Source organism: Marisediminitalea alba, assembly GCF_002993365.1.
Classification (GTDB): Bacteria; Pseudomonadota; Gammaproteobacteria; order Enterobacterales; family Alteromonadaceae; genus Alteromonas; species Alteromonas alba.
Genome location: NZ_PVNP01000054.1, coordinates 1 through 57,671 on the forward strand (window position 1 = coordinate 1; position 57,671 = coordinate 57,671).

The 57,671-nt window shown below is 47.0% G+C and carries 55 protein-coding genes (1 of these 55 running past the window's edge); 23 read left to right on the forward strand and 32 right to left on the reverse strand.

The window, feature by feature from the left end:
* Nucleotides 1-247 precede the first annotated feature (247 nt).
* On the reverse strand, nucleotides 248-595 hold the full coding sequence (locus C6Y40_RS07250; RefSeq protein WP_105934029.1) for a Grx4 family monothiol glutaredoxin: 348 nt from the start codon (nucleotides 593-595) through the stop codon (nucleotides 248-250).
* 458 nt (nucleotides 596-1,053) lie between these two features.
* Here C6Y40_RS07250 and sodB point away from each other — a divergent pair, with 458 nt between their 5' ends.
* The 4 genes from sodB to C6Y40_RS07270 all read left to right on the forward strand — a co-directional run bounded on the left by sodB (nucleotide 1,054) and on the right by C6Y40_RS07270 (nucleotide 6,617).
* Complete coding sequence (sodB, locus tag C6Y40_RS07255) at nucleotides 1,054-1,638, forward strand: superoxide dismutase [Fe] (protein WP_105934030.1); 585 nt, start codon at nucleotides 1,054-1,056, stop codon at nucleotides 1,636-1,638.
* Nucleotides 1,639-1,873: 235 nt separating this feature from the next.
* Nucleotides 1,874-3,796 (forward strand): PrkA family serine protein kinase, encoded by a 1,923-nt coding sequence (locus C6Y40_RS07260; protein WP_105934031.1) that lies wholly within the window; start codon nucleotides 1,874-1,876, stop codon nucleotides 3,794-3,796.
* Nucleotides 3,797-3,822: 26 nt separating this feature from the next.
* Nucleotides 3,823-5,106: a YeaH/YhbH family protein gene (locus tag C6Y40_RS07265; RefSeq protein ID WP_105934032.1), complete on the forward strand. Its 1,284-nt coding sequence runs from the start codon at nucleotides 3,823-3,825 to the stop codon at nucleotides 5,104-5,106.
* Nucleotides 5,106-6,617, forward strand: a complete 1,512-nt coding sequence (locus C6Y40_RS07270) for a SpoVR family protein (RefSeq protein ID WP_105934033.1) — start codon at nucleotides 5,106-5,108, stop codon at nucleotides 6,615-6,617. The genes C6Y40_RS07265 and C6Y40_RS07270 overlap by 1 nt, the downstream gene beginning before the upstream one ends.
* Before the next feature lie 11 nt (nucleotides 6,618-6,628).
* On the opposite strand, the gene C6Y40_RS07275 is transcribed toward C6Y40_RS07270, so the two are convergent.
* The 4 genes from C6Y40_RS07275 to prmB form a co-directional block, all read right to left on the reverse strand.
* Nucleotides 6,629-7,345 (reverse strand): transposase, encoded by a 717-nt coding sequence (locus tag C6Y40_RS07275; RefSeq protein ID WP_105934076.1) that lies wholly within the window; start codon nucleotides 7,343-7,345, stop codon nucleotides 6,629-6,631.
* Nucleotides 7,346-7,496: 151 nt separating this feature from the next.
* Complete coding sequence (locus C6Y40_RS07280) at nucleotides 7,497-8,669, reverse strand: MFS transporter (protein WP_105934034.1); 1,173 nt, start codon at nucleotides 8,667-8,669, stop codon at nucleotides 7,497-7,499.
* Nucleotides 8,670-8,693: 24 nt separating this feature from the next.
* Nucleotides 8,694-9,794, reverse strand: a complete 1,101-nt coding sequence (gene aroC, locus C6Y40_RS07285; protein ID WP_105934035.1) for a chorismate synthase — start codon at nucleotides 9,792-9,794, stop codon at nucleotides 8,694-8,696.
* Between the two features lie 5 nt (nucleotides 9,795-9,799).
* A complete protein-coding gene (gene prmB, locus C6Y40_RS07290) occupies nucleotides 9,800-10,735 on the reverse strand; it encodes a 50S ribosomal protein L3 N(5)-glutamine methyltransferase (protein WP_105934036.1) in 936 nt (311 codons plus the stop codon).
* A gap of 114 nt (nucleotides 10,736-10,849) precedes the next feature.
* On the opposite strand from prmB, the gene smrB reads away from it, so the two are divergent.
* Nucleotides 10,850-11,425 (forward strand): endonuclease SmrB, encoded by a 576-nt coding sequence (gene smrB, locus C6Y40_RS07295; RefSeq protein WP_240621871.1) that lies wholly within the window; start codon nucleotides 10,850-10,852, stop codon nucleotides 11,423-11,425.
* Between the two features lie 27 nt (nucleotides 11,426-11,452).
* On the opposite strand, the gene C6Y40_RS07300 is transcribed toward smrB, so the two are convergent.
* The 4 genes from C6Y40_RS07300 to C6Y40_RS07315 all read right to left on the reverse strand — a co-directional run bounded on the left by C6Y40_RS07300 (nucleotide 11,453) and on the right by C6Y40_RS07315 (nucleotide 17,174).
* Nucleotides 11,453-11,578 carry a DUF3149 domain-containing protein gene (locus C6Y40_RS07300; RefSeq protein WP_083271529.1) on the reverse strand — a complete coding sequence of 42 codons (126 nt, stop codon included), beginning with the start codon at nucleotides 11,576-11,578 and terminating at the stop codon, nucleotides 11,453-11,455.
* Between the two features lie 310 nt (nucleotides 11,579-11,888).
* Entirely contained in the window at nucleotides 11,889-12,527 is a 639-nt protein-coding gene (locus tag C6Y40_RS07305) for a transglycosylase SLT domain-containing protein (RefSeq protein ID WP_105934037.1), read from the reverse strand.
* Nucleotides 12,528-12,592: 65 nt separating this feature from the next.
* Nucleotides 12,593-14,200 (reverse strand): glutamate--cysteine ligase, encoded by a 1,608-nt coding sequence (gene gshA / locus C6Y40_RS07310; RefSeq protein ID WP_105934038.1) that lies wholly within the window; start codon nucleotides 14,198-14,200, stop codon nucleotides 12,593-12,595.
* 145 nt (nucleotides 14,201-14,345) lie between these two features.
* On the reverse strand, nucleotides 14,346-17,174 hold the full coding sequence (locus tag C6Y40_RS07315) for a M16 family metallopeptidase (RefSeq protein ID WP_105934039.1): 2,829 nt from the start codon (nucleotides 17,172-17,174) through the stop codon (nucleotides 14,346-14,348).
* 154 nt (nucleotides 17,175-17,328) lie between these two features.
* On the opposite strand from C6Y40_RS07315, the gene C6Y40_RS07320 reads away from it, so the two are divergent.
* The 3 genes from C6Y40_RS07320 to C6Y40_RS07330 are packed head-to-tail and all read left to right on the forward strand — an operon-like array spanning nucleotide 17,329 to nucleotide 19,482.
* Nucleotides 17,329-17,898, forward strand: coding sequence for an Hpt domain-containing protein (locus C6Y40_RS07320; RefSeq protein WP_105934040.1), 570 nt, complete (start codon nucleotides 17,329-17,331; stop codon nucleotides 17,896-17,898).
* Nucleotides 17,898-18,593 (forward strand): TIGR01621 family pseudouridine synthase, encoded by a 696-nt coding sequence (locus C6Y40_RS07325; protein WP_105934041.1) that lies wholly within the window; start codon nucleotides 17,898-17,900, stop codon nucleotides 18,591-18,593. Before C6Y40_RS07320 ends, C6Y40_RS07325 begins: the two co-directional genes overlap by 1 nt.
* 1 nt (nucleotide 18,594) lies before the next feature.
* Nucleotides 18,595-19,482, forward strand: coding sequence for a ketopantoate reductase family protein (locus C6Y40_RS07330; RefSeq protein ID WP_105934042.1), 888 nt, complete (start codon nucleotides 18,595-18,597; stop codon nucleotides 19,480-19,482).
* A gap of 3 nt (nucleotides 19,483-19,485) precedes the next feature.
* Here C6Y40_RS07330 and lysS read toward each other — a convergent pair whose 3' ends face one another.
* From lysS to C6Y40_RS07360, 6 genes are all read right to left on the reverse strand, one after another.
* Nucleotides 19,486-21,039, reverse strand: coding sequence for a lysine--tRNA ligase (gene lysS, locus C6Y40_RS07335; protein ID WP_105934043.1), 1,554 nt, complete (start codon nucleotides 21,037-21,039; stop codon nucleotides 19,486-19,488).
* Nucleotides 21,040-21,064: 25 nt separating this feature from the next.
* Nucleotides 21,065-22,163, reverse strand: a protein-coding gene (prfB, locus tag C6Y40_RS07340; RefSeq protein WP_105934044.1) for a peptide chain release factor 2 whose coding sequence is annotated in 2 segments (ribosomal slippage) — nucleotides 21,065-22,087 and nucleotides 22,089-22,163 — 1,098 coding nt in all. Because the reading frame shifts where the segments join, the coding sequence is not laid out codon by codon here.
* A 101-nt stretch (nucleotides 22,164-22,264) separates the two neighbouring features.
* Nucleotides 22,265-22,837 carry an NADPH-dependent FMN reductase gene (locus C6Y40_RS07345; RefSeq protein WP_105934045.1) on the reverse strand — a complete coding sequence of 191 codons (573 nt, stop codon included), beginning with the start codon at nucleotides 22,835-22,837 and terminating at the stop codon, nucleotides 22,265-22,267.
* A 44-nt stretch (nucleotides 22,838-22,881) separates the two neighbouring features.
* Nucleotides 22,882-24,615 carry an arginine--tRNA ligase gene (gene argS / locus C6Y40_RS07350; RefSeq protein ID WP_105934046.1) on the reverse strand — a complete coding sequence of 578 codons (1,734 nt, stop codon included), beginning with the start codon at nucleotides 24,613-24,615 and terminating at the stop codon, nucleotides 22,882-22,884.
* Nucleotides 24,616-24,623: 8 nt separating this feature from the next.
* The gene (gene prfC / locus C6Y40_RS07355) at nucleotides 24,624-26,213 is read right to left on the reverse strand and encodes a peptide chain release factor 3 (RefSeq protein WP_105934047.1); all 1,590 of its coding nucleotides are present in this window, start codon (nucleotides 26,211-26,213) and stop codon (nucleotides 24,624-24,626) included.
* Between the two features lie 256 nt (nucleotides 26,214-26,469).
* Nucleotides 26,470-27,117, reverse strand: coding sequence for a LexA family protein (locus C6Y40_RS07360; protein ID WP_105934048.1), 648 nt, complete (start codon nucleotides 27,115-27,117; stop codon nucleotides 26,470-26,472).
* 117 nt (nucleotides 27,118-27,234) lie between these two features.
* Between C6Y40_RS07360 and C6Y40_RS07365 the strand changes: the two genes are divergently transcribed.
* From C6Y40_RS07365 to eexS, 7 genes are read left to right on the forward strand one after another with little or no spacing between them, the layout of a single operon-like run.
* Nucleotides 27,235-27,486 (forward strand): helix-turn-helix domain-containing protein, encoded by a 252-nt coding sequence (locus C6Y40_RS07365; protein ID WP_000451746.1) that lies wholly within the window; start codon nucleotides 27,235-27,237, stop codon nucleotides 27,484-27,486.
* A gap of 55 nt (nucleotides 27,487-27,541) precedes the next feature.
* Nucleotides 27,542-28,411: a hypothetical protein gene (locus C6Y40_RS07370; RefSeq protein WP_031500537.1), complete on the forward strand. Its 870-nt coding sequence runs from the start codon at nucleotides 27,542-27,544 to the stop codon at nucleotides 28,409-28,411.
* Nucleotides 28,398-29,060: a DUF6475 domain-containing protein gene (locus tag C6Y40_RS07375; protein ID WP_001158521.1), complete on the forward strand. Its 663-nt coding sequence runs from the start codon at nucleotides 28,398-28,400 to the stop codon at nucleotides 29,058-29,060. Before C6Y40_RS07370 ends, C6Y40_RS07375 begins: the two co-directional genes overlap by 14 nt.
* Nucleotides 29,047-29,595 (forward strand): lytic transglycosylase domain-containing protein, encoded by a 549-nt coding sequence (locus C6Y40_RS07380; RefSeq protein ID WP_000848909.1) that lies wholly within the window; start codon nucleotides 29,047-29,049, stop codon nucleotides 29,593-29,595. Before C6Y40_RS07375 ends, C6Y40_RS07380 begins: the two co-directional genes overlap by 14 nt.
* Nucleotides 29,592-29,891: a flagellar transcriptional regulator FlhD gene (locus tag C6Y40_RS07385; RefSeq protein WP_000210563.1), complete on the forward strand. Its 300-nt coding sequence runs from the start codon at nucleotides 29,592-29,594 to the stop codon at nucleotides 29,889-29,891. The genes C6Y40_RS07380 and C6Y40_RS07385 overlap by 4 nt, the downstream gene beginning before the upstream one ends.
* Complete coding sequence (locus C6Y40_RS07390; protein ID WP_000566752.1) at nucleotides 29,888-30,421, forward strand: FlhC family transcriptional regulator; 534 nt, start codon at nucleotides 29,888-29,890, stop codon at nucleotides 30,419-30,421. The genes C6Y40_RS07385 and C6Y40_RS07390 overlap by 4 nt, the downstream gene beginning before the upstream one ends.
* A gap of 57 nt (nucleotides 30,422-30,478) precedes the next feature.
* A complete protein-coding gene (gene eexS, locus C6Y40_RS07395; RefSeq protein ID WP_105934078.1) occupies nucleotides 30,479-30,910 on the forward strand; it encodes an entry exclusion protein EexS in 432 nt (143 codons plus the stop codon).
* Nucleotides 30,911-30,942: 32 nt separating this feature from the next.
* On the opposite strand, the gene C6Y40_RS07400 is transcribed toward eexS, so the two are convergent.
* The 3 genes from C6Y40_RS07400 to C6Y40_RS07410 are packed head-to-tail and all read right to left on the reverse strand — an operon-like array spanning nucleotide 30,943 to nucleotide 36,851.
* The gene (locus C6Y40_RS07400; protein ID WP_105934049.1) at nucleotides 30,943-34,512 is read right to left on the reverse strand and encodes a conjugal transfer protein TraG N-terminal domain-containing protein; all 3,570 of its coding nucleotides are present in this window, start codon (nucleotides 34,510-34,512) and stop codon (nucleotides 30,943-30,945) included.
* 3 nt (nucleotides 34,513-34,515) lie between these two features.
* A complete protein-coding gene (locus tag C6Y40_RS07405) occupies nucleotides 34,516-35,904 on the reverse strand; it encodes a conjugal transfer protein TraH (protein WP_105934050.1) in 1,389 nt (462 codons plus the stop codon).
* A gap of 2 nt (nucleotides 35,905-35,906) precedes the next feature.
* On the reverse strand, nucleotides 35,907-36,851 hold the full coding sequence (locus tag C6Y40_RS07410) for a thioredoxin family protein (RefSeq protein ID WP_105934051.1): 945 nt from the start codon (nucleotides 36,849-36,851) through the stop codon (nucleotides 35,907-35,909).
* Between the two features lie 267 nt (nucleotides 36,852-37,118).
* On the opposite strand from C6Y40_RS07410, the gene C6Y40_RS07415 reads away from it, so the two are divergent.
* From C6Y40_RS07415 to C6Y40_RS07425, 3 genes are read left to right on the forward strand one after another with little or no spacing between them, the layout of a single operon-like run.
* A complete protein-coding gene (locus tag C6Y40_RS07415; protein ID WP_105934052.1) occupies nucleotides 37,119-38,354 on the forward strand; it encodes a hypothetical protein in 1,236 nt (411 codons plus the stop codon).
* Nucleotides 38,347-38,868 (forward strand): helix-turn-helix domain-containing protein, encoded by a 522-nt coding sequence (locus C6Y40_RS07420; RefSeq protein ID WP_205664749.1) that lies wholly within the window; start codon nucleotides 38,347-38,349, stop codon nucleotides 38,866-38,868. The genes C6Y40_RS07415 and C6Y40_RS07420 overlap by 8 nt, the downstream gene beginning before the upstream one ends.
* Nucleotides 38,859-40,856, forward strand: coding sequence for an AAA family ATPase (locus C6Y40_RS07425; protein WP_105934053.1), 1,998 nt, complete (start codon nucleotides 38,859-38,861; stop codon nucleotides 40,854-40,856). Before C6Y40_RS07420 ends, C6Y40_RS07425 begins: the two co-directional genes overlap by 10 nt.
* Before the next feature lie 102 nt (nucleotides 40,857-40,958).
* Here C6Y40_RS07425 and C6Y40_RS07430 read toward each other — a convergent pair whose 3' ends face one another.
* From C6Y40_RS07430 to C6Y40_RS07490, 14 genes are all read right to left on the reverse strand, one after another.
* Nucleotides 40,959-41,666, reverse strand: coding sequence for a hypothetical protein (locus C6Y40_RS07430; RefSeq protein ID WP_105934054.1), 708 nt, complete (start codon nucleotides 41,664-41,666; stop codon nucleotides 40,959-40,961).
* An 89-nt stretch (nucleotides 41,667-41,755) separates the two neighbouring features.
* Nucleotides 41,756-42,829, reverse strand: coding sequence for a DUF7146 domain-containing protein (locus C6Y40_RS07435; RefSeq protein ID WP_105934055.1), 1,074 nt, complete (start codon nucleotides 42,827-42,829; stop codon nucleotides 41,756-41,758).
* A gap of 90 nt (nucleotides 42,830-42,919) precedes the next feature.
* A complete protein-coding gene (locus C6Y40_RS07440; protein ID WP_053426186.1) occupies nucleotides 42,920-43,261 on the reverse strand; it encodes a hypothetical protein in 342 nt (113 codons plus the stop codon).
* A complete protein-coding gene (gene radC / locus C6Y40_RS07445) occupies nucleotides 43,261-43,758 on the reverse strand; it encodes a RadC family protein (protein WP_105934056.1) in 498 nt (165 codons plus the stop codon). Before radC ends, C6Y40_RS07440 begins: the two co-directional genes overlap by 1 nt.
* A gap of 82 nt (nucleotides 43,759-43,840) precedes the next feature.
* Nucleotides 43,841-45,496: a VWA domain-containing protein gene (locus C6Y40_RS07450; protein WP_105934057.1), complete on the reverse strand. Its 1,656-nt coding sequence runs from the start codon at nucleotides 45,494-45,496 to the stop codon at nucleotides 43,841-43,843.
* A gap of 69 nt (nucleotides 45,497-45,565) precedes the next feature.
* Nucleotides 45,566-46,006 carry a hypothetical protein gene (locus C6Y40_RS07455; protein ID WP_105934058.1) on the reverse strand — a complete coding sequence of 147 codons (441 nt, stop codon included), beginning with the start codon at nucleotides 46,004-46,006 and terminating at the stop codon, nucleotides 45,566-45,568.
* A gap of 61 nt (nucleotides 46,007-46,067) precedes the next feature.
* Nucleotides 46,068-47,021, reverse strand: coding sequence for a DUF3150 domain-containing protein (locus tag C6Y40_RS07460; RefSeq protein WP_053426188.1), 954 nt, complete (start codon nucleotides 47,019-47,021; stop codon nucleotides 46,068-46,070).
* 98 nt (nucleotides 47,022-47,119) lie between these two features.
* Nucleotides 47,120-47,884, reverse strand: a complete 765-nt coding sequence (locus C6Y40_RS07465) for a hypothetical protein (protein ID WP_445771662.1) — start codon at nucleotides 47,882-47,884, stop codon at nucleotides 47,120-47,122.
* A 2-nt stretch (nucleotides 47,885-47,886) separates the two neighbouring features.
* Complete coding sequence (locus C6Y40_RS07470; protein ID WP_024015927.1) at nucleotides 47,887-48,846, reverse strand: AAA family ATPase; 960 nt, start codon at nucleotides 48,844-48,846, stop codon at nucleotides 47,887-47,889.
* A 209-nt stretch (nucleotides 48,847-49,055) separates the two neighbouring features.
* A complete protein-coding gene (locus tag C6Y40_RS07475) occupies nucleotides 49,056-50,072 on the reverse strand; it encodes a YqaJ viral recombinase family nuclease (protein ID WP_105934060.1) in 1,017 nt (338 codons plus the stop codon).
* Nucleotides 50,073-50,132: 60 nt separating this feature from the next.
* Complete coding sequence (locus C6Y40_RS24700; RefSeq protein WP_000167275.1) at nucleotides 50,133-50,276, reverse strand: hypothetical protein; 144 nt, start codon at nucleotides 50,274-50,276, stop codon at nucleotides 50,133-50,135.
* A gap of 81 nt (nucleotides 50,277-50,357) precedes the next feature.
* Complete coding sequence (bet, locus tag C6Y40_RS07480; protein ID WP_105934061.1) at nucleotides 50,358-51,176, reverse strand: phage recombination protein Bet; 819 nt, start codon at nucleotides 51,174-51,176, stop codon at nucleotides 50,358-50,360.
* A gap of 78 nt (nucleotides 51,177-51,254) precedes the next feature.
* The gene (locus C6Y40_RS07485; RefSeq protein WP_105934062.1) at nucleotides 51,255-51,674 is read right to left on the reverse strand and encodes a single-stranded DNA-binding protein; all 420 of its coding nucleotides are present in this window, start codon (nucleotides 51,672-51,674) and stop codon (nucleotides 51,255-51,257) included.
* A gap of 15 nt (nucleotides 51,675-51,689) precedes the next feature.
* Nucleotides 51,690-52,016, reverse strand: a complete 327-nt coding sequence (locus C6Y40_RS07490) for a hypothetical protein (RefSeq protein WP_000455722.1) — start codon at nucleotides 52,014-52,016, stop codon at nucleotides 51,690-51,692.
* A 367-nt stretch (nucleotides 52,017-52,383) separates the two neighbouring features.
* On the opposite strand from C6Y40_RS07490, the gene C6Y40_RS07495 reads away from it, so the two are divergent.
* From C6Y40_RS07495 to C6Y40_RS07515, 5 genes are all read left to right on the forward strand, one after another.
* The gene (locus C6Y40_RS07495) at nucleotides 52,384-52,986 is read left to right on the forward strand and encodes a hypothetical protein (RefSeq protein WP_022614423.1); all 603 of its coding nucleotides are present in this window, start codon (nucleotides 52,384-52,386) and stop codon (nucleotides 52,984-52,986) included.
* A gap of 133 nt (nucleotides 52,987-53,119) precedes the next feature.
* Nucleotides 53,120-53,299 carry a hypothetical protein gene (locus C6Y40_RS24925; protein ID WP_025610722.1) on the forward strand — a complete coding sequence of 60 codons (180 nt, stop codon included), beginning with the start codon at nucleotides 53,120-53,122 and terminating at the stop codon, nucleotides 53,297-53,299.
* Between the two features lie 110 nt (nucleotides 53,300-53,409).
* Nucleotides 53,410-54,381, forward strand: a complete 972-nt coding sequence (locus C6Y40_RS07505; protein WP_053980150.1) for an AAA family ATPase — start codon at nucleotides 53,410-53,412, stop codon at nucleotides 54,379-54,381.
* A 15-nt stretch (nucleotides 54,382-54,396) separates the two neighbouring features.
* Nucleotides 54,397-56,775, forward strand: a complete 2,379-nt coding sequence (locus tag C6Y40_RS07510; RefSeq protein ID WP_105934063.1) for a S8 family peptidase — start codon at nucleotides 54,397-54,399, stop codon at nucleotides 56,773-56,775.
* 77 nt (nucleotides 56,776-56,852) lie between these two features.
* Nucleotides 56,853-57,671: the 5' end (the start) of an ATP-dependent nuclease gene (locus tag C6Y40_RS07515; protein ID WP_105934064.1), read on the forward strand. Its footprint extends 1,107 nt past the window's final position; 819 of the gene's 1,926 nt are visible here — the first part of the coding sequence; it begins with the start codon at nucleotides 56,853-56,855; its stop codon lies off the right edge, out of view.

Consider the following 57,671-nt stretch of genomic DNA (forward strand, 5'->3'; position numbering starts at 1 on the left):
CCTAAACCGCTTCCTGTTCGTCAGGCCAGCATTTTGCCTTCGGCTTCCTTCAGATTTCACCTCACGATGAACACCCTTGCCGTTCGGCTAGCACTTCCCCTTGCCGGGTGTGCAGAGGACTTCCACCTCCAAGTCATCAACTCACCACCACAGTGAGTCGAACAGTGCTAAAGCACTACGCGCCATGCCCGGCGCACCATAAAAAAACCGGCTGTGTTAAGCCGGCTTTTTCGATAATATTGGCTAACTATTCCGCTTTGGTTTTCTCAGCGGTTTCTTTAATCAGTGGCTGAAGTTCGCCCTGCTGGAACATTTCCAGAATAATGTCACACCCGCCAACTAGTTCGCCGTCGACCCATAGCTGAGGAAACGTAGGCCAGTTTGCGTATGCTGGCAGCTCTGCGCGGATGTCAGGGTTTTGCAAAATATCAACATACGCAAATTGCTCACCGCAGGACATTAGTGCCTGAGATGCCTGAGCTGAGAAGCCGCAGCTGGGTAATTTAGGAGAGCCTTTCATATACAGCAGGATTGGGTTTTCTGAGATTTGCTGCTGAATACGCTCTAATGTGGTTTGTTCACCGTTGTTTTCCATGAATGCCTCTTAACTTTTTACCTTTACAGGGATATGTATGCATGAACGCCACTTTTCAAGGGCGGGTAGCTTCGATTGTACCATTAATATGTGCCGCGCATAAATTCTGATTTAACAGTTTGCCATGGCGTAAGTGATCCGATAAGTGCTTTTACGCCTATGATATAGCAAGCTGATGTTGGAGTTTCACAAGCGCTTGGGCTAATCTGTAATACAAATAGTCAGTCAGCTTGTTACGACACACAACAGCATTTGGATTGGTTACCGGTTTTGTGACTGCGATGTAATAGGTTCCCACCGCCGCCAACTAACTCAAAAAAGAAAAATTTCATCTAATTGTCATTGGGTTAAATAAATCCGTCCCTATATCATAGGGTGTCGGGATAATTGACCGTTAGAACAATAGACTTATTCTGATAACAGACTACGTACAACTAACCAAGAAAATGGAGACTCATATGGCTTTTGAACTACCAGCGTTACCTTATGAAAAAGATGCTCTGGAGCCACACATTTCTGCTGAGACGCTTGATTACCACTATGGTAAACACCACGCTACTTACGTAACCAAACTGAATGGTCTGGTAGAAGGTACTGATCTGGAATCAAAGAGCCTGGAAGAAATCGTTAAGACTTCTGAAGGCGGCGTATTCAACAACGCTGCTCAGGTATGGAACCACACGTTCTACTGGAACTGCTTAAGCCCGAATGGCGGCGGTGAGCCAACTGGCGCACTGGCAGACGCAATCGTTGCAAAATGGGGTTCTTTTGAAGACTTCCAGGCTGCATTCAACGATAAAGCCGTTAACAACTTTGGTTCAAGCTGGACCTGGCTGGTTAAAACTGCTGACGGTAGCCTGGATATCGTTAACACCAGCAATGCAGCAACCCCACTGACTGACGGCAGCCTGACCCCAGTGCTGACCGTGGACCTGTGGGAACACGCTTACTACATCGACTATCGTAACCTGCGTCCTAAGTACTTAGGTGGCTTCTGGGCACTGGTTAACTGGGAATTCGCAGCCGCTAACTTCGGCGCATAAGCCCTTTTTCGTACCCGCACCCTGCGGGTACGATCCTTCTCTCCCCCACTGATAATTTTCACTTTTTTCTGCTTATTACTGCTCTTTGCCAGCCCTTAGTTCACTTGGGCCTCATGATTTTATTAACATTTTTGTTGCAAAAATAAACGACGAGTTACACCTTTTGCCCATTGTTTTCTGAAATTATAGGACTATGCTGGAAGTACGGGAGACCGTTTTTTATACAGGGGTATTTATGGGTATTTTCGAGCATTACCAAGAGCGCTATGAAAAACATAAGCAAGAAGAGTTTACCATTCAGGAATTCTTAGACATCTGTAAAAACGACCCGATGGCCTATGCAAATTCCGCGGAAAGATTGCTACAGGCCATTGGTGAGCCTGAAATGATAGACACATCCACCGATCCGGCACTCAGCCGCATTTTCTCAAACCGCGTTATCGCCCGCTATCCGGCATTCCATGAATTTTTTGGCATGGAAGAAGCGATTGAACAGATAGTGTCCTACCTGCGTCACGCTGCTCAGGGGCTGGAAGAGAAGAAGCAAATTCTGTACTTGTTAGGCCCGGTAGGTGGCGGTAAATCATCACTCGCTGAACGGCTTAAAGAGCTGATGCAGAAGGTGCCGATTTACATGATTAAAGACTCACCGGTTAACGACCATCCGTTCTGTCTGTTTGACTTAAATGAAGACGGCAACATTCTTGAGCAAGAGTACGGCATTCCAAAGCGCTATTTAAAAACGATTATGTCACCCTGGGCCAGAAAGCGCCTGCATGAATACAACGGTGACATCACTAAATTTAAAGTCGTGAAGGTATATCCATCCATTCTCGATCAGGTGGGCATTGCTAAAACCGAACCTGGCGATGAAAACAACCAGGATATTTCGTCGCTGGTCGGTAAAGTGGATATCCGTCGTCTGGAGCAATTTGCTCAGAACGATCCCGATGCCTACAGCTACTCAGGTTCTCTGTGTAAGGCCAATCAGGGCCTGATGGAGTTTGTGGAAATGTTTAAAGCACCAATTAAGGTGCTGCATCCGCTGCTAACTGCAACCCAGGAAGGCAATTATAACCCTACTGAAGGGTTTTCCGCCCTGCCCTTTGACGGGCTGATTCTGGCCCACTCTAACGAATCTGAATGGCAGTCGTTCCGCAACAACAAAAACAATGAAGCGTTCCTGGACCGGGTTTACATTGTAAAAGTGCCTTATTGCCTGCGCGTTTCTGAAGAAATGCGGATCTACGACAAACTATTGCAAAACAGTGAATTACACGGCGCGCCCTGCGCACCAGACACGTTAAAAAGTTTGGCCCAGTTTATTGTGCTGTCGCGCCTCAAAGAACCAGAAAACTCCAGCATCTATTCGAAAATGCGGGTCTACGATGGTGAAAGCCTGAAAGATACCGATCCAAAAGCCAAGTCCTATCAGGAATACCGCGATTACGCTGGGGTAGATGAGGGCATGGAAGGATTGTCTACCCGTTTCGCGTTTAAGATCCTGTCGCGCGTGTTTAATTTTGATCATACCGAAGTGGCGGCCAATCCGGTGCACCTTTTCTACGTACTGGAGCGGCAGATAGAGCGCGAGCAGTTCCCTCAGGATACGGCGGATCGCTATAAGGAGTTTTTGAAAGGCTTCTTAATTCCGCACTACGTGGAGTTCATTGGCAAAGAAATTCAAACGGCTTATCTGGAGTCTTACTCAGAGTATGGCCAGAACCTGTTTGACCGCTATGTCACCTATGCAGACTTCTGGATCCAGGATCAGGAATACCGCGACCCGGAAACCGGTCAGCTGTTTGATCGTGCGTCGCTGAATGCCGAGCTGGAGAAAACTGAAAAACCGGCCGGTATCAGTAACCCGAAAGATTTCCGTAATGAGATCGTGAATTTTGTGCTCCGCGCCCGGGCCAATAACGGGGGTAAAAACCCTAACTGGACCAGCTACGAAAAACTGCGCACCGTAATAGAGAAGAAAATGTTCTCCAATACGGAAGATCTGCTGCCGGTGATTTCGTTTAACACCAAGGGGTCTGCCGAAGATCGTAAGAAACACGACGACTTTGTGAACCGAATGGTGGAAAAAGGGTATACACAAAAACAAGTACGGTTACTGTGCGAATGGTACCTGCGTGTCCGCAAAGCATCTTAGGGTGCAATTTAGCGTGAAGGGGTTGTATGGCACATTTCATAGACCGCAGGTTAAATAGCAAAGGGAAAAGTACCCTTAACCGTCAGCGGTTTTTAAAACGATATAAGCAACAAATCAAACGCGCTGTGTCAGATGCCGTCGGTCAACGTTCGGTGACCGACGTCGAGTCTGGCGAACATATCAGCATACCCAAACAAGATATCTCCGAACCATTATTTCACACCGGTAAGGGCGGCAAACGAACGGTTGTTCACCCAGGTAACGATCAGTTTACCGCCGGTGACCGCATCGATCGGCCGCCGCCTCAGGGTGGCCAGGGCTCAGGCCAGGGCGATGCCGGTAATAGCGGTGAAGGTGAGGATGACTTTACCTTCTCCATCTCCAAAGACGAATACCTCGACTTACTGTTTGAAGATTTGGCCCTGCCCAATTTAAAAAACAGCCAGTTCGATCAGGTAGTACAGTACGAAACTTACCGCGCGGGTTATCAAACCGACGGGGTGCCTACCAATCTGGATATTGTGCGCTCACTTAAAGGCTCGATGGCCAGACGGGTAGCGCTAACTGCCGCAGACCGGCGTAAGCTGCGTGAGGCCGAAGAAGAGCTCGAGAAGCTTAAAGCCGACAAACACGATAACACCGTGGCGATTATCGAACTGGAAAAAACCATTGGCGCGTTAAAAGCCAAAATTGCTGGTGTTCCGTTTATTGACACCTTCGATTTACGCTTTAAAAACTACGCGAAAAAGCCTGTCCCTACCAGCAAGGCAGTGATGTTTTGCCTGATGGATGTCTCCGGCTCGATGGATCAGGCCACCAAAGACATGGCCAAGCGTTTTTATATTCTGCTCTATTTGTTTTTAAGCCGGACCTATAAAAACGTCGAGGTGGTATACATTCGCCATCATACTCAGGCCAAAGAGGTCGATGAGCAGGAGTTTTTCTACTCACAGGAAACCGGCGGTACGATTGTATCCAGCGCGCTGAAACTGATGGACGAAATTATTGCCGAACGCTATCAGGACAGCGACTGGAACATTTATGCCGCGCAGGCATCAGACGGGGATAACTGGGCCGACGACTCGCCTCAGTGCCGCGAAATTCTGATGAAAAAACTGCTACCGGTAACGCGCTATTTCGCCTACATCGAAATTACCGAACGCCAGCACCAAAGCCTGTGGCGGGAATATCAAAGCGTGGAGGAAGCCTGCAGTAACTTTGTTTGCAAACACATCATCTCGGTCAGCGATATCTATCCTGTATTCCGTGAACTGTTTGAAAAAACCAGTGAAACCAGCGGAGGAAGCTAATGACGGCTGAAGTAGCAGAAGTAAAGAAAACACTCAGCGACGGGCCTGACTGGACCTTCGATATGCTGGCCCAGTACGAAGCTGAAATAGACCGTATTGCCAAAGAATATAAACTCGACATCTATCCAAACCAAATTGAGGTGATCACCGCCGAGCAAATGATGGATGCCTATGCCAGCATTGGTATGCCTATTAATTATACCCACTGGTCATTTGGCAAAAAATTTATTCAGAACGAGCAGCAATACCGCCGCGGTCAGATGGGCCTGGCCTACGAAATAGTGATTAATTCTAATCCGTGTATTGCTTACCTGATGGAAGAAAATACCATAACCATGCAGGCGCTGGTAATGGCTCATGCCTGTTACGGGCACAACTCCTTTTTTAAAGGCAATTACCTGTTTCAAACCTGGACCGATGCCAGCTCGATTATCGATTATCTGGTGTTTGCCAAAAACTATATTGCCAAGTGCGAGCAAAAATACGGTTACGAAGAAGTCGAGCAAACACTGGACTCCTGCCACGCGCTGATGAATTTTGGTGTAGACCGTTACAAACGCCCGCAGAAGCTATCGCTGCAGGAAGAAAAGAGCCGCCAGAAACAACGGGCCAAGTATTTGCAGTCGCAGGTAAATGAACTTTGGCGCACCCTGCCCGACAGCAAAGAAAAAAATCAGCCCAAGGCTATGCGTTTCCCGGCGGAGCCTCAGGAAAACCTGCTTTATTTCATCGAAAAAAATGCGCCGTTGCTGGAGCCCTGGCAACGTGAAATTGTGCGCATCGTGCGCAAAGTGTCGCAGTACTTCTATCCGCAAAAGCAAACCCAGGTAATGAACGAAGGCTGGGCGTGTTTCTGGCATTACCATATTTTAAACAAGCTTTATGATGAAGGACTGGTAACCGACCGTTTTATGCTAGAGTTCCTGCACAGTCATACCAGCGTGGTTACTCAACCCGACTATAACAGCCCTTATTACAGCGGTATCAATCCATATGCACTGGGCTTTAATATGTTTATGGATATCAAACGGATTTGCCAGGAGCCTACCGACGAGGACCGTTACTGGTTCCCGGACATTGCTGGTAAGGACTGGCTGGAAACCGTGCATTTCGCCATGCATAACTTTAAGGATGAAAGCTTTATCAGTCAGTTTTTATCACCCAAAGTCATGCGGGACTTTAAACTGTTTGCGGTAGAAGATGATTCTGATAAACCCTATGTGAGCGTATCGGCCATTCACGACGAGCGCGGCTACCGTGCAATTCGGGAAAAGCTCTCCGCCCAGTACAACCTGAGTAACTTAGAGCCCAATATTCAGGTGTATAACGTGGATGTGCGCGGCGATCGTTCGCTCACTTTACGGTATGTACCGCAAAATGGCATTCCGCTGGCCGACAGCAAAGACGAAGTGATGCGCCACCTGCACCGGCTGTGGAAATTCGACGTAAAACTCGAACAGATACAGGATGATGGCGAGCCAGCAGTAATAGCCCGCTGTATAAGACAATAACGATCAAGGGGTCAGATTCTTTGAAGCCATTCCTTAAACTCTTCAGAGCGTCTATCCCCTCCGTGTTCAAGATATCCGGCAAAGCGTTCAAGCTTTGCGGATATCTGCTTTACAAATTTATCATCGCCCAGCACCCTGGACTTATTTATTGATAATCTAATCTTGTTCAATATCTCATTTGATAAGGAGTTGTCGAGAAGACGGTTATAGGCCAACTTTCGACTCGCGGAGTCAACACCGAGGGATAAATAGAGAGGGTGAGGCTCTAACATGGCAATATTTTTGTTGCCTCCATTTGCATGATAGCTACTCCATGTATAGTCTTTTGGGTGATTTACCATTTTTGCTCTGACAGGATTTAGTTCTATATACTGATAAACCTGCAGCAGGTACTCGTCAGAATTCACCAAACTGGATTTGAATCTACCTTCCCAAAGCGTGCCGGTTCGATTGTAAGTGGTATTGAAATAACGAACATAATAACGTCCTAAACTCTGCATAACATGACTAATGCCCTCATAGTCTGATGCTTGCAAAAGTAAATGAACATGGTTTGTCATCAGTACATAACAATGTATCCGCACATTAAATTTTTCTGCGCTCTCTTTAAGTTTTTTAAGGTAAACAGCATAATCTTTAGCCTGAAAAAAGCATGCTTGTTTATTATTCCCTCGTTGAACAACGTGTACGGGTATATTTGGAAGCAATACCCTCGGACGACGAGCCAATTTAAAATCTCCTTGAAAACAAACTGGCTTAAATCTTATTTTAAAACCCATCAAATTATACTGGCCAACGGGACAGTTTCTTGATTTGCGGTGAACTAAGGGTTTACCTCACTATGAGAAAGTATTTTCAAAGAACCTGACCCCTTGATCTCTACTGACGCTTGTCCATTTGCTGCGGCGTTATCAGCAGTAATACCAATCCACCTGCCGCCGCACAGGCCCCGGCTGCAGAGAACGTTAGCATGGACCCGGCTCCCTGCTGCCACATCAATCCGGCAGCGTAATTGCCCACAGCGCCGCCCAGTCCAAACGCCAGACTGATATAGGCGGCCTGGATTCGTCCGTGGATCTGGGTAGGGAAATAATGATGGATAAAATGCATCGAGGTAGAGTGGTTTAAGCCAAAGCTTAGAGCATGGATAAACTGACTGAAGAACACCAGCCAGAACATGTCTGCCAGGGTGCCCAGAACCAGCCATCGAAGGCCAGTGGCGAGCAAACAGAACACCATTAAACGCCACACACCAAAACGGGATATCAACCGCTGGGCCACCAGGAAAATGCCAACCTCTACAGTTACTCCCAATGCGATCAGCAAACCGGTTTGCATGCCGGAATACCCCAAATCCCGCATATACAGTGCAAAAAAACCGTAGTACGCGCCAAAACTTAATTGTAGTAAGGCATTGGACAGCAGAAACAACAGTGCCACTTTATCCCGCAAAAAAGGCATGATCCGCACCGCAACAGCGGCTTTCGGTTTAAGGTTTTGCGGCTGGGTAAGCGTAAGGCTGCTGATAAACAGACCGATTAACACCAGCATCGATGCATAAATTGGCGCGTCAGTAGAAAAAAAGTCGAGTGCCTGTCCAACCAAAACGGTCAGTACAATAAAGCCAATACTGCCCCACAAACGAATACGACCGTATCGTTTAGAGTCTCCTTCGATAGTTTGCAACGTGAGTACTTCGAGCTGCGGCAATACTGCGGTCCAGAACATCATCATCAGGCCCATAACCAGCGTCAGATACCAGAATGAATAGGCCCAGAACACACCAATAAAACTCAGTACGGTTAAACCGCTACCGAGTCTTAAAATAAACAGTATTTTGCCGGTGCGATCGGCAACTCCTGCCCATAGCGAGGGGCCGATAATACGTGCCAGGGTAATCACCGCAAACAACTCGCCAATTTCGACTGAGGTGAAACCGCGCCCATCAAGGAAAACGCCAAGGTAAGGGGTAATTACCCCTAACTGACCAAAGTACAGAGCATAGGCAAGGCTGAGCGCTATAATAGCAAAGCGGCTGGAAGACACCGCCATTATTTAGATGTCGGGTTCAGCATCTTATTTGGCAGAACCCGGAATCATTGGCGTAGTACATTGAACCGCCTCATTTTGTGCACGATGACGCAGGCAATGGTCCATTAACACCAGCGCGAGCATGGCTTCGGCGATTGGTACTGCACGAATGCCTACGCAAGGGTCGTGACGCCCTTTGGTGACAATTTCAATCGCGTTACCGTCGGTATCAATGGTTTCGCCTGGTACCGAAATACTGGAAGTGGGCTTAAGCGCCATATGAACCACCAAATCCTGGCCGGTTGAAATCCCGCCAAGCACGCCGCCTGAATGATTAGAGGTAAATCCGTCCGGGGTTAGCGTGTCGCGATGTTCACTGCCCTTTTGAGTCACCACATCAAAGCCGTCACCCACTTCAACCCCTTTCACCGCGTTGATGCCCATCATGGCACCCGCAATGTCAGCATCGAGACGGTCAAACACCGGTTCACCCAGGCCTACCGGCATATTAGTGGCGACTACTGACACTTTTGCGCCGATTGAGTCGCCGGACTTTTTCAGTTCGCGCATGTATTCATCTAACGCATCCAATTTCGACGCATCCGGGCAAAAAAACGGGTTTTCGTTAATAAGGCTGTAGTCAACCGTGTCGATGACAACCGGGCCTAATTGCGACAAAAAGCCGTGAATTTTAATGCCATGAACCTGCTCAAGGTATTTCTTGGCAATGCCGCCAGCGGCCACTCGTATAGCCGTTTCACGCGCCGAGGAGCGACCGCCGCCGCGATAATCGCGCAACCCGTACTTTTGCTGGTAGGTATAATCGGCATGACCAGGACGGAAGCGGTTGGCGATATTGGAATAATCCTGACTGCGCTGATCCTTGTTTTTGATCAGCAGGCCTATACTGGTGCCGGTGGTTTTGCCTTCAAACACGCCTGATAAAATTTGCACTTCGTCGTCTTCACGACGGGCAGTGGTATAGCGTGAAGTACCTGGTTTACGACGGTCTAAATCTACCTGTAAATCTTCTTCGGTCAGTTCCAGTCCCGGAGGACAACCGTCTACCACACCGCCAAGGGCGATGCCGTGACTCTCACCAAAGGTGGATACCGTAAATATTTTACCGAAAGTATTACCCGCCATCTCTTTTATTTATCCTGTTGGTTGTAACTGTCTAATGCTGCTTTGGTTACAGCGAAAATACCATGGCCGCCCTGTGCCAGTTCGACCCACTCAATATCCAGCCCCGGGAACCTGGCTTCCATATGCACCAGACTGTTGCCGACTTCGACAAACATGACCCCCTGCTCGGTAAGGTAATTTCCGGCCCGGGCAATCATGGTCTCGACTAAATCGAGGCCGTCGTCGCCGGCGGCCAGTGCCAGTTCTGGTTCATGCTGAAATTCTACCGGCAAATCGGCCATATCCTCAGCATCCACATAAGGGGGGTTCGATACGATTAAGTCGTATTGTTGTCCTTCGAGCTGACCGAACAAATCGGAGTACAAAGGGAAAACCCGGTCACTCAGTCCGTGCTCTTCTATATTCAGCTCTGCTACGGCCAGTGCATCGGCACTGATATCCACCGCATCAACCTGGGCCTCATCAAATGCATAGGCCAGTGCAATAGCTATACAACCGCCGCCGGTGCACATATCCAGAATGCGAGTTGGCGTGTCATGCAGATGTGGCGCAAACTTGCTCTGAATAAGCTCGGCAAACGGTGAGCGTGGGATAAGCACCCGCTCATCCACATAGAACGGCAGTTCGCAAAACCAGGCTTCATGCGTAATGTACGGCAGTGGTAAACGAGTTTGCACTCGTTGCAGCACCAGTTCGGCCACCTTACTGCGCTCACTCTTGGTGAGCCGTGCTGCAAATACACCGTCACCGGTTTGAGAGGTTAACGTGTGAGGTAAATGCAGGGCATAAAATACCAGGCTCACGGCCTCATCCCAGGCATTGTCGGTACCATGACCGTAAAACAGTTCTGCATCATTAAACCGGCTGACCGCCCAGCGCACCATATCTAACATGGAGTGCAGATCAGCAATCGCTTCGTCGAGGTAAAACTTGTCGGTCATACGGGCTACAATGTCCTGAAATCATAAAGCTGGTATGATACATAATGTTGTCCGCTTCGGACATGCTTAATTTAGTGCAAAATCAGCCGCAATGAAGATTAGGAAACCTGGCCTGTGAAATTTAAGTCGCAATTTCCCCCTGTCACCGGCCAACAAGACACCGAAGACAGTGATGATATGGCGTTATTTCGACAAGAAATCAAAGGCGTAGCGCCTTTGAAGCAGGATACTTATGTGCCGGAGACAGCCCGTCCGGAAGTGAAAATTCGTCGCCAGCAAAAAACTCACCGGCAGGCCAGAGCCAGCTTTGAGTTTTCTGACGCCTTTGAAGGCTTTATTCCGCCAGAAGGCGCACTCCGCTACTGCCGTCAGGATGTGCCGGGCTATGAGCTTAAACAGTTGCGCCGGGGCGATTACAACCCGGATTACATACTTGACTTACACGGCCTGACCAAAGCGCAGGCCAAACATGAATTAGCCGCTTTATTGCACACAGCCTGGCAGGAGCATGTCGACTGTGTGTGTATCGTTCACGGTGTAGGTTCAGGCGTTCTCAAACAGGCGCTGCCCCACTATCTTATCCAACATCCCAAAGTAATGGCCTTCCATCAGGCACCACTGGAATACGGTGGGCAGGGTGCCTTGCTGGTATTGCTGGAAGTCGAGTCACCGTTTAGCAAAAAACGTTAATCTCAACCACGTTTCCGGGTTACGGGTTTACTTATGGTCATCACCGCTGTTGTGGATGAATAAGTAAGTGTAATACGCCATCATTACGCATACGATAAAAATGCCAAGTAATGAGCCCCATACCACTGGATCTTTTAATAACATTGACCACATAACAATCACCTTTTATTTGCTGTTTCTATGGTGATAGTGTGCGCCCGTGAGGCATAAAAAACGCTGATCCAAATCAATATCAAAATGTCTGCCTGGCGCAAAGCATGACTTGGATCAAAAGAATGCGGCTAACCTAATAGACAGGACTTTTAAAACTTTTATTGATAATAGTTATCATTTAGATTAAAGTAAAAATGCCTGTTGGGTTTCCGGAAATTTTACGGTCTTGGACGGAATCCCACTTCTGGCAGGCGGGCACTTTGCCCGCCTGCTTTTTTCCAGCCCGGGGCTTCGTGCCGCCATTAAGACGTTAGTCAAATAACTTGAAGAACCAGCTTTTCTGCAGCTCTTCTTCACAGGTTTTTAATTGCGTAGCATAGCGCAGTGAACGGCCTTTAACGCGCTGCGAGACTTGTACCAACCACCCCTTCCTGAGATAGGTCTTGCGCCGGTAGCCTCCCCACCCTTCATGGTAATTAAGGTATTGCGCGTAGGCATCCCATTTTGAGACACCATTCACTTTATGGGTTTTACTGATAAACCAGCCCATAAAATCTATCGCATCTTCAAAATCATCGCGGTCAGCGCCAGAATTCCCGGTTTCGCGAATGTAGTCGCTCCAGGTGGGCGTTTTAGCCTGAGAATAGCCGTAAGCCGAACTCACCCTGCCCCAGGGAATGAGTCCGAAGAGAATGTAATCGCGGGGCGGCAGCGCATCGTGACGAAAAGAACTTTCCTGGTACATCATGGCCATGGGTACGTGGATGGGTACGCCCCATTTATCACGCATGTCGGCCGCCGCGTCGTACCAGTCTTCCTTTTCGTAAAAGATCTCACAAAGATTGCTGGTATCTTTTGGTGGCGTGGTGGCACAACCTGTGATCACCATTGGTAAGAAAATCACCCAGCCGGAAAAAAAGATACAAATTTGTTTGAACTTTTTGTACATATGCTGTCCAAATTAATGTTCCGAAAGTGTGTTTCCCTGGAACAAATTCTTATGCCTGACCCTTGTCAGGCATTTTTTTTGGCTGGCTCCCGCGCAAAGTAATCCGTGATAAACTCGCTGAACGACACCTTATCACTGGCTTCAATCTCACGCTGAGCGGCAAAAGAGCGCTCGGCTTCAGCATCAAAGTCCTCTGCCGATTTAAAGTGATAATTAAAATCTCCAATTCGCTGGCGATAGTTTTCAGCCAATTCACGACCCACTACCGCGTTGTCACCCTCTGCCAGTAATTTATTCAGCCAGCGCGCTGAGAAGGTTAAGTCTGGATCTTGCACTTTTAACCATTCGCGTTTAACCGCTTCGCTGTAGCGATTGTCATCATAGTTTTCGTCCATGATGGCTGCCACTTCGGCATAACGGGCAAATAAGGCTTCAGCCCAGTCGCGCATGGCAACTTCCTGCTCATTTTGCAGCAAGGTTAAACCTGGCTTGCGGCCTTCGAGCACTACGCGGTTAAGATTAACTTCGGTTTCTTTGTAGCGTTCAGCATCAAACTTAGGGCTCTCGGTGAGCAGGCATGCCATCAGGAATACATCCAGGAAATGCATTTGCTCTTTATCGATGCCAACCGGACTAAACGGATTCACATCCAGCGCCCGGATCTCAATGTAACTTACGCCTCGCAGTGCCAGCGCATCAGTGGGCTTTTCACCGGATGCGGTGGGCTGTTTGGGCCGGATTGGCGAGTAAAACTCGTTTTCAATTTGCAGTACATTTTTACTGAGCTGCTGATAATCACCGCCTTCCCCGGCGGCAAAACCTGCGTAATTCTTTGACGGCGAATACATTGCTTCCCGCAACAAGCGCACGTAGGTATCGATTGAGTTGTAACAAATACGCAGAGAAGACTGCTCATTGCTGGTGTAACCCAGCCCGCTCATGCGTAATGACGTAGCATAAGGTAAATATAACGTGCCGCGTCCCAGCTGTTTAAAGTCCAGACCGTGTTCACGCCCTTCAACAAAAGACTTACACAACGCCGGAGAAGCGCCAAATAAATACGGAATTAACCAACAACTGCGGCGGTAATTTCTGATCAGAGCAAAATATTGTTCAGACACCCATTCCTGGGAAGCTTGCACGCCTTTCTGGGTGGCCAGGTGCTGCCAGAATGTATCGGGTACAGAAAAGTTAAAGTGCACCCCGGAAATCACCTGCATCATGCTACCGTAGCGGTTACGTAACCCCATCCGATAGGCTTTTTTCATTTTACCCACGTTAGACTCGCCAAAGTAAGCGATTGGGATATCCTGTGCATTTTCAATAAAGCAAGGCATACTCAGCGGCCACAAGCGTTCATCGCCAATATTATCGATGGTAAATTTGTGCACGTCTTCTAACTGCGCCAGCGTAGTATTAACGTCTGACTCGGGCGGAGTAATAAATTCAAGCAGCGATTCAGAGTAATCAGTGGTGATACTCTCATGAGTCAGAGCTGCTCCCAGCGCCTTTGGATGCGGCGTCATTGCCAGCATGCCAGTTGGATTTATCCGCAAGCATTCGCGTTCAACCCCGCGTTTAATGCCACTGAGTGCAGAAAACGCTGAAGATGATTTAAGGGCCTCAAAATCGTAAGAAAGGTCGTGAGTCAGTTGGCGCAATGTCGATTCCATAATGTCGGTTGCGACTTACATTGGTTGCAAGACGGTTAGCTGTGGGCCGTATAATATCAAATATTTATATCGACCCAAGCATAATTCACAGCACAAAGTGGTTAATTTATGGCGCCCCTGCCCCAGTTGAGCCCCAAAATCACTGTTATTGCAGGCCTGCAGGACGCACTTCTTTAATCGCAATGCCTAGGGTTTCAAGCTGGGGCAGGATCACATTTTTGTCTCCTACAACAACAATTTGCAATAACTCCGGGTGCAAAGCCTTAGCGGCCACAGCATCAATTTCTGCTTTACTGATATTCAGCAATATAGCTTTTTGTGCTTTTTTATAATTAACCGGTAGGTCGTAGGCCAGCAGGCGGCGTAAAAAAGAGGCCTTATCCAGCGGCGTTTCGTATTCTAATGCTTCGCTCAGGGTAAAGGCATTTTGCATATAACTCAGCTCTGCATCGGTGATACCGCGCTGCTGATAATGATTGATTTCACCCAGCAGTTCCATGATACCAGCCGCGGTGAACTCTTGTTTCAGATCAGCACCGGCCTCGAACCACCCCAGGGTTTTACCACCATTAAACGCGGAGAATGCCCCGTAGGTGTAGCCTTTCTCTTCGCGCAGGTTAAGGTTAATCCGGCTGTTAAAATCATCACCGAGCGGAAAGTTCATCAGCTGGGCACGAAAATAATCGCCGGTAGCGTCATAGGGCATCGCCCGCTCAACCATTCTTACCAGACTCTGCGCAGCACCAGGCACGTCCACCAGCACAATTTGCTGACCGTCGTACTCAGGAAAGTCGCCGTAATCGGCAATCTGATAGTCATCTCCCTGCCAGGTATTGATAAAGTCAAAATAGGTGGTGATTTGGCCAGGCGTCATGTCTCCCACCACCACGATGGTGCCTTTTGCCGGCACATAATATTGCTCGTAAAACGTTTTAATATCGTCCAGAGTGATCCGGGAGACGGTTTCTGCGGTGCCGCCGGGCGGCAACCCAACCCGGTTCTCACCGCCCCACAATACAGCCGTTTTCACCTGTTCCATAATAGCGCCCGGCTCTTTGCTCTGGGCGTTGATGTTATCAAGCAATTGCTGTTTGATACGGGCAAAATCCTCGGCTTTAAATGCCGGGTTAAACAGTTTTTCTTCCAGTAGCGCCAGCGTCTCATTTAAGTGCTCTGTCAGACTGGAGATAAAGACCTGGGTATAACGGCCATTGCTGGCAAAACTAATAGATGAACCCATTTTAGCCAGCGCGTTAGACATATCCTCATTGGAATAATTTAACGTTGATTCGTTCATCATCAACGCCGTAAATGTCGACAAGCCAGCTTTATCCACCGGATCCAGTAGCATCCCACCATCCAGGTCCAACGTAATGGTTACCGTGGGCGTTTCATCGTTTGTGACCCCTAGTACCTGAATACCATTACGTAATTTGAGCTGCCAGAAACTGGGAATAGTCACTACCGGTGGCTCGCCGGCTGCAGGTATCTGGCTACGATCAAAATCAGAGGTTAGTGTTTGGTTGGTACTTAACTGCTGTTCGGCGGTATTTGCCACCACCTGGCGCTCGGGCTGACTAACAGTGGCAGGCTTAACCGCTAAAGCGGGCTGACCTTCGGGTACCACACTCAGAACAACCGCTGCCTGATCTTTAATATACCGTTCGAAAACCCGGTATACGTCTTCCCTGGTGACTTCGCTATAACGCTCAACATCCTCATTCATTAAATCAGGCTTGCCAAAAAAGGTTTCGTTATAAGCCAGGGTTGATACTTTGCCGCTAACACTCTGCAAACCATAAATGGTAGATGCCTTAATATTCGCTTTAACTCTGGCCAGCGCATCGTCATCGAACGGGCGGCTTTCAAAGTCTGCCAGGATGGTTTCAATTTCGCTGTAAATCGTGGCCAGTGAATTTTCTGATTCTGGTGACACCAGGGCCACCAGATTGAATTCGCAGGCGAGTTCACTACAGGGGTGAGAAACACCGGCCTGAACCACCTTGCCTGTTTTCACCAGTTGTTCGTAAAACACCGATGTCTTACCACTGCCCAGAATACTGGCCAGTACGTCGAGCGCGGCTTCGTCTTCGTGCCGTGCATACACGGTAGGAAAGACTATTTGCACCAGCGGCAGGTGCACGTTGTCCTGCATGGTGATGAATTTGTTTTCGCTAAGCGATGCGGGCGCTGGCAACTGAGCTTTAACCTCCGGGCCGGCCGGCAAATCACCAAAATACTTTTCAATCCAGGCTTTGGTTTGAGCGACATTAATATCACCACCAATAGATAACACCGCATTGTTGGGCCCGTACCAGCGTTTAAAAAACGCTTTGAGGTCGTTAACATCGACCCGGTCGAGATCTTCAGTATAGCCAATCGTCAGCCAGGAATACGGATGACCTTCTGGATACAGCACCTCACCAATTCGCTCGTGGCGACGAGCATAAGGCTGGTTATCAATGCGCTCGGCCCGTTCGTTTTTAACGGTTTCGCGCTGGATCTCAAACTTTTCCTGGGTCACAGCCGGTAACAAAAAACCCATCCGGTCTGATTCCAGCCAGAGTACTTTCTCTAACTGATTAGCTGGCACGGTCTGATAATAATTAGTTCTGTCACGGTTGGTAGAACCATTAAGCGTGCCACCGGCATCGGTAATGAGCTTAAAATGCTGTTCATCGGCCACATTGGCAGAGCCCTGAAACATCATGTGCTCATAGAAGTGAGCAAAGCCTGTTTTACCAGGCTCTTCTCTGGCTGACCCCACGTGGTAGGTTACATCCACATGCACCAGCGGATCAGAGTGATCCTCGTGAAGAATAACGGTAAGTCCGTTTTTTAATTGATATTTCTCATAAGCAATAGCAACAGGTTGTGCTACACTTTTTGTATTGGCCGGTGAGAGATCGGATGTCTGAGAGCAACCATATAATAAATGGGCAATCAAACCCAACAGGATAAATCTGAACAACATTAAACATTCCGGAATTTAGTGGATGGCGCATCCATCTGCGAAGGTACGTTAAGTTTACGTGACAAGTTTAACAATAATTACACGTAAATGTTTACTGTTAAAGCCTCGTCGGCATTTTTTCGTATTTACAGATATATCGAGATTACAGGAACTTATGCAAGAACAGCCAATGGTAATAGATTTTGACTTCGGATTACGGCAGCTAAATGGCAACCGTAGCCTGTTATATCGCCTGTTGCGCAAGTTTGCGGCTGAGTATCAGTCTTTGGATACCCGTTTGCAAACCATGCTCGCCCAACAGGAGATAACAGAAGCTGAGAACCTGGTACACACCTTAAAAGGCGTGTCGGGCAACCTTGGCTGCACGGCAGTCTATCAATCAAGCCGTCTGGTCAATGAAGAACTCAAACTGGGCAAGCCCGAACAGTCCTCATTGAAAGAATTATTTCACCGCCTGGCTGAAACCATCCGGGTAATTGAGGAACTGCCAGACGATTCTGAGCTGACCGCAAGCGCTAAAGCTGCCCCATCAGACGAAAAGCAACAAACCTATCAGGCACTGAGTCAGGCACTACAACACCACGAATACATCAACGACGAAAAACTCAACAACTGGCTGGCAACGCTTGATCTCAATAGCGCTCATCAGCAGGAATTGGTCGATGCAGTGTCGTCGCTGGAATATGACAAAGCCCTGGCCATCTTAGAAGATACTAATGCCTGATGACTGAAGTCATTTTCAGTCATCCCGATTTCTTCATCATTGACAAACCTGCCGGAGTTACCATGCACGATGCTGAACATGGCATTGTGCAACAGGTTTGCAAAGCATTGCAAGAAACAGACTTACACCTGGTTCATCGGCTTGACGACGGCACCTCCGGCTGTTTAATTCTGGCGCGCAACCCTCAGGCTGCGGCACGCTTCGAAGTCTTGTTTCGTACCCGACAGGTACAAAAGTATTATCTGGCGCTGGTCGAGAAGAAACCCAAAAAGAAACAGGGCACCATAACCGGCGATATGAAAAACCGCCGTAACGGTCAGCATATATTATTAAAATCGCAGCAAAATCCTGCCGTTACCCAATTTTTTAGTTATGGCTTTGCCGACGCACCGCGTCTGATGCTGGTAAAACCCTTAAGTGGTAAAACCCACCAGATCCGTGTTGCCATGAAAAGCCTGGGCAGCCCCATTGTTGGCGATACCCTTTACAGCGCCGCGCCCGCAGACAGACTGTATCTGCATGCCTGGGGCCTTGAATTTGAATATGAAGGTGAGCCGGTAAGCGTATTCTGCACACCGTCTGATGGCGAATATTTTGCACACAACAGTATCGCAGACTGGCTGGCTCAGGCGCCCCATCCCAATACGCTAAACTGGCCCAAATCTGCTGTTAAAAGCCGGGATAAGGACATCTGATATGACCGTGAATATTCTCGGCAGTGGTGCTATTGGCGGGCTATGTGCCGCCGGCGCACAGTTATCTGCGACACCTTATCGCTTATGGCCAAGGCCCGGCAGCACCGCGCTTAACAATGTGGAATTGTTGAACGGGGAGTCGGTAAGCCTCGGACCGCCTGACTGTGCTGACGATGCGCTCACGGCTAACGACTTATTGATAGTACCGCTTAAGGTGACGCAGCTTAAAGAAGCACTGAAAACCTGGCGGCATAAGTTGCCAGCTTCAACAGCCGTGATCCTGCTTCATAATGGTATGGGTGGCATGGAACTGGCAGCCAAATATCTGCCGGATAATCCGGTATTTCTGGCCACCACCAGCCATGGCGCACTCAAAACCTCGGCCACCTGTATCAGGCATACCGGCAAAGGGGAAACCATGTTGGGTAGCTCGCCCTGCCACCCCACCAGAGCGCCGCAGAATACCCATATTGCCGAAATGATGAATCGTTGTATCGGCCCGGTAACCTGGCGTGATGATATCGAAACTGCACTCTGGCAAAAGCTCGCGGTTAACTGTGCCATCAACCCGTTAACTGCGCTTAACAATATCCCCAACGGTGGACTGCTGGCAGCACATTACGTTGAAACCATTACCGCCGTGTGTGAAGAAGTGTGCGCGGTTGCCAGAGTGTGCAAGATAGAGCTCGAGGTAAATACCATCACCGAACAGGTATTTAACGTGATCGAACGGACCGCAGAGAACTTTTCCAGCATGCATCAGGATGTGATCAACAAACGCACCACCGAGATAGAGGGCATCAACGGCTACATTGTTAATCAGGCAAAGAAAAAGGGTATTGATGTACCCACCAATACCCTTTTATACAAAGCGATAAAAGCGCTTTAGCGCTTATTCTGCGTCCTGAGGCTGCACTTCCGGTTTCATGTGCGGGAACAGGATAACGTCTTTAATCGTCGGACTGTCAGTAAACAACATGGTCAGACGGTCGATACCGATACCCTCACCTGCTGTTGGTGGTAAACCAAACTCAAGCGCACGGATATAGTCTTCGTCGTAATGCATGGCTTCATCGTCGCCAGCGTCTTTCTCTTCAACCTGCTTGCGGAAACGCTCAGCCTGATCTTCCGGATCATTGAGCTCGCTGAAGCCGTTGGCCAGTTCACGGCCGCCTACGAAGAACTCAAAGCGGTCAGTGATAAACGGATTGGCATCGTTACGACGGGCCAGCGGCGACACTTCCCACGGGTACTCTGTAATAAACGTAGGCTGTTCGAGTTTTTCTTCGGCAGTCGCTTCAAAAATTTCGCACAAATATTTACCGGCGCCCCAGATCCCATCCACTTCGGGCTCTTTAATGTGCAGCTGTTTCGCCATGGCTTTCAGCTCATCGAGGTGCGCTTCCGGGTCACGGATAGCGGCTTCGTTTGCTTCTGGCCAGTATTTCAGGATGGCTTCACCCATACTCAGGCGGTCGAAAGGTTTACCAAAGTCGTAGTGTTTTTCTTCTACTACGTTGTCTTGGGTATCACGCACGGTATTCACCAGTTCGGTGGTTCCCAGGATATCTTCAGCCAGCGTACGCAGCATGTCTTCAGTCAGGTTCATCAGATCGTTGTAATCTGCGTAAGCCTGATAGAATTCCAGCATGGTAAATTCCGGATTGTGACGGGTAGATAGCCCTTCGTTACGGAAGTTACGGTTAATCTCGAATACACGTTCAAAGCCACCTACAACCAGACGCTTAAGGTACAGTTCTGGTGCGATACGTAAATACATATCGATATCGAGCGAGTTGTGATGCGTCACAAACGGTTTCGCTGTCGCCCCGCCCGGAATAACCTGTAACATGGGCGTTTCTACTTCAATGTAGTTACGGGTGGTGAGGAAATTACGGATACCGTTAACGATTTTGCTGCGCACCACAAAGGTCTCGCGGGTCTTTTCACTGGTGATAAGGTCCACGTAACGCTGACGATACTTGGTTTCCTGGTCGGTTAAACCATGGAACTTTTCAGGTAACGGGCGCAGTGATTTGGTCAGCAGTTCGTAGCTGGCCATGTTCACATATAAATCGCCTTTACCGGATTTGTGTAATGCACCGGCCACGCCAATGATGTCACCAATATCCAGTGACCCATAGCGGGCTTTGATGTCTTTTTGCGTGGCTTTATCAGCATAAGCCTGAATGCGGCCGGTCATGTCCTGTAACAACAGGAACGGGCCACGCTTGGCCATTACACGGCCTGCGATACTGACCTGGTTGTCCTGGGTTTCGAGGGTTTCTTTATCCAGCTCACCGAACTGACCTTGCAGTTCCTCGGCGTAATTTTCGCGACGGAAGCCATTCGGAAAACCGTTAGCGCGACAGTTTTCGCGGATAGCGCTTAATTTGGCGCGGCGCTCGGCAATCAGTTTATTTTCGTCGAGTTGTTGTTCGCTCATAGTCTGTTCACTTAAAGTTGAGTTACTACAGCCCCGATTTCAGGCTGGCTTCTATAAATTTATCTAACCCACCGTCCAGAACGGCCTGGGTATTACGGGTTTCAACACCGGTGCGCAAATCCTTAATGCGCGAGTCATCCAGCACGTAAGAGCGGATCTGACTGCCCCAGCCGATATCGGATTTGTTGTCTTCCATGGCTTGCTTTTCGGCATTTTGCTTTTGCAGTTCAAACTCATAGAGTTTGGCTTTTAACTGCTTCATCGCCTGATCTTTGTTTTTATGCTGTGAACGGTCATTCTGACACTGCACCACAATACCCGTAGGTTCGTGGGTAATTCGTACCGCCGAGTCGGTCCGGTTAACGTGCTGACCACCAGCACCAGAGGCACGGTAGGTGTCTATGCGTAAATCAGACGGATTGATATCGATTTCAATATCATCATCAATTTCAGGGTAAACAAAGGCCGACGCAAAAGAAGTGTGGCGGCGGTTACCCGAGTCAAAAGGCGACTTACGTACCAGACGATGAACACCGGTTTCGGTGCGTAGCCAACCAAAGGCATACTCGCCTTCAAAGCGTACGGTAGCACTTTTAATGCCTGCCACGTCGCCATCAGAGACCTCAATAAGTTCGGTTTTAAAGCCGTGCTCTTCACCCCAGCGCAGGTACATTCTGAGCAGCATATTGGCCCAGTCCTGGGCTTCGGTACCACCAGAGCCAGACTGAATATCCAGATAGCAGTCGCAGGTATCATTCGGGCCGGCGAACATACGGCGAAACTCAAGGGTTTCCAGTTGCGCGATCAGGCCATCTAACTCATCCTGCGCCTCGACGAAGGTTTCTTCATCTTCGGCTTCAACGGCCAGCTCGACCAGGCCATCAACGTCTTCGGCACCTTGTTCCAGGTTAACAATGGTTTCTACCACCTGTTCCAGGGCGACTTTTTCTTTGCCAAGTGCCTGAGCTCGCTCGGGCTCATTCCACACGTCGGGACTTTCGAGTTCGCGGTTAACTTCTTCTAAGCGCTCTGACTTTACATCAAAGTCAAAGATACCCCCGAAGCGCTGCAGTACGCTCACGGATATCCCGAATCGCATTTAGCACAGGGTTTACTTCAAACATAATGACCTTTTAACTGATTCATTTTTAAGGGCACGGATAGTACCGGATTTGGCCTGCTTTTAACAGTCGTTTTGTATGCAAAGTGCGCAGACAGAGTGCTGTTAATCCTTAAGCTTTTCAGCCATGGAGACCACTTGCGAGGCTAAGTTAGCTAACTGCTTCTTAGCGGTTTCGTCGGTAAGCTTGCCCGCTTCGTCGAGCTTGTCGGCCGCTTTGGCTACCGACACCTGCGCAGGCGTCACCACGCACATCAGGTTTTGCATCAGCATGCGAAGTAACATCAGCACACGCATGCCACCCAGCGCGCCTGGCGAAGCGGCCATCAAACCAACTACTTTGTTTTTGTAGGCGGCCAACACGGCTTCATCACCGGCTTTGCGCGACGCCCAGTCGATGGCATTTTTCAGCACCGCCGGATAACTGCTGTTGTACTCCGGGCTGGCAATTAAAAAGGCATCGTGATCGATAAGCAGTTGTTTAAATGCCTGGGCCCGTTCAGGAATACCGTACTCGTCTTCCTCATCCTGGTTAAAGATTGGCATCGCATAGTCAGCCAGATTGATTACCGTAACCTCTGCGCCCGCTTCGCGCGCGGCATCGGCGGCATTTTCCACCAACGCCTGATTTAATGAGCCGCTACGGGTGCTACCTGAGAATGCCAGTACTTTAACCATGATGTCTTCCTTATTAACAAAGTGAGTGTGGGCGTTTATCAGCCTTACATTTTTTCCAGTGTTTCGATGCCCAGCAGCTCAAGGCCCAGTTTCAGCTCCTTGGCAACCAGTGCCGACAAAGCTAAACGACTGTTCCGGGTGGCTTCAGGCACATCACTCTTTAATACCGGGCAAGCTTCATAAAAGCTCATAAAGTGGCTGGCCAAATCATATAAATAGCTACACAGCACATGAGGCGTTGCATCACGGGCGACAACATTCAGTTGTTCTTCCAGTTGCAACAACTGCACCGCCAGGGCATGCTCCTGCGCATGTTCAATGCTAATAGTGGCATTCAGTGCGGTAGGGCTCACCTCAGCCTTGCGGAACAGGCTTTGTACCCGGGTGTATGCATATTGCAGATAAGGCGCAGTATTGCCTTCAAAGCTCAGCATGGTATCCCAGTTGAATACATAATCGGTGGTACGGTTTTTACTTAAATCGGCGTACTTAACGGCACCGATGCCCACTTTGCGGGCAACGTCGTTAAGTTCGTCAGCGGTTAAACCAGTATCTCTCTCGGCTAGCAATTTACGCGCACGCTCAACCGCTTCATCCAGTAGCTCTACCAGTTTAACGGTACCACCACTGCGCGTTTTAAACGGTTTGCCGTCACTGCCGAGCATCATACCGAACGGGCAGTGCTCGTAAGTTTGTTCTGGTTGCATAAAGCCGGCTTTGCGGCCGACAATTTCAGTTTGTTTAAAGTGCAGCGCCTGGCGGGCATCGGTCAGGATCAGGGTGCGGTCTGCGCCCAATTTTCCGCTGCGATAGCGCATCGCCGCCAAATCTGTGGTCGCATACAGGTATCCACCACCGGATTTTTGCACGATATACACTGCCGGGTTGCCTTCTTTGTCGGCCAGCTCTTCAAGGAACACCACCTGGGCGCCCTGATCTTCCACAGCAATGCCCTTCTCTTTCAGCTCAGCTACCACGTGTGGCAGATCTTCGTTATAGGCGGATTCGCCCATAATGTCCTTGCGGGTCAGACTAACATTGAGTTTTTCATATACTTCTTCACTGTGCGAAATAGACACATCGATGAACAGATGCCATAGCTCGGCACACTGCTGGTCGCCGCTTTGCAGTTTCACTACATATTCACGGGCCCGGTCGGCAAAGCCTTCTTCCTCGTCGAAACGGATTTTGGCTTCCCGGTAAAAGTTTTCCAGATCAGAAAGTGCGGTTTCGGCTACGGCATTGGCGCTGAGTTTATCGCTTAAGTGCGCCAGCAGCATACCAAACTGCGTGCCCCAGTCGCCCATATGATTTTGGCGAATAACCTTATGGCCAAGAAACTCCAGCAGTTTAACCACCGCATCACCAATAATCGTGGTGCGCAGATGGCCAACGTGCATTTCTTTGGCCAGGTTGGGCGAAGAATAATCCACAACAACGGTTTGAGGCGCTTGCTCTCGTACCCCGAGCCGCGTGTCGTGCAATGCTTCATTACAGCTTTTTGCCAGCCAGTCGTCTGACAAATGGATATTAATAAATCCCGGGCCGGCAATTTCAAGTTTAGTGGCAACATCATCGAGTTTGACATGTTCAAGCACCTGTTGCGCGATATCACGAGGCTTTTGTTTTAACTGTTTTGCCAGTGCCATGGCACCATTAAACTGATATTCGCCAAATTCAGGCCGGCCACTGCGCGCTACAGGCACTGGCGCGTCGGCAACGCCCATATCTGCAAGTGCCTGGGAAAAACGGGTAATTAAAAGTGCATGTATATTCATAGCGGTTGTTAGTGCTCGCGAGTGGTTTTAAATTCAATATCCGGATAACGTTCCTGCGCCAGTTGCAGGTTAACCATAGTCGGTGCGATATAGGTAAGATTATCACCACCGTCAAGGGCCAGGTTTTGCTCTGCTTTACGTCTGAATTCATCGAGCTTTTTGTCACTATCCGAATAAACCCAGCGCGCGGTCGCAACGCTTACGTGCTCGTACAGGGCATCAACGTTGTACTCAGCTTTTAAACGGGCCACGACCACATCAAACTGCAGCACCCCTACCGCACCCACAATCAAATCGTTATTGGCTAACGGGCGAAACACCTGCACAGCCCCTTCTTCGGAAAGCTGAATGAGGCCTTTTTGCAGTTGTTTTTGTTTAAGCGGGTCGCGCAGGCGAATGCGTTTAAATAGCTCTGGCGCAAAGTTAGGAATACCGGTAAAGCGGTAATCTTCACCCGAGGAGAAAGTGTCACCAATACGGATAGAGCCGTGATTATGCAGGCCGATAATGTCACCGGCGTAAGCTTCCTCGAGTAATGCCCGGTCGCCAGCTAAAAAGGTAAGCGCGTCGGAAATACGCACATCTTTACCAATCCGCGTATGACGCATTTTCATGCCTTTTTCGTATTTGCCTGAAACGATACGGCAAAACGCAATACGGTCGCGGTGTTTAGGGTCCATGTTAGCCTGGATCTTAAACACAAAGCCGCTGAACTTCGGCTCCAGTGCATCCACACTGCCTTTATCGGTTTCGCGACCTTGTGGCTGCGGTGCCCAGGCCACGAGCCCATCAAGCATATGATCCACACCAAAGTTACCAAGTGCGGTACCGAAAAAGACCGGGGTAATTTCACCCGCCAAAAACAACTCCTGATCAAACTCGTTAGAAGCCCCCATGACCAGCTCAAGTTCATCCCGGAATTCAGCAGCCAGGCCATCGCCTACAGCGGCATCCAGCTCCGGGTTATCCAGCCCTTTGATGATCTGAACATCCTGAATGGTATGGCCCTGACCGGTTTTATACAAAATCGTTTCGTCACGATGAATGTGGTAAACCCCTTTAAACTGCTTCCCACAGCCAATCGGCCAGGTCACCGGTGCGCAGGCAATGTTAAGTTCGGTTTCTACTTCATCCAGCAATTCCATGGGGTCGCGAATATCACGGTCCAGCTTGTTCATGAACGTGATGATCGGCGTATCCCGAAGACGGGTCACTTCCATCAGTTTGCGGGTGCGATCCTCAACCCCTTTCGCCGCATCAATCACCATCAGACAGGAGTCAACGGCAGTCAGGGTGCGATAGGTATCTTCCGAAAAATCTTCGTGTCCGGGCGTGTCGAGCAGGTTGACCAGGTTATCACCGTAAGGAAACTGCATTACGGACGTGGTAACGGAGATCCCCCGCTCTTTTTCCATTTCCATCCAGTCGGATTTAGCATGCTGGCCGGACTTTTTACCTTTAACGGTACCGGCGGTCTGCAATGCTTGTCCGTATAATAGCACTTTTTCGGTGATGGTTGTTTTACCGGCGTCCGGGTGCGAGATGATAGCAAAGGTCCTTCGCTTATTGATTTCATTAAGAAAATCTTGGTTTGCCATGTATAAATTCTTTTAGTTTGTACACGGATTTGTACACACTTTTGGAAGTACTCTCTTTTCAGTTCTTCGCTTGTCAAATCCGTCGTGTTAATCGTAATTGGCCGCTATTTTCGCTGATCTTGACTTTATAAACAATCAATGGTTATCTAATCGGTTACCATTTACTCTCAGCGTGCGCCAATGCTCAGTTGTAGCTGTTTGCAATCGTTGCTTCTTCAGCTCATGAACAACTGTGGCTAAACCACAAATTCCTTCGCTACCAAAAATCGATGATAGCTTGTCGTACTACACCAATGATGGTGCAGTTGCCGTTGATCGGTATTGCAGGGTATTGCGGGTTCAAAGGTTTTAGGTACTTCTGTTCACCATCAATAACCAACTGCTTAAAGGTTGCTTCTTTCGAATCATCCAAACGCGCAACAACCAATGAACCTGATGAATAAGGTAACTCAGGATCAACAACGATCACTGCTCCCTCAGGTATGGATTTTTTTCCGCTTGGATTTTCCATACTGTCGCCTTTTACGCGAAGTGCGAAACAACCCTCATGTGCTTTCCCAGTGACTTCACGCCACTCCTCAGCATCTTCATGGGCAAATCCCTCCGCTATTTCAGTCCAATCACCGGCCTGAACCCAGTTAATGAGAGGAATACTCCCTTTAATATCAGGCCCGACTTCTACATTACCGACCCCCAAGCCAATCTCGCCATCACCTGTGGCGAGCCAATGAGCATTCACGCGAAGTGCCTCCGCGATCTGCATGGTGTAACGAGACCTAGCCGATTTACCAGAGCAAATCTGGCTGATCGACTGCTGTTTGATACCAATGCGGCGAGCCAACTCAGACTGAGTCACCCCAGTAAGCTGCAAGGCATGGTTTAGTCGTTCGGATAAAGTTTTCATAAGCCCGTATTCTACAAATAAAACTGTAGCCTTTCAACAATTTTAACTGTTGACTAATCTACAGTTTAAACTGTAACATTCAATCTTGTAACAGTTATTATTGTAACAGGAGACGGTATGGAAGTGTTCAACACAACACAAAAACATCTCCGCCGTGCCATTGACTTGGTCGGCGGGCAATCAGCATTAGCACGAGCCATCAACTCAAAACAGCAAAACGTCTGGTTTTGGTTGAATAAATCAGGGCGTGTTCCCGCTGAATTCGTTTTACCCATCGAACAAGCTACGCAAGGACAGGTAACCCGATCTCAGTTAAGACCGGACATCTACCCCGAATGCCCAAGCGAGCTGAAAGCCAGTAACCAGTAGGATTAAGGGCAAGTAATGGTCAGCATTTTACGTAAACACAGAAGCGAGTACCTCCATGCGTGATTATGGCAAGGTCTATACCCGCTTTTGGCTAAAGCAAAACGTTTTGTCCTGGAGTGACTCTGCGAAGTTGCTAGGACTGTATTTGCTTACATGCCCACATTGTAATTTGCTTGGCTGCTTTCGACTGCCGATTGGTTACGTTGCTTCTGACTTGAACTGGGATGAGCAACAGGTTGCCAAGGCGTTAAGTGAGTTAGAACAAGATCAGTTCCTGATTCGTTGCGAGGAATCCGGTTGGACTTTGATTCGAAGCTTTCTGAAGCACAACCCAATCGAAAACCCAAACCAAGGTAAGGCAGCCTTTCGGTTGCTTAAAGATGTACCTGCCGACTTCGTTGGTATGGCATCGCTTTTGAAATCTCTTGCCGCTTTTCAAGCTCGGCTACCAGAAGAATTTTCATCATTGTTTATGCCTGATGGCAACCCGGTAAGGGACTCTCAACGGTCGGATGACTCTGAGAGAAGCAATAAACCAACAGTTAAAACTGTTGACCACATACAGTTTGAAGACTTCTGGGATGTACAAATACGCAAAGAAAAAAAAGCGAAAGCCAAAGAAGAATGGCTACGCATGGGCCTCAATGAAGACCATGAACTCGCCTTGGAAGTGCTAACACGCTGGAAAGAGCAACGAGACAACCGATTGCAGTATCAAGATCGGACTAAGACCCCTATGCCACATAACTGGCTTTTAAACCGGCAATGGGAAGACGAGTACGTTCGCATTGATGAAGTACAGCAATCATCGACGAGCCTAAAGGGCAGCAATCACCAATTGAATATTGAAGAAAGCAATCGTCGCATCGCTGAAAGCTGGGCCGGACCAGGTATTCGGGAGGTTCGTTCAAGTGCAGGAGGTTGATAAACGCGAGTTTGCTGAAGTTTGGGGAGCAGCTTGGGCCATGTATGGCAAAAGCGTATCACCGCAATTGCTATCCATCGCATTTGAAGCCCTTCGTGCTTATAGCATTGAAGAAGTGCGAATCGGTCTGACTCGGCATATTCAATCACCGGATACTGGGCAATTTTTTCCAAAGCCCGCTGACGTCATCAAGCATATCGATGGCAACTCGGGTTCAAGAGCCATGGTTGCTTGGAACAAAGTTGACAAGGCTGTTCGTCAGGTTGGCGCTTGGACATCCGTGATGTTTGACGATGCGCTTATCCACCGCGTGATTTCGGACATGGGGGGATGGGTTGAACTCTGCAAAGTTGATGACAGGGAATACCCCTTTAAGCAAAAAGAGTTTTTAACACGCTACCAGGCTTACTTGCTGCGGGACGAAGTGGGTGAATACCCAAGGCTATTACAGGGTATTGCAGACCATCAGAACCAGCAAAAAGGATTTGATATGCAAGCGCCTGTTGCCGTGGGTGACTGGTCAAAAGCGGCACAAGTTTACACGAGAGGCATCGCCAATTTTAGCGCAGTGCCTTTGAAAAGAATAAGCCCGAAAGCCATTCAGGCGCTTCTCGGAAATCAATTAGAGGACAAAAATGAAAACGATTAAAGCAAAAACCGTTGCCCTAGTGATAGCCATGTCCGCAAGCACTTCAGTCTATGCGTTTCCGGGCTATCAGTGGGAAAAAGCAGCACAAAGTGTTGGTATTGATCCAGTCATGCTCTACGCCGTTGCCTTGGCTGAGTCAGCCTCACATCGAGGTCTTAACATGACCAGTCCATGGCCATACGCAATTCGCAATGGTTCAAACGCAACCTACGCCAAATCTAAGACAGAAGCGGAGCAACTGTTAAACCAGGCACTTCAAGAGAGTGAAAAATACCAGCTCGATATTGGCCTTATGCAAATCAATTTGCATTGGCATGGGCATCGAGTGAGCTCAGCAGCTGAACTGCTAGACCCCATCACCAACCTTACTGTCGGCTCCAGTATTTTGGCCGAAGCAATCAAGTCTTCACCAAACGATTTAGAGCTTGGCATAGGCCGCTATCACAGTTGGAACGAAGAGCGTGCACGCTGGTATGGGCAAAGAGTGCTTTCTATCTATCGCAATATTTTACATGAACTGGAGGTCCGTCAATGACAACCAATCAACAAGACTTCTATCAATTAAATTTGGCGTACCTACACGCAGCACGTGAATTGGCGCGCATTGATCCGCAAGAGGCGGTCTTGCGCTTTGGACTTACACGCGACGTGGTGGATGCACTTATTAATGCCGGTGTTGACGACCTGCAACGAGTGGCGACCTCATCATTCATGCTGTTTCAACCAAGGGGTAACCAAAGCCAACTGATTGAGATGGTGAAGAGCAAAGGTACAGGTATCCCAAGAATCGCTTATTTATTATCAACCCTAAACAACAAGGGGGATGCATGATTGATAACCTGTCCAAAAGTGAGCTGTTTACCCGAGCCTCGCTGCTTATTAAGTACGGATTTCGAACGACCATTATCGCGCTCGATACAGGTTTGCCAATCCACATTATCAGAAGGCTGCACAAAGAAGTGACTGGCAAGTCACCTTGTCCTGGTCAATTGCCAGAATCTGATGCCATCGTTAAAAGCAGAAGAGCCCTAGTTGAAGGCTCCCTGCTGATGGCGCTTTATGTCAATATTGGTGGTGATAATGTCTACAAGAAATTAAATATCGATGCTTTGATGAAGGCTTACGATGCGTACTTGGTTGCAAGAGAAGAGGCAGATCTTCCAGCTGAGATCCCCTGGAAAAAACTGACCATCAATGAAGGTTGGGTTCTAGCTCGTGATTTAAGATCACAGCTTGCATCCTTACACCGGTGTCGATGCGGCAGTCTGTATTTGACGGTATCTCAACAGCGCATTCAGCTTAAATGTCCTGTGTGTGAGATTATGGCCGAGCAAACCACTAGAGCACTTTTTGAGAACTAACATGCTGATGCATGATTTGATTGTGCACCGCCCGTGCACTTTGAGAGTACTAAGAAGATGACAAACTTACTTAAATCTTTACCAGCACGCTGCTGGTTTATATCACTGGGGCTTTTTCTGGCGACTTTGGCTTCGGCTCATTTTTTTCCATCAGAAATATTAACGGCATCTGCCAAGTTAGCGGCTTTGCCATTTCTGTTCTGCACCGTCGTTTTTTTCAGCTACTTGGGATTCAAAGCGACCTGTAATCCCATCGGACTTATAGCCATCATCACTATGCTTGTAGCAATCGCATATTGGCAAGCGAGTTGGACAATTGTTGGTTTGGGACTCTTCTTCTTAGCTATTTGTACTGGAATTAGATTCTTGAGCAGCCAAGTTAAAGATTCGGGTAGAACTTTGAGCATTGAAGAAAAATGGTATTGGTATAAGCTCCATTCGTTTTTTGATGGCTTTTATCCTAGGTATCCCAAAAAGCCAAAAAAATAGCCAGCCCACCACAAGCTGGCTACCTTCTGTTTTTAGTTCCTTCCTGATGCCTGGTTATAGGCCCTAATATCGATCAAGTTGTTCTGAGCATAATCTCCCGCAAGGGATGCATTTGAGATCACTGCAATCTGCTTATCCACAAATGCTTTATCTTCTTCGGACACACTGTCGGGGATGTAAGAGCCACTCTCATCCTTTTGACGATACTCATTTAGTATTTGTTCCCTTAAGCCAAGCATTTCAGGCGACCAACTCGATGAGTCTTCAGAGTTGAAAACGCGCCCCGCCAAACCTTCATTGAAAGCTTGAGCGAACACTTGACTTTGAATCGGGGTCAATCCCATTCTCTGCCCTTCGCTGTATGCTTCCTGTTTAAAATCATCGGCATACTGTTCTAAGAACTCACCATATCGATTGTTAACTGCCGCACCGAATGCCCCAGCCAACATGGCTTCAGACTTAGTGCCCCAGTTTACTTCGGAGGCATACTGCGAACTCGATCCACTGTATGCATCATTAAACGCCGTCAATGGATTTTCCAAAGAGGTTCCGGCATCAACGGCGGCTTTTAAGCCATCCCAGGTTGATTTGCTGGCCACCGTTGCATTGTGCAAGAAACCTCTTGAGCCAGGATCTTCAAGCGCTTGTTCTTTGTAACTCTCATAGTCTTCGCCAAAGTGATTCAAGGTATGCAGTGCTGCATCAGTATGCTTGCCACTGAAATCACCAATAGCACTGGCGCTGTTGAAGAACATTTCAGCACCAGAGACTCCGCTATCATCAGCCATAATGCGAGATCGCCACTGAGATCCAGCTTCACTGTTTAGTCCAGATTGATAGGTACTTGTGTCAGAAGCTACGGCCTGCTGGGCTTGCTGCTGATGCGCATTCAACTGTCCATCTATACCAGACAGATTGGTTTGGTAAGCCGATTGAGCTGCGTTGAACTGAGTTTGAACTGTTGCTGCATCCTCGTAGCCGCCCAATACACCCGATTCAACTTGGCTTTGAGTACCACCAAAAGTAGGTGCAGTTGATGACATGCCTTCATTTGAGCGCGGCTGAATTGATCGTAAATCGGCTCCGGTAGCCATGGCCATAACCGTCATTGCAGCTTGATAATCATTGTCGCGTTCAGCGGGCGTTGAAGAGTTGCTATAGGTTAAAGACTCCATAGCTGCCGCTACATACGCCTGATTATCATCAGGTAGCAAGCGCTGATACATTGGAAGGTTTTCACGTAAACGGTTACCTGCTTCAACATGCTGGTTCATATAGCGACCTAAATAATCCATGACTTCAGGATTGTCCGCTGCTAATCGGGTTAACGTCGCACCATCAGTATTTCTTTGTCCTGATAGACTGTAGCTGGCCTGATCAAGCTCACTAAAGCGATTTGATGCCGTGACAACGTCTTGAGCTGAACTCTGAAGTGACTGATAGTCTTGGTTAGACAAGGACATCTCAACGCCAGAACGTCTTGAGTCTGAAAGGTCCTTAACCATTGCATCGCGATACTCAGCACGTCGTGAATCACTCGATGCCAAGCTTTGCATCTCCCCAGTGAGCGTATTTGCGGTCGTAGATCGAGAACTGCCTTCTGACGACTCAACTTGGCCACTAAAGTTACCACCTAAATCCAGCCCTGCTCGTACCCTTGATAGTTTTGGTACACGAGATGAGTCTGGCTTATCGACTCCTGGCAAGTTGCCCTGTGGAGAATCATTGCCGCCAGTACCAAGAAGCCTTCCAAGAAAGCCCTTATCAGCAACTTCTTTCTCACCGGGATTAGTAATAGTTCCATCGCCACCGACCCTTAGGCCTCCCGATAGCACGCCCGATACCAAGCCACGTACAGCATCTTTTTTATCGTCTCCAAAACCATACCGAGTTTGCAGGTCATCAGTAACCTGATTAACAACGGCGCTAGATGCGGAGTTAGATGAGCCGATCTGACGTCCAACCGAAGACAGGTTGTCGTAACTTAGCTTTTCACCAAAAGTTCGACTCATAGTATTCCCAACCTGACGACTAAAGGCTTGGGTTGCTTGAGTCATGGATTCTTTTGCAGAGCCAACCATTGAACCCACTGCGTTTCCTACAGAGAAACTGCTTAGTAGGTTTGACGCGCCGGTCATAGCAGAACCAGTGAGGGCTGAATTTTGGAACATTGACTGTGATTGCATTACCGGGGCATTTTTCGCGACATCTGGACTTGTCATCTTTTCATCAATGGCATCACCGTTTTGAAGACGTCCAGCCAAGTGGGTAGCGGTTATTGCTGAGCCATAAACGAGCATGAGCGAAATCGCCGGAACACTCGACGCCAACATGCCGCCAGTCGCTATCCAGGTTTGCAGCACTGAATCCATCTGCATCATCCCGGCAAAAGATGGCACTTCTGTACCTGCAAAGGCATCAAGAGCCGACATTTTCCCTGCAACGGTTAAATGAATATACAGGTTAATGATGGCCATGACAGGCATCCAAAGTTGAATCCAAAGCAGGATTAACAAGTACTTCCCAGCCATTCGCATCCCGATTTGGCCAAGGGCTATCACAAAGGCCATCAAAGGGGTGATGGCGTAAATGAAACCCTCAAAAAACGTCATCATCGGACGAACGATACTTTGGAACAGGGTCTGCTCCGCCGCCCATTGTGTATTGCGCTGTTCAATCGCTTGGTTAACCATAACGGCTGCGGTGAAAGCTTGATCATCCATATACTTGCCCGTCACGCTTTGCTCATAAATAGGTAAAAGCACCGACGCGGTCATGTACTCTTGGGTGTTAACCGAGGCCAAACCAAGATTATTCAGTGCATTTCGGATCACGTCATCAGTATCAGTGGCTGACGAAGTTCCCAATGAGGCTGACAGAACCTGTTTAAGCCTTGGAATGAAGGTTGATTCTGTCATGAGTTTCAGTTGGCTATAGGCATCGGTGCAGTCCAAATCGCTACTGCTACCACTGAGCATGATGCGCGTGCCATAAATGCGCGAATCAAACCTAATCGCAGTCATCGGGTTAGGATCACTCAGCACCTGATCGAGGTTCTTTTGGCCAATGTCGATACCAATCAAGGTGCACTCTTTAATGTAGTTAAACCAAGATTGCTCGATATCCGAGCCGCCGACACGATTTGCATCACCCAACCCAGAGCGATCCATCACCTGTTTTCTCACTTTAATCAGTGTCTGTAAACTGGATGCAAAGCCGTATTCCGTCATGGCGGGAGTTGAGAACGCCGTTTCAAACAATCGCGTGATTTGAAATCCAACAGTCGAAATTGTACTGCCTGCGGCAGCAACACCGATGGGCACATTATCAACCACTCGAACTTGTCCCGTGTACGCATCCTCAATGCTCACACGGGTACTGGGTCCAAACATGGTTGCAAAGACTATCCATGAGACTAAAACGTGCTGAAAGTTAATCCCTCGACCACCTTGCATTAAGGCCTGAACAGAGACCATCAATACCCCAATGAGCAAGCCAATGCGAACCATTGAAGTAAAGTCGCCTGTACCAGTAATCATCGCGACAGCGTTCAAGACCTGCTCTAAAAATGCCGAATCCCCGATGGAATAGATCTCCCACATGACCTATTCCCCCAGTGCCGTAGATTTAACGGTGTAATAACGCTGCTTGCGAATGGTCTGAATCACCTGGTTAAAATGCGCCAGCAATTCTTGCTCTGAACCGTATCTTCGCTGTAACGCGGCGTATTCCTCATTGATTTGGCGACGTGCACGTTCAAGGTCTTCCGTTAACAACTTCGCATAGGCATGATCTTCCACACCGGAGGTACTTCTAGCTGCATTGAGCATGTCTTCAACCAATGCTCGGGCCATCTCAACAGCAATAAATGGCGCAGCTCTTGAAGCAAACGACCTAGCAGCCCCTTCATTTAATGCAGAAAGTGTTCGAATCATGCCGCCAATACTTGCAGGAGCCGAGGTCATAAAAGCCTTTTCGGTGGTGCTAGCTGCCCCAGTATTTCGAGCAAACTTAAATATAATGCCGTTACTAGAACCTGTACCAAGAAGTAAATTTTCGACCTGAGTTGATAACCCGGTTAGGGTCACGTTAGTGATTGTCGGATTTAGACAGCCGTCTTGTGTCACTGTGTCACATCGGTACATAGCGACGTTACCGCCATGAATTAGATGCTCAATAGTCACTTTATTGCCATTCAGTCTGGTCAGTTTTGGGGCTTTACCTTGACCATCAGCCGCATTCGCTAAATCACCAACGATGATCGAGCCCGTCACGGACATAACCGCTTCAAGAAAACGGTCATCCCCCGATGCAAACCAGCTTGATGCCGAGTGACGTTTCAGTGCTCGCCAGACCAAGTTACCTTTAATCGTTTTGTTCACATCAGATGCCGCGACACTTGAAGCATTCTCGTAAGGGTTCTTACCATTGGACTCACTCCAACTGGTAAAAATGTCTCCAGCCCCTTTAAGTGAGCTCAACATGCTGGCCTCTGTTTGCCCCTTCTTACCAAAGGCGGCCAGGGTATCGTTCACGACTCCCTGAGCCATTTGACAGGAATTGCCAAAATACTCGTTCAACTGCTGGATTTTCTTTTGCAGTGTCTCCATGTGCTGGGAGCATTTCTCACACATAGCACTGAGCGCCAATTGGAATGCGTATCCCTTGGCATTTGCCGCTACAGAGCGAAGTAATTGAACAAACTGATCTGCATTAACAAATGACAAACTTCCAGCGAACATATCAATGCCGCCACAACCGGCTTGGAATGACGGAGGCACCATAGAGACGAGGTTCTCGTTCATGATCCTGTTACGAACAACAACACTTCCACCAGATATAACGCCACGCCGCTGACTCTCGAATACACCAGGCGCAGTGGTGTTGGTCATTGAACCAAACAACTGATTCATCTCCTGTTGCAAGCTTGCTTGGCTCATAGATGAAAAACCAATCGCACAGGCGATTAGCGATACTTGGAATACTTTTTTCATCGTTATAACCCTCCTTGTGCACGCAGATAGCGAACAAGGAACTCAGGGTCCTGTAATATTTTTTCGTTAAGCTCTTGGGCTGACATCGCGAGTGAAACGCCGGGCTGAACAGGTCTGGTGGCATAGTAAGTTTGATCGTCAATCCAACCGGCTTGATGGGCTGCAAGAATGATTCGATTATTGAGCTCATCAAGGCTCATTGCGCCCTGGCCAATCGGAGTGATGACATTAGGCGGGTCTACTAAGAAGACCGCAGGAACAGTCGTAACGGACAACGATTGTGCTTGTCCTGAATCGACTTTGTAATTTGGAAATTCTCCACTTGGTAAAGGCAAGCCATCGACAGCAATAGCAAACACCTCGAAACCGTAGTTCAAAGCCATGGATTCGATGATAGGCGCTTGAGCATGGCAATAAGGGCAATCCGAACGATAGAAGAAGAACAAGCCAGCCCGTTTTGCTACTTCACCTAAAGCTACATCACGTTGAGCGCCAGCTTCTCGATCCATCCGATTGGCAGCATAGGTCGCCAAGGGTCTGCGACTGATTTCATCTAAAACAGGATCGCCCATGACCACCTGCTGACTAACATCAGCAAACTGTGAGCCCTTATCCATCATGACTCGCTGGAGATACAGATAGGCTCTGACATTCTCATTCGTCGGCTCATCAATCGCCTTGTCCATAAACGACTGCATGTGCTCACGAAACCAAGCTGCACTGAAAGGCTTTAGTTCGCTCTGACTGGACTCCACGACACCAGATTCCGGCTTTGTAAGCTCATCAGGCTGTTCAGGCTCAGCTATAACCTGATACCAAAACCAGCCTTCCTGACCACGCTGATAGAATGGCCCATCATTAGCATGGGCGGGCAAGATGAATACAAAGAAAATAATGATTGGGATGGTCACCCATAGGATAAACCAAGGTAACAAAGGGGTTCTCATTGTCAGCTCCAGAAAATTTCATAGAGCTAACATGCTAAAGGTCCCCTTTAGAGCGATAGGCCAGATAGATGAAGGAATCGTGTGTGTTTCTGACTAGCTGTCTTGACCAGTAACAGCTAACTTTAATAAGCCAAAAATATGGTTTTCCGTTTTGAGCTAGGAGCGGACATCGAACTATCATACTTTGCAGAGGAAATATAGCTGTGGGTTAACTTTTAAAGAGTGATCGTGTACATTGTCCAGATTAAATCAAGATGACACTTTTTTATGGCAGTAGAGACTATCAATAGGGAAGCTGGAGACTCTGGCAAAGGCTTTAGATTACAGCTCATAAGGGCGATTAAGCTCATGCTGCAAACGATTCAGCAGGATAGAAGTACTGTATTTTTTACTGCGGTGGAAAATCTCGAAGATGTTTCCCATCAGACTATTGTAGATGGAGAAGTCAGTAATTACTTCGAAGAAGACAAGAATTATGACTTGAATGGCAATTTCACAATTTTTAGTCCTCCGGTTATAAATACGTTGGTCAGTTTTTATGACATCTATGTAGATCAATTTCGCACCAGCAACAGCGTATATTTGGGCTTTTACACGACGAGGGATGTCGGTAAGGAAAGAAAATCCAAGCTCAATAGCGGTAAAGAAATAGCTCTACCAGAAAAACCAATTTTAGAAATTCTTCAATCGTTTGATGATGTTTCAGACGATACAATTAATTTAGTAAAAGAAATTCTTGTTGAAGAGTACGCTTCCCAATATAAAGAAAAGTCTAAGTCAGGAAACTTAGAAACGCTTCGGGGTCTAAGTGCTGATAGGTTTAAAGAGTTTTTGAGGAAAATTTTATGGCATTTCGGTCAGGAAGATGAGGATGCTCTCAAGCAGACAGTTTTAAAGGATATTGAGTATTCACCACTTCACAACAATGCTCATATAGGCAAAGAAAAAATAATATTTTGTTTGTTAATGGATAAGCTGAGTGAAAGGCAAAATAGTAAAAACTTAGTCGATAAGTTGGTTCATAGTTCAGATGTAAAACTGATTTTTAAAGAAGCAGAGTCTCAAATTCCAGACGAGAGTATAGACCCTACTTGGCGCTATATCGCCGAGCTTGAAAAGGATGTGACCGACAAGCGAAATCTGAAGGAAAAAGTACTTTCAGTAATAGAGGATATTTCAGATCGTCGAATTAGACTGTTAGCAAGAAAAGCAAGTGGCTCTAAGTATGAAGAGCGTGAAGCAGACAAGTCTTTTTTGTCTTTGAAGTATCGTGTTTTTGAAGCTTGTGAAGAATATTTTTCAGATGATGGATATGTAGCCCCTGAAAGCGGCAACGACTTGGATGCTGTTCTTCAAACGCTCTTATCAAAAGCAGTAGAAGATATTTCTAAGTTAAAGACCGATTACAAATATACGATTTCTAATGATAAAACAATAGAAGGAATTATTTGGAATTTATTTGATGGGTGTTTTTTAGCTTTTGATGAGTGTAGTGATGAGTGATGTAAGTACAAAGAAAAGGCTAATGTACTTAAGCGGTGAAGATTTCTATCTTTATTGCTATTCCGTTCTTGTTATTTTGGATTCTTTAGGTTGTCGTGATGGGAGATTTTTTAGAGACTACAGGAAGTTGGCTTTTTTAACTGACATTATCAGTAATGATAAAACAGTCTATGTGGTTTCTCATTCTTCAGCGGAAAAAATGAACCCTAAAGATTATGAGTGTTTACTTGACAGCTATTCGAATGGATTAACTAGAAGAAGTGAAATTCTTAAGTTGTTGTTTGTTCTTGAGAAGAGAGGCTATGTGACTTTGAATCGAGGTAAAGCACAAGAAATTGATGTTTCTTTGACTAAGGATAACCTTCCTAATGACTTTTTAAACAGCAATGTTTTCGAGTCGGAATCTAAGAATATAATAAAAATATCAAAGAAAGTGGGACGGTTGGCATCGCTAACTCTGGATACCATGTTAGGTAAAATTTATGTTGAAAATGGAGTTCGAACATGGGTCTGATGCGAGTTAATAAGCTTATTTATGAAGGAAGCAAGTATTTTTTCGAGTCTAAAGAGTTCGACGAAAATATCATCCTAATTGAGGGCGATAATGGAACAGGGAAAAGCACCTTTTGTAATTTGATTTATTTTGCATTGGGTGGAGAGGTTCCAATATTTCGAATAAATAATGATAAGCGCCACGATGAAATAACTTCTGATAGTGATAACTATGTTGATCTTTATATCTCAATCAATGATGGCAGTTATTTACTAAGGCGCTACTTTGGAGATAATGAAGTAACAGTAATCCCCTATGAGCGGGTGGTTGAGAAGATATATTCAGAAGATAAAAATACTTTAATTGAAGAGAAGGTAAGATTTTCTCTTTCGGAAGATAAGACTGAAATATATCCCGTAAACAGAAGCAAAGATTCATACGTTTTTTCTGACTGGATTCTCGAGAAATTGGAAATATCTGTGGTCGAGCTTTTTCATGGATATAATACATTTAAAATTAATATATCAGACTTGATGCGGCTGATTTATCACGATCAACAGCCGAACCCAGAGGGTATTTATAAAAAGCCAGATACTAATTCAACGTATGTTTCTGATTCTGAGTTGGTTCGAAAAGCTATTTTTGAACTCTTAGTTGGTAAAGCCTATTCTGATTACTACGACTCTATTGTCGAGGAAAAGAAGCTGTCGAGAGAGAAAAGCTTGGCTAAAGCGGTTGTGAATGAGTACACGCTTTTAGCCGACAAAATGCGAAAAAATGGCGGGGCTAAAAATGTCAGTTTTTTACAGAAAGAAATCTCTGATAAAGAGCAGCAAATTGACAAGTTGCATGATGCCAGACAGGCATTCAAGCGAAATCGAACTGGATCAAATACAATTAATCAAGATATTGAGTCGTGCAAATCAGAATTAATTGATTGTGAACTTAGATTAAGCCGATTAAAAGAAAATCTGGTTTCAGCTCTTGATGAACGGTACAAATTAAACGTAGTTAGAAATGAATCTGCTTCAGAGATTAGACGTATTGAAAAAGTTATTTTTTCACACGATCATCTAAACCTTTTTACATCTGATACTTGTCCATACTGCTTAAGTCACGTGGATCGTGTGGAAGGGCATTGTGTTTGTGGCGCTTCGATAGAAGAAGAACAATATGAGAGGTTTTTCTACACATCAAAAGAGTATAAAGATATTCTGAAAACGAAACTTAAGGCACTGTCAACAATTAAAACCGCATATGATGATTGTGACTCTGAAGTTCAAGAGATTAAAAAAGAAATTGAGTTGATAGAGAAAAAGTCGGTGACTTTCCGTGAAAAGCTACAAGAAATGCTTGGGCGGGTCGATGAAATTGTTGACATTGAAAGCCTAAATGATATTGACGATAAAATATTGCAGCTTAGAGAAGATGTTGCGAATTTGAATCGATTGTTGGAGATTGAATCAAAGCTGGAACGTATCCAAAAAGATTTTGATCTGGTTAGCTCTAAAGCAAAAGACGCTGAGTTAAAGAGGAAAGGGCTTGAGATTAAAGCTCAACAGGATGTAACTTCGAAGGTAAATGCGTTTAGTAAAAAGTATGATGAGCTGATGAAAAATACTTTGCCTGATTGCAGATCGGCAAAGATTGCGCTTGATAACTATTTGCCTTCAATTAATGATGGTCTCTATCGAGAAACAAGTTCACTTGTTTCAATTCGAATGATGTACTTTATCACTCTCATGCATTTAGCTTTGTCTGATGAATCAGTGACATTCCCGCGCTTTTTACTTATTGACACACCTGAAACTGCCGGAATCGAATTAGAGTATCTGATTAACTGTATTCGTCAGTTGGAAGAATTGAAAAATTATGGAACTGACTTTCAAGTTATCATTTCGACAGGTTTAAACAAGTATCCCGAGTCATTAAAGGACAATCGTGTACTCTTTATGCCCGATAAGCAGAAGGAACATATGCTCTTGAAGAAGAAGAGCCTTTCTAAGTAATAACGTCAAGCAATTTAGATTCAACTAGTTAGTATGATTAGTTACTGAAGTTCTGCTATCGGCACGTAAGTAATATTCAGAAATTTTGAATACTACATTAACTCACTTTACTGCAAAAACCGTAACCAACGTTTTAATTGAGTCACCCGGAACCATAACAAAGTGCATTTTGCTACCAACATGCTGCCATAACTCGGCCTCTTGTGCATATTTTTTGGCTTTTTGGATAGTGACCCTTTCAGGTAACTGGGCTTTAGTTAGCGCAGAACATAGCAGCTTTGTGCACAAAGCCTTCCAAGGATGCTTGGGCACTCCATCAGAAAGCCGTTCCACAAATCTTTCAAGCGCGTGACGAGTCACCACGACAGGTCCAATGTTCGGAACGTTGATGACCTCATCGATTTCTCTCACTGTAGTATTATCGACGCTGTATTCTTCGAAGGAATGTGAGAGCCAATCGTCCCGCTTCTCTACCGAGATCTGTGCTTCCTGGTAGCGGGTGAGCAAGAACCTGGTCAGGCTGTAAAGTGAATGCTGAGTTGAGCGTTTTTTCTGTAACTTTTTGATAGCTCCTTTACTGACCCGGATTTGAAGCCCATTACCGCTTCGGTTACTCCCCATCACCTCTTTCACTGACAGTAGGTGATGAATCGCATAGAGCTCAGCTGCAATTGGCTTTTGCTGCTCAGCTAGCTTGTCGTATTGCTCACCTAAATCGACCTTTAGTTCGCCTCCTCTTCGAAGGCCGGTCTTCCAGTAAACCGTAAACTCACCATCAATCTGCTTTGTTAACAGGGTTAATACCATCATGTTTGTTTCTCCTATTGGTTATCTTTTTTCCATTCTCCATGTTTTTTCAAATATGCAAGGCGCAAAAAAAGGGGCCGAAGCCCCTTGGATCAGATATGAACTTTCGGAAAGCCCATGGCACCGTATACATTCAGCACATCATTCCAATCCCAACTTTTCACGCCGAGTGACGTTGGTATCGGGGGGATCAGGACTTGTGTCAGAATGCCTTTTTGCCAGGCTTTTTTCTTGAGTTCATTCGCTGCATTCAGGCCGGTCTCAGAGAGATCGTGATCTGCCCAGATGTACAGCATTTTCACATTACTTGGTGGTTCAAATCTAGCCAGTAGCGTTGCATTCACAACCGACCAACATGTTTGTCCCGTAGCTCTGGTAACCGCTAAAGCTGTTTCGATGCCTTCAGAAACACCTAATACCTCACCAGGCTCACCTATAGGAATGGCACCACCTGTGATTGTTCTGTCACTTGGTATCGGCATCATCTTTTTAGGCTTTTCAACCGGCGCTTTGAATCCATCTTCACTTAGGTAGATCCGATGAAACGTGGCCGAACGCCCTTGCTGAGTAACGATTTTACCTAGCAGCGCTGGGTAGCTATCGATAAACAAGCCATCTTCATCATGGTAAGGCAAGTTTGGATGATACCTCAGCACCGAATCCCATTCAGGACGAAGCCGGGTAACAATGCCACGACGATGCATGTAGTTCCAAACTGGTTGCGCACGAGTATCTGTAAGAGAAAACGTTTCTCCCCAAGTTTGATTCAAGCGATGGATAATCGCTTTGTCCTCGTCCTGCTTTCTAGCCTTCCAATCAACTGCGTTACTCGGTATTGGCCGAATAGGCGCTTGTATTTGTCCGGGTTGAATACCAAGAACCTGGCCGATTGCTTCAATAGACTGAGCAAAGTTCCACCCATTAATCCAAGACAACAGTTCAAAGCCATCATGAAAGATACCGCAGGTATTACAAACGCCACCACCGGTATATTCAGCATCTTTGAACAGCCTAAAGCCATCACGACCGCCATGAACAGGACAAGCCACATGACGACCTTTTCGAGCAATAGCGGCATCAAGTTCTGGCACCAATGCCGCCAAGACTTGAAGCCATTGGCCCTTGAGATATGGCCTTACTGTGTCAATTTGTAAAGGTAACGCCATATAACCTCCTTAAGTAAAATGCCGACTCCTACCACAGGTGGTAAAAGTCAGCTTAGGACCTGCATTAGCCGTTTGGTTAATGCAGGAACGTTAGTCAAGCTGGATACCATGTCGTCTTAATAGCCACATGATGGAATCACGAAGCACATCAGGATCGACAACCGCAGCCATCGCGCAAACACGAAAGCAAAATGGCGCTATTTCGTCATTTTGAATCCACGACAACACATCCTTGCGCAACCGAGTACTGACACGACCGTCCAGCAACACACGGATCGCATCCAAAAGAATGCCTTCGCGTAACTGCCAGATTTCTGTGTCAGACCAAGTGACAGGGGCATCATCAAACTCAAATAGAAATTCGAGCTGTGCTGATGTGTGCTGATGGGACTGCTTTTGTGATGAAGGAGAATGGGCAATGCGCCCATTCATTAAAGATAACCGCGTTCGGCAAGCGAAACGCAGCCCTCGGATGCGACCACGACATGGTCAAGCGTTCGAATATCAACAAGTGACAAGGCGTCACGGAGTCGATGAGTGATGCGTTTATCAGCTTCACTGGGTTCAGGATCACCCGATGGATGGTTATGAACCATTATCACTGCTGCCGCATTAAGTTCTAGCGCACGCTTTGTTACTTCCCTTGGATACACGCTCGCCGCATCTAAAGTGCCTTTGAATAGCTCTTCAAATCGAATAACGCGATGCTTTGTATCAAGAAACAGCACGCCAAAGACTTCGTGCTCATACTCGTGCATCAGTGTTTGCAGGTATGAGAACGCCGACGATGGCTGTTCAATTTTGCGACCTTTACTCAATCGACCACGGGCAAGCTTGAGCGCCATATCTAATATATCCGCTTCAGTCACTTGCTCAGGAACGATGTAAGTACCGGCTTCTTCGCCAGCTAAGAACTTTCTGTTTTTCATAGGAGTCTCCAAAAAAAACGGAGACGAACCCATGCCCTGACGGGGACGGAATCGTCCCCGCAGGGTGGTAAAGTTGATGTGGTTACTGAATTAACAGTTGTTGTGTTACTTCGAATAACTCACGCTTCAGATCTTTGACGTCGTTAATCACGATGCTTTGAGGAAAGAATTTCTCAACACTGCGTGTTTGAATCCCGATCCCCAGCAGCTCAAAGCCACTTCGTCTGCAACGGTCAACAATGTCATGCGTAGCAGCCCAATCATCTGGGTCACCATCGGTTAGCACTATCATTAGCTTTCGCTTCTGTTTTTGTGCCAACAAACTGTTTGCCGCAAACCACATAGCTTGTGCCATAGGCGTACAACCTCGTGGTTTTTGGTCAAAACAGGCGGCCCGATGTCGAACCGATTGCTTGGGCAATAACGCGATAGAAACTTCCTGATGAATACCAGGAAAATAACTGACCGCAGGTACAACACCCGGTATACCTTCCAATGCCATGGCCAAAGCCAAAGCAGCTTCATTGGCAACATGAAAGTACTTGCGATTACCTTCGCCAATGGGTTTACCCATTGAGCCCGATATATCGACAAGCAAGTGAACAGCAGCATTGGGCGCAATGCGCGGCTGCCTTTGAATAAACAATCTCGACTCACCTGCTTGGGAAGCGGCAAGACGATGGGTTGCAACTCGAAGACCGTGCCGTTTGGCATGATTCCGATTGTCCTGACTGGACTGAACCATACCTCTAAGTCGGGCTCGAATTTGAGCCGACTCAGACGCCGATAAGGTCAAGATGGCCTCATCACCCAACATAGCTTGCTCTGCTTGGGGCAAACTGAGTGGAGTGACGCCCTGATGTCCTTCAGCTTGTTCCGACAACACTTCTGCCACTTGTGCAAAGGTATCGGGTTCAAACTGAGCGGCACTGGCCTCTAAGGCTTGTCGCAAATTGTCAGCTTGATCAGAGTTATCTGAATCACCCGTTTCAGCAAAATCCCCCGTTGCAGACGAATCTGTTTCTGGGGTTTGACTATCACTACTGTTATTGCTGTCATTACTCGCATCTTGTCCAATGTCATTACCGCTATCAGCATCCGACTCATCCTGTGGTGGACGAGATTCTTCTTCCAACATGGCAACGATGGCATCGACAAGTTTCAGCACTTCACCTGTAGACCCTAAGCTAGGCACTGCTGTCAGCATGGCGCTTAACCGGCTCATCGCTGCGGCAGGAAAGAGTTGTCTCACTCTTTCATCAATCGCTTGATACAAAGGCGTCAGCGCTTTCTGGCCCAGAAAATGGCATCTCAAGCGGAACAACAACCATGCTTGCAAGTTAGATGCAGGCTCAAGCTGTTCAGGTACACACATTTGCTGTGTGTCCACCATGTACTCAATCACTTGCGAAATACTGCGCCTGGTTCCGGGGTAATCCTTTGCCAATTCGTTTTCAATGCGAACATCCTCAATGATATTGAGAAGTGCCTTACGGATCGGTTTGGACAACGCCTTCTGCACCATGTCAAAATTAGTATGGCGAATATGCGCCGCTTCATGAGCCAGGTAACCCCAAGCTATCTGTTGATAGTGTGGGTCGTCTGGGTTTGCTGTTGGGATCACAATCCGCTCACCATCGGTAAACGCATCTTGTCCTTGAATAAGCACCTTCACACCAAACTTTTCGCCATAAGCGGCGGCAACGATTGGCAGTGCATTTTTTAATGGATGATTCATGGGAGTCTCCTAATCATCAGGGGGAATACTCCCTCAGCGGGAGTGTTTCCCCGCTGGGAATGTGGGTGTTTAAACCTGTGCTTTTAGCTTATCCAGGTCGTATTTTTGACCTAGCCAAGCCACCAATTGAGCTGGACTTTCATGCTGCTCAAATGACGTTTTAAACTGGTCTAAACTCAGGATGTCATCCAATGTCAGACCGTACTGGTCTTGTAACTGAGTAGACACCTCGTGTTGATATTGCAGCCAAGCTCGCTCATGAGCGGTTTGCTGCAATGCCATGTTTGGAACAAATACCATGGCCGTTACCCAAGCTCCTTGTGCGTCCGCATCTGCGATCAGCACTGGGTTCTCGGGGATCACGACACTATGTGTTGAGTACGACCGTTGTACTAACGTTCGACAACACGCCACTTCTGGTATCGATTCACTTTCAACAGCATCAGTCACACCACGAAAATGTGCTTCAAACTGGTTCAGTTGGCTGGGGTTATGGATGGTTGGTTGCATAATTTCCTCTTACATAGTTCAGAGGACATGCTCCCTTCAGGGCAACATGCCCTCAAGGACGTTAGAAATAAAACGAGTTTGGTACAGTCGAACCAAGGTTTGGTCTGACGGTTGGTTGGGGTATTGCACGCAAGTTATCTGCCTGAGCAGATACTGGCTGTGCGGGTTTAGGTTCAGGTTTGGGCATCAGTTGCCTGATATCCAATTGACCTTCACCGTGCATTCTCATCTTGTCTGGATCAGACAAAATTAAAATGGTCGCCATCAGTTCGTGATAGAGATTGTCTGTCACAGGGCCGGTCTTCGGCAGACGAACAAATAAATTGTCCATCGCTTCAACCATCGGCTGAACTCGATGATCTAGGAATGACAAACCATCCAACTTGTCTCTTAACCGTTTGAGAGGATTAAGGGCTCGCTGGCTGATTTGATTCTTACCTGCAACGGAACGTTCAAACAGTTCATTGGCATCACGAGCCACCTCCCTAAAAAGGGTGTGTCCCATACCATTGACCTTGTCATCTAAGCCACCAGCTTGGTCAGCCGGTTGCATTCGATAGATGGCATAATCGAACTGAAGCCGTTGTTCCACGTCTTCGATGGGTGATAATGCACGTCGGATTGCATCTGCAAATTCCGGGTGTTTTGCAACCCAGTCAAAAGTCACCTGATCATAGTTGTCCAAGAACAACTGCTTGCACTGCGCAAACTCCTGACCGATCCGGTCAAGCTCAGGAACAATCTGATCAATTCGGTCTTCAGGGACGGCATAGCCACCTAAAAACCGCACACCGACTTGCTCACACAACCGCTGCGCTTCTTTCTTAAGCCTTTCAAAGTTCGCCAATGCCTCAGGGTCGCAAATTTTTTTACTCCCTAAGCTGGCAACATCCTTCGGTGGAAGTTGGCTGCCATTGGCTAGTCTGAAATCTTCAGGCCTTAGTTTTTTTCTACCGCTCCAGATGGAACAGTCGATGTGACAAATCAAAAGTTTGTCGAGGGTTTGAATACTCATAGTGCATCCTCATGCGAGATGGGGACGCACCACTCCCAGCAGGAGCAATGGCCCCCGTTTGGGTGGTAGTAGTTGACGCGCTAATGGCAACATCACTATCAGAAATAGTAATTTTGCGAATCAGGCGACGATTGGTTGAGATCGATTTTCACAGGCATTAAGTCCAGTGCTTCAGCTATCGGGCGAACCCGCTCTAAATCACTGCCTAGCAAACGCAATACATCTTTTTCCAACTTCAGTTGGTCGGATACTTCTATCCCTTCAGGACTCGCTACTGTAAGCGAACACAGTGGTGGTAATTGACGCTTAAAGGCCAGTAACAGCAACAATGGCCACGGGCCATCATCAGTGTTAACAATGCCAGCGCCTTCACCTGACACCATGCTGATTTGATTGGTACTAGGTAATCCGCTTTTGCAAAACCCTAATGACCATTCTCCAATCCTGACCTGGTTATCATCAATAACAGCCAAGCCATAGGCTTCAAGCAGCTTTGCCATATCGAACAACGCTTTTTGCGCCAGCGATATTTGGCCATTGACGTCCTTGCGAGTACGAAACTCCCAACTGACGTTATTGGCGCACGCGACGCTATCAAGCGCATTTGATAGTTCAAATGGCCGCCCTTGATGATCAATGCCGACTTGTCCAACAAATCGATAACCCTTGTTGATTTTCTCATTGATTCTTCGGTCTGCTTCTGCGTTAGGATCAGTCGAGTCAATCAATCGCTGCTGCGACAATTGACCTGCTTTTCCAAACCGAACTTCAACCTCCTGGTTACCTGCTCCAACGTAAATAGCCCATTCTTTGGCTGTCCCATCAGAATGACTGTAACGGTAAAGAGCAAAGCACTTTTCCATCATCAATCCTCCCAGTGGTCACCGAAGACATCAGCGGCAATACGGTGAATGGCTTCTCGTTGCTCCAACTCAGCACGAGCCGTCAAAGACCGAACCAGTGCATACTCCACTGCGTTAGGAGCACCTTTGAAAGCAAGTGTTAACTTTGCCCAGCGCACCAAGGTCCGAGTGGACATGGTGATACTAAGCTCAGCACCGCCATCCGCGCCCCCAATAAAAAGACGACGAATGTCACCAGCCACTTTCACCATTTTTTGGCGAAAGACTTCTGGCAAGCCCGGCGCAACGTTCTCCAGAATGGCTTCCTCTACAGAAGGCTCTGCATAGGTCGCTTCGATGATTCTAAAGCGATCAAGAAAAGCCAAATTCTGTTGGAGCACACCTTGATACAAGCCCGTTTGGTCACCGCTGCCCGCACTGTTGCCGGTTGCGATAAAACGAAACTTGGTATGTGGCATGATGATCTCTCCGCCATTTTGTGCAATGACCAACGGGGCACCTTCCAAAATGTCATTGAGCCCAGCCAGTTCAGCAGGCTCAGCAAGATCCATTTCATTAATGATCAGCAAATGGCCATGCTTGACAGCCAGTGCCAGCGGTCCATATACAAAAGTCATGTTGCCATTAACCAGCGTGTGGTGACCGATAAGATCGGACAACTCCAATCGACCGTGCGCAGTAATTTGCTGAACAGGCCAATTCAATCGAGAAGCAACTTGGCAAATTAGCGAGGTCTTACCGCATCCAGTGGGGCCTGTAATATACAAACCGTCACCGTCTGGGTGAGACAAGAACGCCAATACATCACGTAAGTCTTCTTTTCTAAAAACATACTCGTCCTTGCGAACGGGAATGTTTGGATGGGTAGTGTCGGCACTAAATCCTTCCAGAACGAAAGCATCAGGAGCCGGGACATTAAACGCTTGATTCACTTGAACCAAAAATGGGGATTGTTCAGTCATGGTAAACCTCATCAGTTTTAACGAGGCCCCATGCCCCAACAGGGAATGAAGTCCCCGTCGGGTGGTGTGTTGATTGTGGTATGGCTGTGTATGTAAGAGTTCAGCTCGCTCTATCATTCGTACCCAGCATTGGCTACGAGTGAAACTGCTTTCTAATGCACTCGATGTAAGCGCATGAGAAAGGAGCCGAAATCGGCTCCAAGTGAACGTTAAAAGTAAAATGAGCTCGGCGAGTCACCTGGCAGAACCAAGTTATCTTGCTCAAGACTGATTTTGATTGGTGTTTCAACGGGCTGCTCTGGCTTATTGGTGCTAATGCGCAACCGCTCTTGTGGCGCTTTTCGGTAAGCGGCTAAAACCTGTTCATCCAGCTCGCCTAACTTATCGGTGGCCAATTGCTTATAGTCCACCGTGCCCGCCATCATGTAGCGGCTGAGTTTGACCCCAGCATAGTCGGCATGAGCGTAGTTACCCATCATGGCGACCAATTTTGACTGAGCGTCTCGCATTTCCTCTTTCAAAGATTTAATGTGATTTTCCAGTCGAACCACTTCGGCATGTGCTGAGCAATACTGTCGAGACAGTGATGTCCAGCGGTATTGGGCTTCACCCTTGGGAACAAAACAATCTTGCTCAGGGCATTTTGACGGTTCTTTTTTGGTCTGTACTAACTCCCAAAACTGAAGCGCTGTTTCTTGCAATTCAGTTAAGAACAATGCGTCTCGTTGTATTTCAAACTCAATCAGTTGATCCTCAAAATAGAAAACCAACCAACCTCGCGTGCTATTGGCGACCAGTATTTGGTGCTGTACTTGCACCCAATACAACTGGTACGCCTCGCTTTGTTCTCGGTGAGCTTGCACATCCTCAAAAACTGACTGGCAAGGACATTTCAATTCAACGGGTTCGCCCGCATCGTTGATGCCATCAAAGCTGGCCCGAAAGATTGCGTTATGATCGGCTTCTGCACATAACGGCAGAAGAAAGTCATTGTGCGCATTCTCAAATGCTCGCCTTGCTTGAGGCTCCAACCGAATACCGCGAAGCACATTAGGATTATTCGACAGGTCTTCCGGTAATACGAATCCGGTTTTTTCTGCCCACAATCGCCAAGGTGTTTTGTAGGGTGAACGCCCCATAATAATTGGGGCTTCAGATGCCGTAACCCCTGCAATGCGCCACTGGTGCCATGCAGGAGTACGTTGTGATAGGTCGATAACCTTCATATTGCCTCCTTTGAGGGGAGACTCCCCCGAAGGAGAGAACTCCCCTTCAGGGTTAAGTGGTTACTTTGCAGCTTGCGCTAACGCTGTTTGGTGCTGAACAACACTTGCTTGAACCGAATCAATTGCCGCTTTACCGGCTTGAATCGAACCTACGACAAGGGCAACAACCAATACCAAGCGAAAAAGTGAGGCTGATTTAGTCATGGAAGATCTCCAAAAAAAGACGAGACCTTCCCCCTGACGGGAGAATAATCCCGCCAGGGTTAGTAGAATGAATGCATGGCGCTAAGAAGCTAAAGGCTGTGTGAGCGCTTTGGCTGCTTGTTGCTGTGCATTAAATATTTCTTGTTTCGCAAACGTCAGTTCAACACCTTGAAAATGTTCATTGGCATATTCCAATGCACTATTCCAAGCGTTTGAAGCTTCCGCCCGCTCGATAAGCTTGTAAACAAGCCCTCGGGTTCGATCATCAACTTGCTCGGGTGGAATCACAGATGGCTCAACAACATATGTTGCTTGGCCTTCGATAATTCGCTCCGCTTCGTCTTGATCGAAAATTCCCACAAAGCCAAACGCAATGCGGGAACACTGGATCATGGATTTATGTCTTAGCATTCGCTTAGTGTGCGTCTGCCATGGACCATCTACACGGTAAGGGCCATTTTTGCCGTTACCTTCAAAAGGCGGTCGATAGACTTCATCCAGGTATTCAGTGATTTTGACTGGGTGCGAACGGTCGCGCCGGTAGATGATGCATTCCATCCATTCCGGGCATTCTTTCGCGCCATCCAGTGAGACATTGTTTTCTGAAGTCTTAAACTCCATGCCATCAAACTGGTCGTGTTGATTGATGATGCGAGACCAGCCATCGACACCTACCACTGGAATAATCCCAGCTTGTTTATCAGGGAGTGCAAAAATCTCTTTGGTGAAAGGGTTCAAGCCGTACTGATCTGCAACCACCAAGAGCGCCATCATCTGCTCATTGGTCGGTGCACTACCGTCACGTTGCTTAAATGCTGTTGCTTTTAGGGTATCGAACAACTTGTTTGGATCGACACTAAAGCGCTCAGCAAAGCGTTGGATTAGCTTTGGTTTTTCCATTATGGACTCCGACAATCAAAGTGGGAGTCTGCCCCTGACGGGAAAGTACTCCCGACTGGGTTAAAGGGTTTTGCTCGGTTAAAAATCTGGTTCAGGATAAGTTTGTGCCCAATTAGCTTGGGAGCCCGCATCATCCGCCGCTGATGGCTCAGATGCTTTGTTCACACTATCAAGAAGCAGAAACTCGTCCGCGGCCACTTCGGTCAATCGATGCTTAATGCCATCTTTCTCCCATGAGCGCGTGCGCTGAGGACCTTGAACAAAAAGCTTCGCTCCTTTTTGGATTAAATCTTTTGCTCTTAGCCCTAACTTAAATCCACCACGATCTCGAAAAACAACCCGATGCCATTCCGTATGCTCTTTGAGCTCATTGGATTGACGGTCACGCCATTTCTCAGAAGTGGCCAGCGAAATGCTGGTCACTAAATCACCTGATGGATAGGCTCGCGTCTCTGGCTCAGCGCCAACGTAGCCTATGAGTGTTACTTGGTTTTTCATGATGTTCTCCTCGTCTTAGTTGAACTCTGTGCACACAGTTGCTTCTACCCGGCTGGGCAAAGAAGACTGACGACGCAGATAGGTTGGTATTTCGAGTAAAGCCATGTCGTACTGATGTGGCTCTTTGTAAAACGCAGATGTCAAACGGGGCATACCAGGAGCTTTAGGCACTGCCATTGGACGACGTTTTGGTGTTGGTGTGAGCAATCGCTTGATTTGAGTAAGTACAAATCGAAACGGGCGCACGCTTTGACGAGCAAGCAATCGCAAAAGCGACCAGCTCAGTTTTGCAAGCAACATAATGCCTGCGATTTGGATAATAAATCCGAAGATATATTCCATTGGTGACTCCTTAATTTGGTTGTGAAGGAGTCACACCCAACTGGGGAGAACTCCCCCAGTTGGGTGGTGAAAAGGCGAACCGCAAGGAACGCATGGTTGAGCATGTAAAAACATGCAGGCTATTTGTTTAAGGAGGCTAGCTACCTCTTAGTACCACTGAGAAAACTCAGCGGCGGGCTTCCTTTGAGCTCATGCTCTCAGGCGCAGATATCACTGAAACAGATCAGCAATATTTGATAGTCAGTGTAACCGTCTTATCCAGACAGGATAGTTAGAAAGATGCTCAATTCTTCCACCTAGCTGAAAGGCCATTACCTCACAGAGGATTAGGCTAGGGACTGATTATTGTCATATCAGGAGCAAACTTATGGCCCAAGCAAAACCCAATTATTCAAAACCCATCTTTGAACAATCATTCACAATTAACAGCTTACAGGCACAACGTGTCGTTGACCGTGTTTTTAGACGGACGGTCAGTGCGCTTTACGGAATCGATGTCATCCTGCGCATCATTGGCGATGAGAACGAAATTGATGAAGTGGAACAGATCATTAGCCAGTTGATCGAGGATTGCGCTAAGGCGGTAGACAACGAACAATCTCGTTTGGACAAATTGATGGAGTCCAACGGCATCGATGAAGTACCTGACTACACCGACCCGATTACCTTCAACGCTAAAATCAGCTCGCCTCAGGTTGGCCAGTTTGTCGGCTTAGTGCGCAAACTCGATTCGTTGATGATCTCAATGGACACACTCTGGTTATCTAGCGTGCTTAGCAACAAGCAACGTGTTGATGGCAACTACGCATGGCAACAGCGCATTATCAAACTTGCACGACGCATTATTGATATCGAAATTCGAGCACGAAAATCAGCCCAAGCTAAGGGTAAAGAAGCAGAAGTTGAGCAAGCGGTGCCTTCGACCGATGACGATATCACTGAAGAGGAAACAGATACCCCCGCCAACTAGCCTCCCATCAACCAGCCCCTCTCGAAGGGGCTCTATATCGCTATCCATGCTATCGGTAATGAGTTCAATAAACAGTATACAATGTACGCATAATGCAGTACATTGTATTGCTTATTTATCATGGAGAAGCACAGTGTCGCGTTCCAAAGAAGAGACTTTGTCAATACGAACATCTAAAGAAATCAAGCTGTTGCTAAAAGCAGCAGCGGAAAAAGAACACCGCTCTCAAGCGTCTATGATAGAAATACTAATTTTAGATTATGCAAAATCGAATGGGCTAAGCCCCATCATAGCCTCAGATAATACTAAGTAGTTACGTCTGATTATTTTAAATCGTTATTAATATGATGAAATAATTAGTATTTAATACGATAAACGACTGAGTAATTCGATTATAAATGAACATTGCAAAGGGGAATAATAGTGGCTAACGGTAAAATACTGAGACAGTTGATTAGGGCTGGAGCCATTGGTGATTCCGAGGCCTTTCGGCTTGCTTCAGAAGCTGTTATTCAAGATGAGCGTCAAAAGCAACATCACCTTCTTGCAAATGATCTTGAGCAGATATTGTATGGTGAGCATTTAAGACCGCTTAAACAAAATGGACGTAACGCTTTGCCTACTCCTCCTGTAGATAAAGAGCGAGGACTACCACTTTTAGATGTTCGACAAGCTCAGCGACCAATAGAAGAAATGGTTTTACCTGAATCTAGTATCGCACCCATCGAGGAACTTCTTGAGGAACACCGCCGTGTCGATGTACTGAGAAGTTTTGGAATGAAGCCTTCTGGAAAAATTATTTTTCATGGTCCTCCAGGTTGCGGGAAAACCTTAGCAGCTGAGGTCATTGCTTTTGAGCTTGATTTACCTCTTGCAATTGTTCGTCTCGATGCGTTGGTATCTTCTTTTTTGGGTGAAACAGCCGCGAATCTTCGCAAAGTTTTTGATTTTGTTTCTGAACATTCTATGGTGGTTTTATTTGATGAATTTGACGCCATAGGCAAAGAACGTTCTGACTCAGGTGAACATGGTGAGTTACGCCGCGTCGTTAACGCAGTGCTTCAGATGATGGACGCTTATCAAGGGAAGAGTCTAATTTTAGCAGCTACAAACCATGAGCACATTTTAGACAGTGCTATCTGGCGACGCTTCGATGAAAAAATTGACTTCCCATTACCTGATGAGCTGCAAATACAACAAATTCTTTCACTCAAATTGCGTGGTGTACGTCGCCAATTTGAGTTAGATGATAAATCTATCCTCGGGATATTTTCTACAAAGAGTGGCGCTGATATTGAACGTATTGTTCGTAGAGCAGTAAAAAGGATGATCCTACGTAGTCAGGAATTTTTGACCGTTAAGGACTTGAAGCAAGCAGCTTCTCGAGAAAGTTAAAAAAAGGGACTAGGAATGGCTAATTATGAACATCTTAAGATTGAAAGAGAACTGCTTGAAAATGAACGTAGAACAAGAAAAATCAATATTCCAAGACATCCACGAGGTGATCTTCGTGGGCATGGTCAAAAATTATCCAGAGACTTAACTGAATCATTCAAATTCGCACAAAGTCAACAAACGTCACGCCCTGGTAATTTTGTACTGAAAATTCGTTATACAGGACTTCTCGATATTACCCATCTAAACAAACATGGTATCGAGTTTGTAAGCCAAGAAGACAATCATCTGTGTGTTGTTTTTGTTGATGAAACCGGCATGGCTGTGTTTGCAGATCACTTGCAACGTCTAGGTTTAGACGATGCGGAGTTGACGTACAAACAGATTCTCGAAGCCATAGAGGGAATCGATAACTGGACAAGTGATGACCGGAAAAGTTGGGCTCTAAGAAGGCATGGCTTACCAAGAGCAGAGAAGTTTCTCTTAGATGTAGAGCTTTGGCCTGTAGCTGTTGCTCATCACCCAGAGAGATTAAGCACTTGTGATGCATTTGAGCGTTGGCTAGCTCATAACGGAATACGGCGAACAGATAAAGTTAACCTTGATAGCTTAGTAATGTACCGTTTGGAGGTTAACTCTAGTCAGGTTAATCTACTGCTGAATCACTCTGATGTCAGACTTGTTGATCTCCCCCCCAAGAGCGGTATTCGCTATAGCCAACTAAATTGTGACATCAATAGAATTCCTGAAGGAATACAATCCCCTACTCATCAAGCTGCAAGAGTTTGCGTCCTTGATAGCGGAGTAAATACTAACCACCCCCTGTTGGCACCCGCAATTGCGGAAAGTGCAGACTTTATTGGTGATACAGACGGCATGGATTTGAATGGTCATGGCACTGCTGTTGCTGGTGTAGCTCTGTATGGTGACTTGGAAGCGTGTAACTCAACAAATTATTGGCACCCTGAACTTTGGATTTTCAATGGTAGAATTCTTGATGAGAATGCAGAATTTGACTCCAGTTCTATCGAAAAAACGCTCATTGAAGCTGTAACCTATTTTGTCGAGGAACACCAATGTCGGATTTTCAATTTGTCGTTAGGGAATTCCAATGCACCTTACGATAATCGCCATATTCGAGGAATTGCGTATGTCTTGGATAAATTGGCTAGGGACTTCAATATCTTATTTGTCGTTTCTGCTGGAAACTTCTCAGGCTCTATCGATCCAGATGTGCCAAGACATAGCTGGAGGAACGAGTATCCAGAATACCTTCTAGCTGACGAAAGTATCATCATAGATCCAGCTCCGGCACTAAACGTTCTAACAGTGGGCAGCTTGGCTCGACATAACGCGACTTTCGATGCTCAACGGTATCCTGAAATTAGTCAATTGGCTCCAGCTACAGAAAATCAACCATCGCCATTTACACGTCACGGTCCATCTATTAAAGGCGCAATTAAACCCGAACTGGTAGCTATTGGTGGAAACCTGGCTACTCCTATTAGAATAGGCAACGAACTGAAGGATGTTAAGAAAGGCATGGGGGTATTGACCTGCAATAGTCTATTCGTTGGGAACACATTGTTTAGCGAAATTAGCGGAACAAGTTTTGCGGCACCTTACATTACCCATCTTGCAGGTCGTTTATTGAATAACTATCCGAAGGCTTCTGCTAATTTGCTCAGAGCACTACTGGTTAATCATGCGAATATGCTGTCGGAGATTGAAAACAGCTTTCCTGAAGATATGAAGAAATCTTATAGGAGCGCAAATGGACGAGATGCGTTTAGAGATATAGCTGGTTATGGTGCTGTTGATGAGGGGGAGCTTTTTAGATCTTCACAAAATGCGGTTGTCTTAATGGCTGAAGATAAAATAGAAAACAACTCGCATCACTTTTTCGAACTGCCGCTTCCCGATGATTTTTTAAGGTCTCAGCGTGCTTCCAGAGAAATTAGAGTTACTCTGTCTTATTGTCCAGCGGTCAGGACAACTAGGATAGACTATGTGGCCACTAAAATGTCTTTTAGGTTAGTCAAAGATCAGTCGCTTGAGTCTGTTCAAAGGCATTTCAATCACAGTACTCAGGATGAAACTAAAACCAGAAATGATGATGCTACAAGCAATAGGGACATAAGTGCTGAATTAAGAGGTAAAGGTACGGTTCAATCTTCAACTTGGCGGATTAAACAGCCGAAGCCTTCTGAAAAGTGGTTTGTTGTAATTACTCGACAAGATAGAGATTGGGGTGAGGCGTTGAGTTTCGAACAAGAAGACTATGCCTTGGTTGTGACTGTTACTGATCGAGAGAATGAGGAAGCCCAGCTGTATAGCCAAATATCACAACGCATAGAGCTTAAGGCTAGAGAACGTGCACGGGCTCGAGTGTAGGGAATTCTTGTTCTGTAAAAATCACCCATGGAACAGGAAGATTAAATTTTTCGGGCCATATGTATTAGGATAAAAGAATGAAACTGCACAGTATTCGGGTTTCAAATTTTCAGAGTTTTGGTGCTGAACCAACAGAACTGACACTGGAAAATATTACCTATCTGATTGGCCCCAACGGGTCAGGCAAGACTGCTGCACTCCAGGCTTTGTGCCGACTGTTTGCATTTGATCCATCATTACGCCGTATTCAGCGCTCAGACTTCCATGTCCCGCACGATGAACAAGAAGCGCCCGAAGAAAGGCAGTTATGGATTGAGGCGGACTTCGTGTTCCCCGAGTTGGAGGATGAAGAAGATAACTCGACCGTTGCTCCCCATTTCAGCCACATGCGCCTTGATGACCCTGACGGAATTCCTAGGGTACGATATCGCCTAAGTGCCACTATGGGCCTAGATGGGGATATTGATGAGACTTTTGTGTATGTGCTTGAAGCTGACCCGGATGGTTCGCCTCTAAATCCTCAAACGGTTCCCAGGTCTGAACGAAATCACATACAAGTCCACTATCTGCCCGCAAGAAGAGATCCGACTGACCACATAGCATATGGAACGAACGCGCTGCTTGGCCGCTTGCTACGGGCAGTGAACTGGGAAAATGAACGGGAGGAGGTCAAAGGGTTCACCGACCAGATTAGTGAGAGTTTGGCTGCTAATCCATCGGTCAATGCTTTTAGTGCCCACCTGAAGAAAACATGGAGCACCCTTCATAAAGGCAGCTACTTTACAGATCCCAAGATTACTTTTGTGGCATCTGAGATCGAGGCGTTGCTTCGTCATTTGTCCGTATCATTCTCGCCTGGACATGATGAACATCTTGTCGATTTTTCCCGACTCAGT

Excerpts from the sequence above, each read along its gene's own strand:
- C6Y40_RS07400 (WP_105934049.1), bottom strand. The coding sequence starts at position 34,512 with ATGTGGGAGATCTATTCCATCGGGGATTCGGCATTTTTAGAGCAGGTC.
- prmB (WP_105934036.1), bottom strand. The coding sequence starts at position 10,735 with ATGACCGACAAGTTTTACCTCGACGAAGCGATTGCTGATCTGCACTCC.
- C6Y40_RS07435 (WP_105934055.1), bottom strand. The coding sequence starts at position 42,829 with ATGGCGTTACCTTTACAAATTGACACAGTAAGGCCATATCTCAAGGGC.
- argS (WP_105934046.1), bottom strand. The coding sequence starts at position 24,615 with ATGAATATACATGCACTTTTAATTACCCGTTTTTCCCAGGCACTTGCA.
- C6Y40_RS24700 (WP_000167275.1), bottom strand. The coding sequence starts at position 50,276 with ATGACTAAATCAGCCTCACTTTTTCGCTTGGTATTGGTTGTTGCCCTT.
- C6Y40_RS07265 (WP_105934032.1), top strand. The coding sequence starts at position 3,823 with ATGGCACATTTCATAGACCGCAGGTTAAATAGCAAAGGGAAAAGTACC.
- C6Y40_RS07365 (WP_000451746.1), top strand. The coding sequence starts at position 27,235 with ATGGAAGTGTTCAACACAACACAAAAACATCTCCGCCGTGCCATTGAC.
- C6Y40_RS07485 (WP_105934062.1), bottom strand. The coding sequence starts at position 51,674 with ATGAAAAACCAAGTAACACTCATAGGCTACGTTGGCGCTGAGCCAGAG.
- C6Y40_RS07270 (WP_105934033.1), top strand. The coding sequence starts at position 5,106 with ATGACGGCTGAAGTAGCAGAAGTAAAGAAAACACTCAGCGACGGGCCT.
- C6Y40_RS07330 (WP_105934042.1), top strand. The coding sequence starts at position 18,595 with ATGACCGTGAATATTCTCGGCAGTGGTGCTATTGGCGGGCTATGTGCC.
- C6Y40_RS07380 (WP_000848909.1), top strand. The coding sequence starts at position 29,047 with ATGAAAACGATTAAAGCAAAAACCGTTGCCCTAGTGATAGCCATGTCC.
- C6Y40_RS07320 (WP_105934040.1), top strand. The coding sequence starts at position 17,329 with ATGCAAGAACAGCCAATGGTAATAGATTTTGACTTCGGATTACGGCAG.
- C6Y40_RS07470 (WP_024015927.1), bottom strand. The coding sequence starts at position 48,846 with ATGACTGAACAATCCCCATTTTTGGTTCAAGTGAATCAAGCGTTTAAT.
- C6Y40_RS07305 (WP_105934037.1), bottom strand. The coding sequence starts at position 12,527 with ATGTACAAAAAGTTCAAACAAATTTGTATCTTTTTTTCCGGCTGGGTG.
- C6Y40_RS07390 (WP_000566752.1), top strand. The coding sequence starts at position 29,888 with ATGATTGATAACCTGTCCAAAAGTGAGCTGTTTACCCGAGCCTCGCTG.
- C6Y40_RS07455 (WP_105934058.1), bottom strand. The coding sequence starts at position 46,006 with ATGCAACCAACCATCCATAACCCCAGCCAACTGAACCAGTTTGAAGCA.
- C6Y40_RS07360 (WP_105934048.1), bottom strand. The coding sequence starts at position 27,117 with ATGAAAACTTTATCCGAACGACTAAACCATGCCTTGCAGCTTACTGGG.
- C6Y40_RS07325 (WP_105934041.1), top strand. The coding sequence starts at position 17,898 with ATGACTGAAGTCATTTTCAGTCATCCCGATTTCTTCATCATTGACAAA.
- eexS (WP_105934078.1), top strand. The coding sequence starts at position 30,479 with ATGACAAACTTACTTAAATCTTTACCAGCACGCTGCTGGTTTATATCA.
- C6Y40_RS07385 (WP_000210563.1), top strand. The coding sequence starts at position 29,592 with ATGACAACCAATCAACAAGACTTCTATCAATTAAATTTGGCGTACCTA.
- C6Y40_RS07450 (WP_105934057.1), bottom strand. The coding sequence starts at position 45,496 with ATGAATCATCCATTAAAAAATGCACTGCCAATCGTTGCCGCCGCTTAT.
- C6Y40_RS07345 (WP_105934045.1), bottom strand. The coding sequence starts at position 22,837 with ATGGTTAAAGTACTGGCATTCTCAGGTAGCACCCGTAGCGGCTCATTA.
- C6Y40_RS07475 (WP_105934060.1), bottom strand. The coding sequence starts at position 50,072 with ATGAAGGTTATCGACCTATCACAACGTACTCCTGCATGGCACCAGTGG.
- C6Y40_RS07490 (WP_000455722.1), bottom strand. The coding sequence starts at position 52,016 with ATGGAATATATCTTCGGATTTATTATCCAAATCGCAGGCATTATGTTG.
- C6Y40_RS07250 (WP_105934029.1), bottom strand. The coding sequence starts at position 595 with ATGGAAAACAACGGTGAACAAACCACATTAGAGCGTATTCAGCAGCAA.
- C6Y40_RS07260 (WP_105934031.1), top strand. The coding sequence starts at position 1,874 with ATGGGTATTTTCGAGCATTACCAAGAGCGCTATGAAAAACATAAGCAA.
- aroC (WP_105934035.1), bottom strand. The coding sequence starts at position 9,794 with ATGGCGGGTAATACTTTCGGTAAAATATTTACGGTATCCACCTTTGGT.
- prfC (WP_105934047.1), bottom strand. The coding sequence starts at position 26,213 with ATGGCAAACCAAGATTTTCTTAATGAAATCAATAAGCGAAGGACCTTT.
- gshA (WP_105934038.1), bottom strand. The coding sequence starts at position 14,200 with ATGGAATCGACATTGCGCCAACTGACTCACGACCTTTCTTACGATTTT.
- C6Y40_RS07425 (WP_105934053.1), top strand. The coding sequence starts at position 38,859 with ATGGGTCTGATGCGAGTTAATAAGCTTATTTATGAAGGAAGCAAGTAT.
- C6Y40_RS07510 (WP_105934063.1), top strand. The coding sequence starts at position 54,397 with ATGGCTAATTATGAACATCTTAAGATTGAAAGAGAACTGCTTGAAAAT.
- C6Y40_RS07495 (WP_022614423.1), top strand. The coding sequence starts at position 52,384 with ATGGCCCAAGCAAAACCCAATTATTCAAAACCCATCTTTGAACAATCA.
- bet (WP_105934061.1), bottom strand. The coding sequence starts at position 51,176 with ATGGAAAAACCAAAGCTAATCCAACGCTTTGCTGAGCGCTTTAGTGTC.
- C6Y40_RS07440 (WP_053426186.1), bottom strand. The coding sequence starts at position 43,261 with ATGAATGGGCGCATTGCCCATTCTCCTTCATCACAAAAGCAGTCCCAT.
- radC (WP_105934056.1), bottom strand. The coding sequence starts at position 43,758 with ATGAAAAACAGAAAGTTCTTAGCTGGCGAAGAAGCCGGTACTTACATC.
- C6Y40_RS07315 (WP_105934039.1), bottom strand. The coding sequence starts at position 17,174 with ATGTTGTTCAGATTTATCCTGTTGGGTTTGATTGCCCATTTATTATAT.
- C6Y40_RS07415 (WP_105934052.1), top strand. The coding sequence starts at position 37,119 with ATGGCAGTAGAGACTATCAATAGGGAAGCTGGAGACTCTGGCAAAGGC.
- C6Y40_RS07460 (WP_053426188.1), bottom strand. The coding sequence starts at position 47,021 with ATGAGTATTCAAACCCTCGACAAACTTTTGATTTGTCACATCGACTGT.
- lysS (WP_105934043.1), bottom strand. The coding sequence starts at position 21,039 with ATGAGCGAACAACAACTCGACGAAAATAAACTGATTGCCGAGCGCCGC.
- C6Y40_RS07430 (WP_105934054.1), bottom strand. The coding sequence starts at position 41,666 with ATGATGGTATTAACCCTGTTAACAAAGCAGATTGATGGTGAGTTTACG.
- C6Y40_RS07420 (WP_205664749.1), top strand. The coding sequence starts at position 38,347 with ATGAGTGATGTAAGTACAAAGAAAAGGCTAATGTACTTAAGCGGTGAA.
- C6Y40_RS07370 (WP_031500537.1), top strand. The coding sequence starts at position 27,542 with ATGCGTGATTATGGCAAGGTCTATACCCGCTTTTGGCTAAAGCAAAAC.
- C6Y40_RS07405 (WP_105934050.1), bottom strand. The coding sequence starts at position 35,904 with ATGAAAAAAGTATTCCAAGTATCGCTAATCGCCTGTGCGATTGGTTTT.
- C6Y40_RS07300 (WP_083271529.1), bottom strand. The coding sequence starts at position 11,578 with ATGTGGTCAATGTTATTAAAAGATCCAGTGGTATGGGGCTCATTACTT.
- sodB (WP_105934030.1), top strand. The coding sequence starts at position 1,054 with ATGGCTTTTGAACTACCAGCGTTACCTTATGAAAAAGATGCTCTGGAG.
- C6Y40_RS07465 (WP_445771662.1), bottom strand. The coding sequence starts at position 47,884 with ATGGAAAAGTGCTTTGCTCTTTACCGTTACAGTCATTCTGATGGGACA.
- C6Y40_RS07410 (WP_105934051.1), bottom strand. The coding sequence starts at position 36,851 with ATGAGAACCCCTTTGTTACCTTGGTTTATCCTATGGGTGACCATCCCA.
- C6Y40_RS07280 (WP_105934034.1), bottom strand. The coding sequence starts at position 8,669 with ATGGCGGTGTCTTCCAGCCGCTTTGCTATTATAGCGCTCAGCCTTGCC.